The 57,671-nt window shown below is 48.2% G+C and carries 56 protein-coding genes and 1 tRNA gene (1 of these 57 only partly in view); 41 read left to right on the forward strand and 16 right to left on the reverse strand.

What is annotated here, in order from left to right; genetic code table 11:
- Positions 1–200: 200 nt before the first annotated feature.
- From PHH59_RS16915 to PHH59_RS06495, 5 genes are all read left to right on the forward strand, one after another.
- Positions 201–392, forward strand: a complete 192-nt coding sequence (locus tag PHH59_RS16915) for a type II toxin-antitoxin system RelE/ParE family toxin (RefSeq protein WP_366904697.1) — start codon at positions 201–203, stop codon at positions 390–392.
- 118 nt (positions 393–510) lie between these two features.
- The gene (locus tag PHH59_RS06485; RefSeq protein WP_300012998.1) at positions 511–735 is read left to right on the forward strand and encodes a hypothetical protein; all 225 of its coding nucleotides are present in this window, start codon (positions 511–513) and stop codon (positions 733–735) included.
- On the forward strand, positions 657–845 hold the full coding sequence (locus PHH59_RS16920; RefSeq protein ID WP_366145452.1) for a helix-turn-helix domain-containing protein: 189 nt from the start codon (positions 657–659) through the stop codon (positions 843–845). Before PHH59_RS06485 ends, PHH59_RS16920 begins: the two co-directional genes overlap by 79 nt.
- 178 nt (positions 846–1,023) lie before the next feature.
- On the forward strand, positions 1,024–1,194 hold the full coding sequence (locus PHH59_RS06490) for a rubredoxin (protein WP_300013001.1): 171 nt from the start codon (positions 1,024–1,026) through the stop codon (positions 1,192–1,194).
- Between the two features lie 349 nt (positions 1,195–1,543).
- The gene (locus PHH59_RS06495; RefSeq protein WP_300013004.1) at positions 1,544–3,238 is read left to right on the forward strand and encodes an ABC transporter ATP-binding protein/permease; all 1,695 of its coding nucleotides are present in this window, start codon (positions 1,544–1,546) and stop codon (positions 3,236–3,238) included.
- Positions 3,239–3,293: 55 nt separating this feature from the next.
- On the opposite strand, the gene PHH59_RS06500 is transcribed toward PHH59_RS06495, so the two are convergent.
- Together PHH59_RS06500 and PHH59_RS06505 are read right to left on the reverse strand one after the other, a co-directional pair.
- Positions 3,294–4,028 carry a SprT family zinc-dependent metalloprotease gene (locus PHH59_RS06500; RefSeq protein ID WP_300013006.1) on the reverse strand — a complete coding sequence of 245 codons (735 nt, stop codon included), beginning with the start codon at positions 4,026–4,028 and terminating at the stop codon, positions 3,294–3,296.
- Positions 4,029–4,124: 96 nt separating this feature from the next.
- Complete coding sequence (locus tag PHH59_RS06505; protein WP_300013008.1) at positions 4,125–8,240, reverse strand: hypothetical protein; 4,116 nt, start codon at positions 8,238–8,240, stop codon at positions 4,125–4,127.
- Positions 8,241–8,730: 490 nt separating this feature from the next.
- Between PHH59_RS06505 and PHH59_RS06510 the strand changes: the two genes are divergently transcribed.
- The 3 genes from PHH59_RS06510 to plsY all read left to right on the forward strand — a co-directional run bounded on the left by PHH59_RS06510 (position 8,731) and on the right by plsY (position 11,184).
- Positions 8,731–9,456 (forward strand): hypothetical protein, encoded by a 726-nt coding sequence (locus PHH59_RS06510; protein ID WP_300013011.1) that lies wholly within the window; start codon positions 8,731–8,733, stop codon positions 9,454–9,456.
- Between the two features lie 20 nt (positions 9,457–9,476).
- Positions 9,477–10,361 carry a glycosyltransferase gene (locus PHH59_RS06515; protein WP_300013014.1) on the forward strand — a complete coding sequence of 295 codons (885 nt, stop codon included), beginning with the start codon at positions 9,477–9,479 and terminating at the stop codon, positions 10,359–10,361.
- Positions 10,362–10,605: 244 nt separating this feature from the next.
- Entirely contained in the window at positions 10,606–11,184 is a 579-nt protein-coding gene (gene plsY / locus PHH59_RS06520) for a glycerol-3-phosphate 1-O-acyltransferase PlsY (protein WP_300013017.1), read from the forward strand.
- On the opposite strand, the gene tsaD is transcribed toward plsY, so the two are convergent.
- Positions 11,181–12,209, reverse strand: a complete 1,029-nt coding sequence (gene tsaD, locus PHH59_RS06525) for a tRNA (adenosine(37)-N6)-threonylcarbamoyltransferase complex transferase subunit TsaD (protein WP_300013020.1) — start codon at positions 12,207–12,209, stop codon at positions 11,181–11,183. The genes plsY and tsaD overlap by 4 nt on opposite strands.
- Before the next feature lie 102 nt (positions 12,210–12,311).
- Here tsaD and rpsU point away from each other — a divergent pair, with 102 nt between their 5' ends.
- The 8 genes from rpsU to metF all read left to right on the forward strand — a co-directional run bounded on the left by rpsU (position 12,312) and on the right by metF (position 20,253).
- On the forward strand, positions 12,312–12,545 hold the full coding sequence (gene rpsU, locus PHH59_RS06530; protein ID WP_006890759.1) for a 30S ribosomal protein S21: 234 nt from the start codon (positions 12,312–12,314) through the stop codon (positions 12,543–12,545).
- Between the two features lies 1 nt (position 12,546).
- Positions 12,547–12,999, forward strand: coding sequence for a GatB/YqeY domain-containing protein (locus PHH59_RS06535; RefSeq protein ID WP_300013029.1), 453 nt, complete (start codon positions 12,547–12,549; stop codon positions 12,997–12,999).
- A gap of 23 nt (positions 13,000–13,022) precedes the next feature.
- Positions 13,023–14,780 (forward strand): DNA primase, encoded by a 1,758-nt coding sequence (gene dnaG / locus PHH59_RS06540; protein ID WP_300013032.1) that lies wholly within the window; start codon positions 13,023–13,025, stop codon positions 14,778–14,780.
- A gap of 81 nt (positions 14,781–14,861) precedes the next feature.
- Positions 14,862–16,670, forward strand: coding sequence for an RNA polymerase sigma factor RpoD (gene rpoD / locus PHH59_RS06545; RefSeq protein WP_300013035.1), 1,809 nt, complete (start codon positions 14,862–14,864; stop codon positions 16,668–16,670).
- Between the two features lie 12 nt (positions 16,671–16,682).
- A tRNA-Ile gene (locus tag PHH59_RS06550) sits at positions 16,683–16,759 on the forward strand.
- A gap of 69 nt (positions 16,760–16,828) precedes the next feature.
- Positions 16,829–17,989, forward strand: a complete 1,161-nt coding sequence (metK, locus tag PHH59_RS06555; protein WP_300013038.1) for a methionine adenosyltransferase — start codon at positions 16,829–16,831, stop codon at positions 17,987–17,989.
- A gap of 24 nt (positions 17,990–18,013) precedes the next feature.
- Positions 18,014–19,306, forward strand: a complete 1,293-nt coding sequence (ahcY, locus tag PHH59_RS06560; RefSeq protein ID WP_300013041.1) for an adenosylhomocysteinase — start codon at positions 18,014–18,016, stop codon at positions 19,304–19,306.
- A gap of 86 nt (positions 19,307–19,392) precedes the next feature.
- Positions 19,393–20,253 (forward strand): methylenetetrahydrofolate reductase [NAD(P)H], encoded by an 861-nt coding sequence (metF, locus tag PHH59_RS06565; RefSeq protein WP_300013044.1) that lies wholly within the window; start codon positions 19,393–19,395, stop codon positions 20,251–20,253.
- A gap of 27 nt (positions 20,254–20,280) precedes the next feature.
- On the opposite strand, the gene PHH59_RS06570 is transcribed toward metF, so the two are convergent.
- Positions 20,281–20,541 (reverse strand): hypothetical protein, encoded by a 261-nt coding sequence (locus tag PHH59_RS06570; protein ID WP_300013047.1) that lies wholly within the window; start codon positions 20,539–20,541, stop codon positions 20,281–20,283.
- 313 nt (positions 20,542–20,854) lie between these two features.
- Here PHH59_RS06570 and PHH59_RS06575 point away from each other — a divergent pair, with 313 nt between their 5' ends.
- The gene (locus PHH59_RS06575; RefSeq protein ID WP_300013049.1) at positions 20,855–24,550 is read left to right on the forward strand and encodes a glycosyltransferase; all 3,696 of its coding nucleotides are present in this window, start codon (positions 20,855–20,857) and stop codon (positions 24,548–24,550) included.
- A 78-nt stretch (positions 24,551–24,628) separates the two neighbouring features.
- Here PHH59_RS06575 and PHH59_RS06580 read toward each other — a convergent pair whose 3' ends face one another.
- The 9 genes from PHH59_RS06580 to htpX form a co-directional block, all read right to left on the reverse strand.
- Entirely contained in the window at positions 24,629–25,942 is a 1,314-nt protein-coding gene (locus PHH59_RS06580; protein ID WP_300013052.1) for an FAD-dependent oxidoreductase, read from the reverse strand.
- Between the two features lie 221 nt (positions 25,943–26,163).
- Complete coding sequence (gene aroC, locus PHH59_RS06585; protein ID WP_300013055.1) at positions 26,164–27,252, reverse strand: chorismate synthase; 1,089 nt, start codon at positions 27,250–27,252, stop codon at positions 26,164–26,166.
- A 1-nt stretch (position 27,253) separates the two neighbouring features.
- On the reverse strand, positions 27,254–28,186 hold the full coding sequence (prmB, locus tag PHH59_RS06590) for a 50S ribosomal protein L3 N(5)-glutamine methyltransferase (protein WP_300013058.1): 933 nt from the start codon (positions 28,184–28,186) through the stop codon (positions 27,254–27,256).
- Positions 28,187–28,332: 146 nt separating this feature from the next.
- Positions 28,333–29,244 carry a hypothetical protein gene (locus tag PHH59_RS06595; RefSeq protein ID WP_300013061.1) on the reverse strand — a complete coding sequence of 304 codons (912 nt, stop codon included), beginning with the start codon at positions 29,242–29,244 and terminating at the stop codon, positions 28,333–28,335.
- Between the two features lie 141 nt (positions 29,245–29,385).
- Positions 29,386–29,880 (reverse strand): single-stranded DNA-binding protein, encoded by a 495-nt coding sequence (gene ssb / locus PHH59_RS06600; protein ID WP_300013064.1) that lies wholly within the window; start codon positions 29,878–29,880, stop codon positions 29,386–29,388.
- A gap of 225 nt (positions 29,881–30,105) precedes the next feature.
- A complete protein-coding gene (locus PHH59_RS06605; protein WP_300013067.1) occupies positions 30,106–32,163 on the reverse strand; it encodes an Hsp70 family protein in 2,058 nt (685 codons plus the stop codon).
- The gene (locus tag PHH59_RS06610) at positions 32,160–32,837 is read right to left on the reverse strand and encodes a DUF2760 domain-containing protein (protein ID WP_300013070.1); all 678 of its coding nucleotides are present in this window, start codon (positions 32,835–32,837) and stop codon (positions 32,160–32,162) included. Before PHH59_RS06610 ends, PHH59_RS06605 begins: the two co-directional genes overlap by 4 nt.
- Positions 32,838–32,851: 14 nt before the next feature.
- Entirely contained in the window at positions 32,852–33,244 is a 393-nt protein-coding gene (locus PHH59_RS06615; RefSeq protein ID WP_300013073.1) for a hypothetical protein, read from the reverse strand.
- A 130-nt stretch (positions 33,245–33,374) separates the two neighbouring features.
- Positions 33,375–34,250: a protease HtpX gene (gene htpX, locus PHH59_RS06620; RefSeq protein WP_300013076.1), complete on the reverse strand. Its 876-nt coding sequence runs from the start codon at positions 34,248–34,250 to the stop codon at positions 33,375–33,377.
- A gap of 345 nt (positions 34,251–34,595) precedes the next feature.
- On the opposite strand from htpX, the gene PHH59_RS06625 reads away from it, so the two are divergent.
- From PHH59_RS06625 to PHH59_RS06635, 3 genes are all read left to right on the forward strand, one after another.
- Positions 34,596–35,726, forward strand: coding sequence for a PQQ-dependent sugar dehydrogenase (locus PHH59_RS06625; RefSeq protein ID WP_300013079.1), 1,131 nt, complete (start codon positions 34,596–34,598; stop codon positions 35,724–35,726).
- A 316-nt stretch (positions 35,727–36,042) separates the two neighbouring features.
- The gene (locus PHH59_RS06630) at positions 36,043–37,029 is read left to right on the forward strand and encodes a MerR family transcriptional regulator (RefSeq protein ID WP_300013082.1); all 987 of its coding nucleotides are present in this window, start codon (positions 36,043–36,045) and stop codon (positions 37,027–37,029) included.
- Positions 37,030–37,067: 38 nt separating this feature from the next.
- A complete protein-coding gene (locus PHH59_RS06635) occupies positions 37,068–37,508 on the forward strand; it encodes a YcgN family cysteine cluster protein (RefSeq protein WP_300013251.1) in 441 nt (146 codons plus the stop codon).
- Here the strand turns inward: PHH59_RS06635 and PHH59_RS06640 are convergent.
- Positions 37,505–37,897: a hypothetical protein gene (locus tag PHH59_RS06640; RefSeq protein WP_300013085.1), complete on the reverse strand. Its 393-nt coding sequence runs from the start codon at positions 37,895–37,897 to the stop codon at positions 37,505–37,507. The genes PHH59_RS06635 and PHH59_RS06640 overlap by 4 nt on opposite strands.
- Positions 37,898–38,405: 508 nt before the next feature.
- Between PHH59_RS06640 and PHH59_RS06645 the strand changes: the two genes are divergently transcribed.
- The 4 genes from PHH59_RS06645 (at position 38,406) to PHH59_RS06660 (ending at position 42,687) form a co-directional block, all read left to right on the forward strand.
- On the forward strand, positions 38,406–40,289 hold the full coding sequence (locus PHH59_RS06645; protein WP_300013088.1) for a SpoIIE family protein phosphatase: 1,884 nt from the start codon (positions 38,406–38,408) through the stop codon (positions 40,287–40,289).
- A gap of 189 nt (positions 40,290–40,478) precedes the next feature.
- Entirely contained in the window at positions 40,479–42,143 is a 1,665-nt protein-coding gene (ettA, locus tag PHH59_RS06650) for an energy-dependent translational throttle protein EttA (RefSeq protein WP_300013091.1), read from the forward strand.
- A gap of 13 nt (positions 42,144–42,156) precedes the next feature.
- Positions 42,157–42,285, forward strand: coding sequence for a hypothetical protein (locus PHH59_RS06655; protein WP_300013094.1), 129 nt, complete (start codon positions 42,157–42,159; stop codon positions 42,283–42,285).
- 129 nt (positions 42,286–42,414) lie between these two features.
- Complete coding sequence (locus PHH59_RS06660; protein WP_300013097.1) at positions 42,415–42,687, forward strand: hypothetical protein; 273 nt, start codon at positions 42,415–42,417, stop codon at positions 42,685–42,687.
- Between the two features lie 4 nt (positions 42,688–42,691).
- Here the strand turns inward: PHH59_RS06660 and speD are convergent, their stop codons facing one another.
- Together speD and PHH59_RS06670 are read right to left on the reverse strand one after the other, a co-directional pair.
- Entirely contained in the window at positions 42,692–43,498 is an 807-nt protein-coding gene (gene speD, locus PHH59_RS06665; RefSeq protein WP_300013100.1) for an adenosylmethionine decarboxylase, read from the reverse strand.
- A 5-nt stretch (positions 43,499–43,503) separates the two neighbouring features.
- The gene (locus PHH59_RS06670; protein WP_300013103.1) at positions 43,504–43,920 is read right to left on the reverse strand and encodes an OsmC family protein; all 417 of its coding nucleotides are present in this window, start codon (positions 43,918–43,920) and stop codon (positions 43,504–43,506) included.
- A 138-nt stretch (positions 43,921–44,058) separates the two neighbouring features.
- Here PHH59_RS06670 and crp point away from each other — a divergent pair, with 138 nt between their 5' ends.
- From crp to sufD, 17 genes are all read left to right on the forward strand, one after another.
- Complete coding sequence (gene crp / locus PHH59_RS06675) at positions 44,059–44,718, forward strand: cAMP-activated global transcriptional regulator CRP (protein WP_300013106.1); 660 nt, start codon at positions 44,059–44,061, stop codon at positions 44,716–44,718.
- Between the two features lie 151 nt (positions 44,719–44,869).
- The gene (gene lepA / locus PHH59_RS06680) at positions 44,870–46,669 is read left to right on the forward strand and encodes a translation elongation factor 4 (RefSeq protein ID WP_300013109.1); all 1,800 of its coding nucleotides are present in this window, start codon (positions 44,870–44,872) and stop codon (positions 46,667–46,669) included.
- 40 nt (positions 46,670–46,709) lie between these two features.
- Entirely contained in the window at positions 46,710–47,489 is a 780-nt protein-coding gene (lepB, locus tag PHH59_RS06685) for a signal peptidase I (RefSeq protein WP_300013112.1), read from the forward strand.
- A gap of 45 nt (positions 47,490–47,534) precedes the next feature.
- Complete coding sequence (locus tag PHH59_RS06690; RefSeq protein WP_300013115.1) at positions 47,535–47,909, forward strand: DUF4845 domain-containing protein; 375 nt, start codon at positions 47,535–47,537, stop codon at positions 47,907–47,909.
- Entirely contained in the window at positions 47,909–48,592 is a 684-nt protein-coding gene (gene rnc / locus PHH59_RS06695) for a ribonuclease III (protein ID WP_300013118.1), read from the forward strand. The genes PHH59_RS06690 and rnc overlap by 1 nt, the downstream gene beginning before the upstream one ends.
- Complete coding sequence (era, locus tag PHH59_RS06700; RefSeq protein WP_300013121.1) at positions 48,589–49,473, forward strand: GTPase Era; 885 nt, start codon at positions 48,589–48,591, stop codon at positions 49,471–49,473. The genes rnc and era overlap by 4 nt, the downstream gene beginning before the upstream one ends.
- Positions 49,463–50,179 carry a DNA repair protein RecO gene (recO, locus tag PHH59_RS06705; protein ID WP_300013124.1) on the forward strand — a complete coding sequence of 239 codons (717 nt, stop codon included), beginning with the start codon at positions 49,463–49,465 and terminating at the stop codon, positions 50,177–50,179. The genes era and recO overlap by 11 nt, the downstream gene beginning before the upstream one ends.
- 77 nt (positions 50,180–50,256) lie before the next feature.
- Positions 50,257–50,706, forward strand: coding sequence for an SUF system Fe-S cluster assembly regulator (locus PHH59_RS06710; protein ID WP_300013127.1), 450 nt, complete (start codon positions 50,257–50,259; stop codon positions 50,704–50,706).
- 59 nt (positions 50,707–50,765) lie between these two features.
- Positions 50,766–52,214 (forward strand): Fe-S cluster assembly protein SufB, encoded by a 1,449-nt coding sequence (gene sufB / locus PHH59_RS06715; RefSeq protein ID WP_300013131.1) that lies wholly within the window; start codon positions 50,766–50,768, stop codon positions 52,212–52,214.
- Entirely contained in the window at positions 52,214–52,504 is a 291-nt protein-coding gene (locus tag PHH59_RS06720; protein WP_300013134.1) for a nucleotidyltransferase family protein, read from the forward strand. The genes sufB and PHH59_RS06720 overlap by 1 nt, the downstream gene beginning before the upstream one ends.
- A 75-nt stretch (positions 52,505–52,579) precedes the next feature.
- Complete coding sequence (locus PHH59_RS06725; RefSeq protein WP_300013137.1) at positions 52,580–53,917, forward strand: DNA methyltransferase; 1,338 nt, start codon at positions 52,580–52,582, stop codon at positions 53,915–53,917.
- A 2-nt stretch (positions 53,918–53,919) separates the two neighbouring features.
- Positions 53,920–54,792: a hypothetical protein gene (locus tag PHH59_RS06730; RefSeq protein ID WP_300013140.1), complete on the forward strand. Its 873-nt coding sequence runs from the start codon at positions 53,920–53,922 to the stop codon at positions 54,790–54,792.
- Positions 54,793–54,841: 49 nt separating this feature from the next.
- Positions 54,842–55,048: a DUF2281 domain-containing protein gene (locus tag PHH59_RS06735; RefSeq protein ID WP_300013143.1), complete on the forward strand. Its 207-nt coding sequence runs from the start codon at positions 54,842–54,844 to the stop codon at positions 55,046–55,048.
- Between the two features lie 48 nt (positions 55,049–55,096).
- Complete coding sequence (sufC, locus tag PHH59_RS06740) at positions 55,097–55,843, forward strand: Fe-S cluster assembly ATPase SufC (RefSeq protein ID WP_300013146.1); 747 nt, start codon at positions 55,097–55,099, stop codon at positions 55,841–55,843.
- A complete protein-coding gene (locus PHH59_RS06745; protein WP_300013149.1) occupies positions 55,844–56,896 on the forward strand; it encodes a DUF262 domain-containing protein in 1,053 nt (350 codons plus the stop codon).
- A complete protein-coding gene (locus tag PHH59_RS06750) occupies positions 56,889–57,395 on the forward strand; it encodes a HEPN domain-containing protein (protein WP_300013152.1) in 507 nt (168 codons plus the stop codon). The genes PHH59_RS06745 and PHH59_RS06750 overlap by 8 nt, the downstream gene beginning before the upstream one ends.
- A 25-nt stretch (positions 57,396–57,420) precedes the next feature.
- A protein-coding gene (gene sufD / locus PHH59_RS06755) for a Fe-S cluster assembly protein SufD (protein ID WP_300013155.1) crosses the window boundary here: on the forward strand, positions 57,421–57,671 show its start. 1,009 nt of this gene lie beyond the right edge of the window; the window shows 251 of its 1,260 coding nt (coding positions 1–251); the start codon lies at positions 57,421–57,423; its stop codon lies off the right edge, out of view.

Raw genomic sequence — 57,671 nt, forward strand, 5'->3', positions numbered from 1 at the left:
GCCCAAATATGGGAGTAAGAAGCCAGATAATCAAGAGATATAAACCACTATCAATATTGATATGATAATGGCAAATTAAAGGATTAATATGCCCGGCCCAAACTACAAAAAGCCTTTTGTACAATTTGTAAAAAAACAAACCAAACCTTTTCTAGCCATTATTGAAGATGAAGTGTTGTTGATATGTAATACCCCCTGATATTGGCGAACAGAAAAAAGGCGACTTGGGCAACATACGGGTACATAAATTCAAATATCAACGCCAAGAATACTTAGCCGCTTATCGTTATAGTCCTGAAAATAGTTTTGAACCCGTAGAAATCATGCTAAGGAATGTGCATGAAATAATTTCCGCACCGGCTCGTCAGACCTGTCAGGTTTTCAAAACCTGACAGGTCTTGATCCGCGAATTTATTCCATGCACATTCCTATCGACTTTTATAAAATCGGCACACATGAAAATTTTTATGGTGAGCTAAAAAAATACCTCGCCGCAGAAATGAAAGCCCAATGAACACGATGACCGCCGAACAACTGTACACAAATCTACAACAATTGCCCGCAACCGAAAGGCAACGATTTTTTGTCATGCTTTCAGATGCGTTTAATGACAAAGAAAACTTTAGCCATCAAGACGTGTTTGGACAATTGGACAATTGGACAAGGCCCAATTCACGGCAACAGAAGCGGCGGATTATCTTGAAATTTCCATTGCCACATTCAGACGGTATTTAAAAGCTCAAAAAATTACCGCAAGTACGGAAGTCGGGTCAACGCATTTGTATGCTTTGGATACTTTACGGGAATTTAAAAAAGCTTTGAAATTAACGAAAACGAACAATTGACTGTCGGCTGTTTATGGCTGGTTCCTTACGTCACCCCAAGCTTGTATTCAGAAGATGTGGATATTGCCGATCGTAGCATCTATAGATTAGCATTGAAAATTACGCAGGAAATGTTACATTCAAACAAGTTTGCCAGCTAATTACTGGGGGCTTTATCACTATAAAAATGGGGAAATACATGTCTGGCTATAAAAAATACCAATGCGGGGTCTGCGGTCATATTTATGATGAAGCGGAGGGCGACCCTGATTCTGATATTCCTCCAGGAACACGCTGGGAAGATGTCCCCGATGATTGGCGTTGCCCTGAATGCCGTGTTTCTAAAGAAGAATTTGTTTTGATGGCTTAAGATTGCCTGATAAGTTGCCTGATAGAAAATTTAGCGGGACGAGAGTGGCCTGATGAAACGTAAGCCGTTCGTGCTGAACCCTTAGATACTTCAGGAGAGCCTTGTCGAAGCATGAACGGCTTACGTCAACAGCATTGGAGGGCGGGCTGGTACAAACAAGAAAATAATAACTTATGGGATTGTAATATAGACCATAAAAATATCCAACGCAGTTTAAGCCCCGGCATTTAAAACAACAATAAACGCCGTCCAGTCCGAATTGCGTTTTTATAATAACCTGGCTTCCACAGTATAAATAACAACTTATAAACCCACTGTGCCGGAGCAATATCCCTAAGGAGCAAGATTTATGCGGTATGCAAACGGATTTTTCATGCGTTTTATACAATTGGTGGGGCCTTTTTGGAGTTCAGAAAACCAATCCCAAGCACGCTTGCAAACAGCCTTGCTCATTGTCTTGACTGTGATGCAGATGGTTCTTGCGGTGCTTATTACCGAATGGAGCGCGGCCTTGTTCAATGCGCTGGAACAACATTCCATGCCCGGCTTGTTGAAACAGATGGCTTTGCTGGTGCTGATTTTTGTCGCCAGCATGGCGGTGACGTTCAATCATTTAAAAATCAAGCGGCGTTTACAAATCGATTGGCGTGCTTGGCTGACTGAGCGGGTCACGGGTCAGTGGATGAAAGAGGGGCGGCATTATCAAGTCACCCACATCCAATCAGCAGAACACGACAATCCTGACGGGCGCATCGCCGAAGACATCCGTATCGCGACAGAAGAGGCGATTGCACTCTGCCACTCGTTGTTTTACAGCGTATTGTTGCTGGTCGGTTTTACCACGCTGCTTTGGAATCTTTCCGGCACGGTCACGCTTGATTTGGGTGCTTTCGAGATAACCGTGCAGGGTTATTTGGTTTGGCTGGCGTTTATCTACGCCGTGAGCGCGTCTTTTTTGGGTTGGCGGATTGGACGACCCTTAACAAGGGCGACCGATGCCCGGCAGACGGTAGAAGCCAATTTTCGCTTTGATCTGGTCACCGCCCGCGAAAACTCCCAGGCCATCGCCCTGATCCACGGCGAAAACAAGCAGCGCAAACATTTGGCTTGGTTGTTCGATGATGTTGTCGAAGCTTACCATCGGCAAACCCGCGCCATGTCGCATATCATGCTGTTCACTTCCGGGTATTCGGTGTTGTCGATGGCGTTTCCGGTGCTGGTTTCCGCACCACGCTATATCCTGGGAATGATTAGCCTAGGTAGCCTGATGCAATCAGTCCAGGCTTTCCAGCAGATGACTTCGGCCTTGTCCTGGCCGGTTGATAATATGTCGGGTGTTGCCCAATGGCGCGCCTCGGTGGAGCGGGTGCTCAACCTTGTGCAGGCGCTTGATGATTTGGAACAAGAACTGGTCCGCCAAGACCCCTACCGCATAATCGTGGAAAAATCCGAGCAACCCATCCTACGTTTTCATCAGCTCTGTATCGCCCAAATTGACCGTGTCGCCTGTATGTCGGCGTTTAATGAAGACATCCGCCCTGGCGAACATGTGTTGATAGACGGTAATACCGCTAGTGGAGCCAAGCTATTCAAGGCGGTCGCCGGATTATGGCCGTGGGGGGAAGGGCGTATCGAATTGCCCGATGATGAGCCGATGTTCTTCATGCCGCCACGCCCGTACCTACCGACGGGAGCGTTGCTCGATGCCATCTGCTATCCAGAAGACCGCGAAAACGTCGATCAGGCTGAATTGGAGCAGCTCATGACATGGGTGGGTCTCGGTGAACTCATTGGGCAACTCGAACGGGAAGATATTTGGTATACCTGGTTGCCGCGCGAACAACAGCAACGCTTAGGCGTGGTCCGGCTGTTGTTGAAAAAGCCCAAATGGATTCTGATCCAGGAATCGTTTGATTCGCTGCCGCCAGAGGGTGAAATTGAAATGTTCCGCCTGATTTGCCAACAATTGCCCGAAGCCACGTTGATCACCATCTCCCAACAACCCACGGCGGAAGCTTTCCACAAGCGGCGCATCACGTTGTGATTATTTAGAAGCTTGGGTAGGGCAGGGCAGGTGCAGCGTAGTGGGCACCTGTTGTTCACCCTGCAATACCCTGCCCATAGCGCATCAAATCCCCACCTTGCTGTTTCAGCCAATGCCGTTGTTGTTGATAATCCGGCAAATGTTCGGCAACCAAAGCCCAAAAACGCGCGGAATGGTTGCGTTCCTTAAGGTGGCAAAGTTCATGCACGACCACATATTCCAACACTTCAGGCGGTGCCATGATGAGCAGCCAGTTGATATTGATGTCGTTGTTTATGCCGCAACTGCCCCAGCGGCTTTTTTGGGTTTTGATGATGACCGAGCGGGGGATGAGCTGTTTTTTGGGCGCGTGCCGGTGGATAAGCTGTTCTACGCGCAACTGGGTTTGCTGTTTCATCCACTGGCTCAAGGCGGGTCTGATCGCCTCGCTGTGGGCATCATGCGCTAACGTTTCGGGGATGTGGGCGATAAGCGTTTCAGCGAAGCCAATTTTTACCCGTTTGAGTTTGCTGTTCACAACAACCAATGAGTAGTGCCGGCCTTGATACGGGATGCCGACACCTTCCCCATAAACTGCTGGAACCGGAAACGCCGCCTGTTGGTTTTTGCTGGCGACTTTCTCGATGGCCTGCATGATCCATTGCTGTTTTTCGCTGACGAATTGATGCAGCCGTTTTTCGGCGATGTTCGGCGGCGCGACCACCTCAATTTTGTCTTGGGTGACGACAATCCGCATCCGGCTGACCCGCGCACTGCGGCGGATGGTGTAGGAGAAAGGGAGATTTGCCATGCTATTTGAAGACATTGAAAATTGAACCCGGAGTTTATCAAATGGAACTGATGGGCTGATGATAGCAAGCCCATCAAAGCCAAAACTAATCACGTCCTACGTCTTGTTATTGGCTTCGTCTTGCTCAGCAACCACCTGTTCTGAAACTATCGGAGCAAGTACAACCTGCTTCCGCCACAAACCATTACTGGCAAAACAGCTCCAACCCCATTTCAGCCAGTTCAACAAAGACACCGCCAGCCACAACGACCAGGCCAACATCAACAGGCGATAGGCCAACACAGGTACGGAAATCACTGTGGCTATCGGCAAAGTCGATAAGCTGCGGTCTTCATACCAATTGAGGTTGAACGCGCTGGAGCCATTGCCGGTGATACGCATATCCGGTGTGCTTAACAAGCCTTGGGCGACAGCCGCAAACAATACGCCTAATGACAGCAAGGTCAAACACGCCAGCAGCACTTGCAAGCCATTGAAATGGCGATAACCGGCGGTTTGGTTTTGCCGCCAGCCTAGCAACATCAACCACAAGATGACAATGCCGGCAACGGTCATCGGCACCTGGCTGAGTCCGATCAGCAACAAAAACCATTGCCAGTGTTTCAACGGTGTCAGGCTGATTTTACCCAAACCCAGCGCAACGATAAGAATCACCACCAACACGCCCCAGAACAAAATCGCCGGTCCCAGAGTCGGCCCATGCACCCACAACACCCAACGGTCTTGGCCTAGACTGATGTTCAGGCGGCTGTTGACGCTGGGTAAACCCAAATCGACAGCGGATGTGCTGATGGCAGTGGCTATCGGCACGTCTTCCTGCCAGTTGATGGACACCGCTTGTTTGCCTGGGGTGACAGGCAGCGTGAGTTTGCGGTCTTGCAAACGTATCGGCAGTGTCTGTCCGTTAATCGCCACCGATTGCAGGATTGCGTTTTCCGGCAGGGTCAGCGTATGTTGGCTTCCTTGTGAACTTCTCAGGTTAAAGTTTAAAACCGTATCCCGCAAACGTTGCCCGGGTTTGAGGTTCAATTGGCTGTTATCAATTGTTAAAGTTTGTCCGTTGACTGCTTCTGGACGGGTGATTTGCAACGTGATTTTTTCGCCGGGCCACGGATGCCATTCCGGCAACCATTCGGCTTGGTTCAGGCTATGGATGGGCGCGATGCCTTGGGTTTCGACATGCCACACGGGGCTGACATTGGCTTTCCATACTTCCGTCCATTGTTCAGTCGTGGGTGCAAGCAATTCCAGGGAAGGGGCTTTTGCCAAGGTGGAAAACCACTCCATTTCACTGTCTTGCGCCGACATATTCACTTCAACCATGCCATCTTTGACATGGATGCCTTCGGTACTGACGGCTTCCCCAGGCAATAAACCGATTTTCAACACCACGGCGGAACCTAGGGGCGACAAGCGGCTGACGCGGGTGTAAACGCGCCAGTCCAAGCCAATAGACAAGGTGCGCTGGACGCTGATAAACGGAGGCAACGTGCCCGGTTCCAACACGGTTTTATTGTTCGCGTCTTTGGTTTGTCCGGTGCGGCTAAATTGCACAGACGTATCCGGCACGGCGTTTTCTTGGATACCGACCACTTCCCAGCCGGATTTGTCGAGCGTTAGCCGTTTGGGTTTGAGCGGCAGCGGCAAGGAGAATTGGCTTAACAGTGGGGGTGTGCCGCGCAGGGTGACGCGGTGTCCGCCTTGCTTGAGATGTATCCACAGGTTATTGCCATCGCGGTACAGCGCGGTCGCGGCTTCGCCATTGTCTAGGACTTGGTTCGGAAACCACTGCCCGTATTCGGCAGGTAACGGCAGCACCACCGCCGCGCTGGCGTGGATTTGCAAAACCAGTTCCACATGTTCTTGGCTAATACTCATCGCCATTTGCGGAATATCGGCACAAGCGGGCAAACAATCGGGCGTTTCGACTTTTTGCAAACGGGCTTTCAGCTCGTTCAACAAGGCTTCGCTAGGATAATCGGCGTAGGCTTTGGGCAACATCCCCATGAATACGGGCAATAACAACAGGGCCAGTAAGGCGGGCGGGGTTGCCCTGAATTTGGGGAAATGGGGGCGGAATTTGTCAGCGACTCCAAACATCAGCATCGCCAGCACCGTGATAGCCAGAACGCGGAGAAAATTCAACAACATGGTCACAGGCGGTGACAAATACCATAAACCCAATTGTTGTTGGCTGGACACCGAGCCATTCCAGGACAAATAAATTTTATGCCATTGCCATTCAGGAAGGCCAGGGCCGGTTTGGACTTTGGCGGTGGGGTCTATGCGGTCGCTTATGTCGCTTTTGTCTTGCAGATAAGCCTTGGCTTCTTCTTTGAGCAACTTTCTTTTTGCCGGATAACTGTCGGATTCAATCATGCCCATCATGGCTGGGGGGGCACTGGCCGGTAGCGGTGTTTGAAGCGCCCCATCATCCCATCGGTTTTGCCCAATGACTTGAACAGGTGCTTCCAATTGCGGATATAAACCGTTATGCACTTGATCGACCATAAACGGCAGCGAGATCAACACCAAACCTAGCCAACCCGCTAAACGGTAACTTTTCACCAATTTTGCAAAACCGAGGAATTTATCTTTAGGTAATTCGTTGAGCAAAGCAGTGGCGGCGATGATATTCAGCCAAACAAAATGGGGCGCGTCCGGTTCGTGCCAAATCAAAATCAATGTCAACAAAGCAAAAGCGCACCAGTAATAATTCCATATCATGCCAATGGCAATAGCCGAACACAAAACCATAAACAAATCCAGCAGCGTCCAGCGCGATAACCAACTGTCCGGCACATTATCCACGCCACTTGCCGCCAGCAACCGCCAGCCTGGCGGCAGGTTCAGTTCGGCAGTGACCTGATGGAAATCCTGCTCCCAACCTACCGCATTCAATGCGCCAATTTTGCCGACAATGCGGCTATCGGCTTGCAAATTAACCGAGCCTTGGCGTACTTCCACACCTTGTTTATCGCTGCCTTCAAGCCGGGTGATCAACAAATTGCCCTCATTGAGCGAGACCTTGCCGAGCTGGGTTTGCGGCAGGGCATTCAATCGCCAACCGCGCGAAATTTTGCCAGTGATAGTGTCATTGGCGGTATAACCTTGTCCGTCAAAATCCAGCCACAATTTACGGTTAATGGTCAATTGGTTGGCATCAGGCTCTGGATCACCACGGCGAATCACCTTAAAAGCCATCGCCTGTCCGGTTGTGATGCTATAGGCGGGAAGATTTTTCCATTCATCCGGCACATTGCTTTGGCTGGTGTCTATCGCGGATAGCTGTTCAATTTCCACCACGCGCACATCGGGGCTGGCTTGGAACAACCAAATTTCCGATTCCGGCCAGTCTTGGCTTCCGGTGGGGAACGGCACGGTGTTGGGTTCATTGACACTACGCGCGGTAATGTCGATTTGCCAATGGCCCGGGCGCACTTGTACCAATAATTGCCCGTCATTTTCCAGCCGCGCGGGCAGGGCAGATGCCAAATTGAAGGCAATAAAACTGTCCAAGACGGGTTTGGCAAGTTTGATTTCGCGCTGTTCGCCCGCCACATCCAGCACCAAACGGGTCACGACTTGCAAAGGCACATCGTCGGTAAAATGGCGGAACACCTGAATATCCAGGCTGTTTTGCACATTCTCCGGCTTATCTTGTCCGCTCTCGCTTTCTTTCAACCAAAGTTGTCCGTCATGGATCGTCGGCGCGGCAATGCTTTGGCCGTTGATGCTGAGATTGATGAGTCCAGTGTCCATTGGCACGGGCAGATTGTCAGGAATTTTTTCCCAGAGGAATTCTCCGTGGATTTGATAACTACTTGCCGTACCTTCAGCAGTAATTTTAACGGTGGGGATGCCTTCTCTTTCCATCACCAAAGCAGTCTGCTTGTTGACGGTAACGTTCTGAGGCCAATGCAAACTATCGCCCGGCAACTGCACCCAAGTATCTTTAAAAACCTGCCCTAGCGAGGTAAATACGCCTTTTTTCGCCGCCAAATCCAATTGTGTGGCAGTAGGCCAATAGCAGCGTTTTTGCGCGTCATCGGTATACAAAAACGGACAGCCGCGCTCAGGATTTTCCTGCGCCACCCAATCTATCCAAGGCTTGAGCGGTTCGGGGACTTGGTCTTTGGTGAAGGGTTTGGCGGCGGCAAGCGAGGAAAACAAGCAGAGGACGAGACAGATTGACCAGATTGGCTTTTGCATGGGCTTCTCCTGAGAGTAATGTTTTAACAATAGCACGAAGTTTCGCTTGTACAAAAGGCGGATGGACATGGTGGTTAAAATTACGTTGCTGTGGATAGGTTGTATTGCCATGTTGTTACAGCACTATATGAAGATTTGGCCTATCAGATAGCTTTCCATATTTCGGCTTATTTTGGGATATGGCGAAAAATCCTATAAGATGCTCCACCTGTTTTTTGAAAACTTATCGAAGGAATTAATGGTTTAGCTTCATGTTAATTGGTTGGATTACCAATAATTCTGTTGAGTCTAGGCTATTTTGAATGATGATTTTTGTTGTTGTAGATTTTTTGCATGCCATAAACAGTTAAACCGTTATGATTTGGATGGGCATTGCAAACAGCGTACAGATTATGCTGATCAAACAAGTTGTGAAATTCTGGGTGTCAAGGTCTTAAAAATCAATTTGGTTTGCAATTTTAGATTGAAGCAAGGTTTGTAGGGTTTAGTTATGGAATGTGTTTGCGTTGTCGGTATGCATAGAAGCGGGACGAGTTGCCTGACGGGGATTATGCAGCGGTTTGGTGTGGAGCTTGGGGCGGTATTCACCGAGAATCCGCATAATAAGCGTGGTAACCGGGAAAACGCCGAGGTTATGGAATTAAATGACGAGGTGTTGGCCTATAACGGTGGGGCTTGGAACCAACCTGTAGAAGTGAAACATTGGACCGAAGCACATAGACAACAGCGCCAGGCGGTTATTAATCGGATTAAATCGGAAGCCCAGGGATTTTGGGGATTTAAAGACCCCCGGACATTATTGACACTGCCTTTTTGGCTGGAACCAGGATTCACTCCACGTTATATAGGCACTTTTCGCCATCCCTTACGGGTGATGGCTTCATTAAATGCCCGGAATAGCATTCCTGTCGATGAAGGCATTCATCTTTGGTTTGAGTACAATGAACGTTTATTGGCTCTTTGGACGGCACAGCCTTTTCCACTGATTGACTTTGATTTGCCGGATGATCTATACATTTCAATGGTAACAAATGGCTTGATCCATGTATTAGGCCCGCAATATTCCCATCAAGCGGAATACGCCAAAGAATTTTTTTGTAAATCCTTGCGTTCACAACTAGGCGTTGATACTGATGGAACTGTTTTGCCATCGGAAGTGGCGCAATTGTATGGGCAAATTAAGGACTGTCAACGGAGCTTTACGTTTGAACTTTAACTTTTTCTAGCTTTTCAATTATGATCAAAAAGCCCAAATTATCTGTTGTCGTCGCATTTTTTAATATGCGCCGTGAGGCAAAAAGGACGCTTTATTCACTTTGTTGCAATTATCAACAAAACATTCATTTGGACGATTATGAAGTGTTGGTAATTGACAGTGGTTCGACTGAACCGCTGGATAGTGATTGGGTTGAATCGTTGCAAAGTAATTTTCGTTATTATTTTGTTAGTTGCGAACATCCGTCCCCGTGCAAGGCAATGAATTTTGGCATCTCGCAAAGCCAGGCGGAGCTTGTTGCTTGCGCGATTGATGGGGCGAGAATCTTATCTCCAAATATTCTGTCGCTGATGTTACGGGCACAACAACTGTTCCCCACCCCGCTTATTTATACGTTGGCGATGCACTTAGGTGAAAAATTGCAAAACCTTGCCGTGGAAGAAGGCTATGACCAGGATGTTGAAGATAATTTGTTAAACACCATAGATTGGCAACGGGACGGTTATCAGTTGTTCACTATTTCTGCTTTAGCCGGTTCGTCAGAGCGCGGTTATACGGGTTACTTAACGGAGAGCAATTTTTTTGCCGTAAATAACAAAATGTTGGCGGCGATAGGAGGGTTTGACGAACGCTTTATAAGCCCTGGAGGCGGTTTTGTAAACCTGGATGTGTTCGCGCAGTTATTAGGTGCTCCGGGTGTTGATCCTGTCTTGTTGCTAGGCGAAGCCACCTTTCACCAATTCCACGGTGGCGTGGCCACCAATGTCCCTATGGCCAGGCATCCCGGTGAATTGTTTCTGGATGAATATGCCTCGATTCGCGGTAAGCAATTTGCCTATGTTGAAAGAGAGCCTTATGTCTTTGGTAAGTTTTCTGAAGTTACCCGAAGATTGTTATGGGTGTAAACCTTTATTATATGAATTCAAGCCTGATAAAAGCTTCCCTATTGGGTTTTCCCCAGCTTTTCAGCATCAATGCATCTTATTCCAAGCGTTCGTACCTATTAAGCCGCTACCAAGCATGTCATTATTGATAACGCACAAGCGGCTTAATAATAAATTTTACAATCGGTTTCCGGTTATGATTGAACGTTAATCAAGTGACCGCCGGAAATATTTTCGGCTATTTAAGTTCTGAGAGGTGAAGTGAATGCCAATGATGGAATGGTTGGTTGTGCCGCTGGCATATTTGATAGGTTCTGTTTGTAGCGCGATTGTTGTTTGCAAATTAATGGGCCTACCTGATCCACGCGAGCAGGGTTCGGGAAATCCTGGGGCGACCAATGTCATGCGTTTTGGTGGCAAGAAAGCGGCGGGGATTACGTTGCTGGGGGATCTGCTGAAAGGCTTGCTGCCAGTTTATGCGGCAAAATTATGGGGTGTGCCTTTGGAGTTGCTGGCGGCCATTGGTTTGGCGGCGTTTATTGGGCATTTATTTCCGGTTTTTTTTGGCTTCAAAGGGGGTAAAGGCGTTGCCACTTCGGTGGGGGTGTTGCTGGGTTTTTCTTGGGGCTTGGGCTTTTCTACCGTAGCGACGTGGACGTTGGTCTATAAAATTGGCAACATCTCTTCGCTTTCAGCTTTGATCGCATCGATTTTATCGCCTATTTATGCTTGGTTTATTGTTGGCGATGCCTATATCGTAGCCGCCTCGTCGGTGATGGCGGTATTTTTGTTGTGGCGGCACAAATCCAATATCCAGCGTTTGTTGGCCGGCGAAGAAAGTTAGCCGCCACCCACTTCGCGGCAAGCTGCTATTTCGTCCATAGGCCAACGCGGCCTGGCAAAAATGCGCAAATCTTGCTGTTGTCCTGCCAATAAGCGTTGGCAGCCAGCATAGGCGATCATCGCGCCGTTATCGGTGCAAAATTGTAGCCTCGGAAAATAGATTTCGGCTTGTTCCTTTGCCGCCATATCAGTAAGTTTGGCGTGGATTTGCCGGTTGGCACTAACACCGCCCGCGACCACCAAGCATTTTAGGCCGGTTTGCTGCAAGGCGCGGCGGCATTTGATGACCAGGGTTTCGGATACGGCGGCTTGAAAAGCGGCGGCAATGTCGGCTTTGTCTTGTCCAGTTTTTGCAGAGGCGTTGAAAGTGTTTAGCGTGTAGGTTTTTAAGCCGCTAAAACTAAAATCCAAACCAGGGCGGTCGGTCATCGGGCGGGGGAAAGTAAATGTTGGTTTGCCGTGCTCGGCGAGTTCCGAAAGCCTGGGGCCGCCTGGATAGCCTAGCCCCAGCAATTTGGCGGTCTTGTCGAAGGCTTCGCCGGCGGCATCGTCCAGCGATTCGCCCAGCAATTGGTAATTGCCTATGCCCGCAACATGCACCAGCAAGGTATGTCCGCCGGAAATCAGCAAGGCGACAAACGGGAATTCGGGCGGATTTGCTTCCAACATCGGTGCGAGCAAGTGGCCTTCCATGTGATGCACCGCTACTGCCGGGATTTGCCAAGCCCACGCCAAGCTGCGGGCGGTCGCCGCGCCCACCAGCAAGGCCCCCATCAGCCCCGGCCCCGCCGTGTAGGCAATGCCGCCGATCATGTGGCTGGGTAGTTGGCCGGCTTGCAGGGTTTGCTTGATTAACGGCGCCAATTTGCGGATATGGTCGCGCGAGGCTAGCTCAGGAACGACGCCGCCATATTCGCTGTGCATGTCAGTTTGGCTGTACAAACAGTGTGCGACCAGTCCTTGTTGGGCGTGGTAAATAGCGACACCCGTCTCGTCGCAGGAAGTTTCTATGCCTAAAACGTACATTGAGTTTTTGAAAATGATTAAAAAAAGGTATAATCGAAGGCTTTTTAAGATCGGCCCATCATAGGGCTGGTAAATTAATATTAACACACTTGGGACAACATAATGCCGTCAGTAAAAATTAAAGAAAACGAACCTTTTGACATTGCTATTCGCCGTTTTAAACGCGCTTGTGAAAAAGCAGGTGTTTTAGCCGAAGTCCGTCGTCGTGAATTTTATGAAAAACCTACTGCGGAACGTAAGCGTAAAGGTGCTGCGGCGGTTAAACGACATTTGAAAAAATTGGCGCGTGAGCGTTACGCACTGAAAAATTTGCGTCGTGGCCGTCCCGCGCTCTGATATGAGTGGCTTATTGACAGACCGTATCAAGGACGAAATGAAAGCCGCAATGAAAAGCGGCGATAAGGCCCGGTTGGGTGTGGTACGGCTAATTTTATCGGCCATCAAGCAAGTTGAGGTCGATGAACGTATTGTTTTGGATGACCAGCGTACTCTCGCTGTGTTGGACAAAATGGTCAAACAACGCCGCGAATCGATCAGGCAGTATGGCGATGCAGGCCGTGGCGATTTAGTCGCCGTCGAAGAAGCCGAAATTTTGGTCATCCAGGATTTTTTGCCACAAGCCTTGTCTGATGCTGAAATTGACCAAATGATTGGTGCGGCAATTGCACAATCGGGCGCGGTTTCCGTCAAAGACATGGGCAAGGTCATGGGTTTGCTGAAAACAGACATGCAAGGCCGTGCCGACATGTCTGTAGTAGGTGCCAAAATCAAGGCGGCACTGGCTGAATAAAATTTTCTTGTCCTGGTAGAGCTATGTCCGGCGGCAGAATCCCCCGTGCTTTTATTGATGACCTGTTGGCGCGGGTTGATATTGTTGGCTTGATTGATTCGCAAGTCCCGCTAAAAAAGATGGGTGCCAATTATGTCGCCCGCTGTCCTTTTCACACCGAGAAAACCCCCAGTTTTTCTGTCAACGGCAACAAGCAGTTTTTCCATTGTTTTGGTTGTGGAGCTAGCGGTAACGCCATTACTTTTTTGATGAATTTCAATAATTTGGATTTTGTTGAAGCGGTTGGGGATTTGGCGGCTTTTGTCGGGGTGGATGTGCCAAGAGAGCCTTCAACGACAGGCGAGCCGGTTGCTGGCAAGATTGATCTGCAAAAGCTCTATGACCTGATGGTGCAAGCCAGCGGTTTTTATGTCCAACAATTACGCAGTGGCGAAGCAGGGAAACAGGCGGTTGCCTATTTAAAAAAGCGTGACATCAACAATGATGCCGCCAAGACTTTTCTGCTGGGTTACGCGCCGCAAGATTGCCAAGCGTTGCTTGGATGTTTCAACCAGCAAGATTTGCTTGATGTCGGCTTGCTGGGGATTAATGATAATGGCAGCGTTTATGCCCGTTTCCGGAATCGGGTCATGTTTCCGATTCGTGATAAACGGGGTCGGGTAATTGGTTTTGGCGGACGGGTTTTGGATGATTCTTTGCCAAAATACTTGAATTCGCCAGAAACGCCCTTATTTCATAAAGGCCGTGAAGTCTATGGCTTGTATGAATTACTCAAAAAAAATGCCAAGCCCCAGCGTATTTTGCTGGTTGAAGGCTATATGGACGTTATCGCGCTGGCGCAATTGGGTGTCGATTATGCGGTGGCGGCATTAGGTACGGCGACATCGCAAGCGCACCTGGAACTGTTGTTCCGTTACACTTCGGAATTGGTGTTTTGTTTTGATGGCGACAATGCAGGTAGGGCGGCGATATGGAAAGCAATGGACGCGGCTTTCCCTGTTTTAAAAGTTGGTCGGCAAATTCGGATTATGTTATTGCCAGAAGGGCATGATCCTGACTCATCAGTTCGCGAGCAAGGCCTCGATAAGTTTATCGACTGTATTGATACCTCGCAAGTCTTGTCGGATTATTTTTTTAGCTCCTTGACCCAAGAGTTTAATCTTAAGGAAATGGAAGGGATGGCGCTATTTGCCAACAAAGCAAACGCATATTTGGAGAAGTTGCCGGATGGTTTATTTCGAGAAATGATGTTTTCGCGACTAAAAGGCTTGTCTGGAATATCAAAATTAAATGTTTCGCAGAATGCAGTCACTTCCGTTCTTAAAACAAAAAATCGTCGGGCTATACCAAATGAGCATTTGTCTCTGGCAAGGCGGGTGCTTGCTTTGTTGGTTCAAAATCCACAGATGATCAATTTAGTTGAGCAAGAAAACATCAATTGGCAGAATTTGAGATTTGATGGTGCTGAAAAGTTTAGGGATATTTTTCAATTCATAACACGGGAAACGCCTATTAGCACTGCTCAATTACTAGAGTATTATCGCGGGAATGCTGATGAGCCTATTATTAAGCAATTGGCGGCTTTAAATATTTCAGAAACACCCGTTGGTTCAGATGTTTTAGATGAAAAAGTAGAATTTCGTTATGCTTTGAAGCAGTTGCTGGGGCTTTCCGAAGCCCGCATTAATAATTTGGTTGAAAAATTAGCCGCGACGGGGGATTTAACCCAAGAGGAACGCGATGAGCTGAAAAAGCTCTCCAATACAAGGATAAAGAAATAGTTTTTCGAAATTTTGAAAATTCTGTAGTATAATTTTCGGTTCAGCAAAATAGTGCTGGATAGGGTATTCAGTGAGAAGACAATGAATCAAGAACAACAGCAGTCCCAGCTTAAACAATTGATAGCTAAAGGCAAAATTCAGGGCTACCTGACTTATGCCGAAGTTAATGATCACTTGCCCAGTGATATTGCTGATCCTGATCAAATTGAAGACATTATTGCCATGATCAATGACATGGGCATCCAGGTCTATGAAGTTGCTCCCGATGAAGATTCATTGATTACTGATTCAGCGACCGTCACCACCGATGATGAAGATGCCGAAGAAGTTGCGGCCCTGGCTTCTGTGGATAGCGAATTTGGCAGGACTACCGACCCGGTGCGTATGTATATGCGTGAAATGGGTTCGGTCGAGTTGTTGACCCGTGCAGATGAGTTGAAAATCGCCAAGCGCATTGAAGAGGGGCAGCATCAGCTTGTAAAAGCCATATCGCGTTCTTGCGTCGTAGTGGAAGATTTTTTGCGGTCTTTTGACAATATTTCCGGTGAAGAAGGTGGGGTGCGTTTGACCGACCTGATTTCCGGTTTTATCGATTTGAGCGAACCCGAAGATTTGATTTCCGCCCAGCCAGCCAGTGATGTGGTTGTCGATGCGTCCTCTGAAGACGAACTGAAAGGCCTGTCTTACGAAGATGTCCAGGAAAAGGTTGATATTTTAAGGAAACAGCTAAAAATCGCCTCCGATGCCGTAAAACAATACGGATACGTTAGCGGGCAAACGGAAACGGCTTTTGAAGTATTGGCTGACTTGTTTATGGAGTTTAAATGGACCCCGCAATATTTGAAGAAGCTGACCGGCATTATCCCTAACGGGGTTGCAACAGTGCGGGAACAGGAAAAGCTCATTCTGGATATTTTCACTAAATATGCCAAAATGCCGCGTAAGAATTTTATTGTCTCATTTACTGACCATGAATCTGATCCGGCGTGGTTAGAGCAGTACTTGCAAGCCGGACATGAATATGCTGAAAGTCTGAAGCCATACGAAAAAGACCTAAGAAAAGCGCAAAAGACGCTGGTCGATATTGAAGCGCAATACGGTTTGACTATCAATGGCTTAAAAGACATTAACCGGCGTATGTCCATTGGCGAGGCGAAGGCAAGGCGTGCAAAAAAAGAAATGATCGAAGCCAATTTGCGCCTGGTCATTTCCATCGCCAAAAAATACACTAACCGTGGCCTGCAATTTTTGGATTTGATTCAAGAAGGCAATATCGGCTTGATGAAGGCGGTGGATAAATTTGAATACCGTCGCGGCTATAAATTTTCAACTTATGCCACCTGGTGGATTCGGCAGGCGATCACCCGCTCAATTGCCGATCAAGCCAGGACTATCCGTATACCGGTGCATATGATTGAGACGATCAATAAATTGAACCGCATATCAAGACAAATTCTGCAGGAATTGGGGCGGGAAGCAACGCCTGAAGAATTGGCCGAACGTATGGAAATGCCCGAAGACAAAGTGCGTAAGGTATTGAAAATAGCTAAAGAGCCGATTTCGATGGAAACGCCGATAGGTGACGATGAAGATTCACATTTGGGGGATTTTATCGAAGATGGTAAAGTATTGTCACCTGTAGAGGCGGCGACCATAGCTGGTTTGCGTGAATCGACACAGAATGTGCTGGCGGGATTGACGGCACGGGAAGCAAAAGTGTTGCGGATGCGGTTTGGTATCAATATGAATACTGACCATACCTTGGAAGAAGTCGGTAAACAGTTTGACGTAACACGCGAACGGATTCGCCAGATTGAAGCTAAGGCTTTAAGAAAACTAAGGCATCCATCAAGGTCAGAACAATTAAGATGTTTTCTGGATGGTGAGTAGGTAATCAAAAAAGGGCCATTAGCTCAGTTGGTTAGAGCGTCCGACTCATAATCGGCAGGTCGTAGGTTCAAGTCCTACATGGCCCACCATATTAAATTTTAAGGCTGCTGATGCAGCCTTTTGTCTATCTGGATTTTATATTTTAACGAGGCGGTAGCATGAGCAATAACTTCATTTTTACTTCAGAATCGGTTTCCGAAGGTCATCCTGACAAAGTAGCCGATCAAATTTCCGATGCGGTATTAGATGCGTTATTGGCGCAAGACCCAAAATCACGGGTTGCTTGCGAAACGCTGGTCAAGACCGGTATGGTGGTTTTAGCAGGTGAAATCACTACCAATGCCTGGGTGGATATGGAAGCTTTGGTACGCAAAGTGGTTTGTGATATTGGCTATGATAACGGCGACATTGGTTTCGATGGTCAAAGCTGTGCGGTATTGAACGCCATTGGTAAACAATCTGCCGATATTGCAATGGGGGTCGATGAAGCGGAAGATCATGAACAGGGTGCTGGCGACCAAGGTTTGATGTTTGGTTATGCCAGCAATGAAACTGATGTGTTGATGCCCGCCCCTATTACTTATTCGCATTTGCTGGTTAAACGCCAAGCCGAAGTACGCAAAAATAAAACTTTGCCGTGGTTACGCCCTGATGCGAAAAGCCAAATTACTTTCCGTTATGAAAACAACAAACCGGTTGCCATTGATGCGGTCGTGTTATCAACCCAGCATTCTCCAGAAATTAGTGCCAAGGCATTGCATGAAGCCGTAATGGACGACATCATTTTGCATGTTCTGCCCAAAGAATGGCTGCACAAAGACACTAAATATTTTATTAATCCTACCGGCCAATTCATCATCGGCGGTCCAGTCGGCGATTGTGGTTTGACAGGCCGCAAAATTATCGTAGATAGCTACGGTGGCATGGCGCGGCATGGCGGTGGGGCGTTTTCAGGTAAAGATCCATCTAAAGTGGATCGTTCCGCCGCCTATATGGCGCGTTATGTCGCAAAAAATATTGTCGCCGCTGGTTTGGCAGAACGTTGCGAAATCCAAGTTTCTTATGCGATTGGCGTTGCTGAACCGACTTCCATTAGTGTGGAAACTTTTGGCACCAGCAAACTTAGCGAAGACCGTTTGGTGCAAATCGTCCGTGACACCTTTGATCTGCGTCCTAAAGGCCTGATCGCCATGCTCGACTTATTAAAACCCATTTACCAACCCACCGCTTCTTACGGGCATTTTGGCCGTACTGAAGACAGCTTTAGCTGGGAAAAAACCGATAAAGTTGACGCATTAAAAGCGGCGGCTGGCATCTAAACCATCAATCTGGAAACGATAAAAATGAGCGAACACGATTACAAAGTAGCGGATATGGCCCTGGCAGACTGGGGTCGGAAAGAAATTAACATCGCCGAAACTGAAATGCCGGGCTTGATGGCCTTGCGTACAGAATTTGGCGCGGCGCAACCATTAAAAGGTGCACGCATCGCGGGCTGTTTGCATATGACCATCCAAACAGCCGTGTTGATGGAAACGTTGACCACTTTGGGTGCAGAAGTGCGCTGGTCATCGTGCAATATTTTCTCTACCCAAGACCACGCTGCGGCGGCAATGGCTGCGGCTGGCATCCCTGTATTCGCGTGGAAAGGCGAGACTGAAGCCGAAGCTGATTGGTGTATCGAACAAACCATCGTTGGCCCGAACGGCTGGCGTCCCAACATGATTTTGGATGACGGCGGCGACCTCACCAACATGATGCACGATCATTTCCCTGAACTGATGGCGGATGTCAAAGGTTTGTCGGAAGAAACCACCACTGGTGTATTGCGCTTGTACGAACGCGTCACCAAAGGCACGTTAAAAGTCCCCGCGTTCAACGTCAATGACTCGGTTACCAAATCCAAATTTGACAATTTGTACGGTTGCCGCGAATCTTTGGTGGACGGTATCAAACGTGCCACTGACGTGATGATCGCAGGCAAAATTGCTGTGGTTTGCGGTTATGGCGATGTCGGCAAAGGTTGCGCCCAATCCTTGCGCGGCTTAGGTGCAACGGTCTGGATCACTGAAATTGACCCGATTTGTGCATTACAAGCAGCAATGGAAGGCTACCGTGTGGTAACGATGGAAGATGCGGCACCGATTGCCAATATCTTTGTCACCGCTACCGGCAACTACCACATCATCCGTCATGAACACATGATAGCGATGCGTGACCAAGCCATCGTTTGCAACATCGGTCATTTTGATTCCGAAATCGAAATTTCCGCCTTGCGTCAATACACTTGGGAAAACATCAAGCCACAAGTTGACCATGTCATTTTCCCTGATGGCAAACGTTTGATCATTCTTGCTGAAGGCCGTTTGGTCAACTTAGGTTGTGCGACCGGACATCCCAGTTTTGTCATGTCCAACTCATTCTGCAACCAAGTCTTGGCGCAAATTGAACTTTGGCAACATGCCGAGCAATATGAAAATCAAGTCTACATCTTGCCTAAAAAACTCGATGAAAAAGTCGCCAGATCACATCTGCAACAACTGGGCGTGAATTTGACGGTATTGACCGAAGCACAAGCCAAGTACATCAATGTTCCGGTTGAAGGGCCTTATAAAGCCGATCATTACCGCTATTAGAATGTGGGTCGGGTTACCTAAGTGGCCCGACATATTGGACGATAACTATTGGGTTAGGCTTGCCTAACCCAATAGAGGCATAGCAAATGCAAACACAAAAAACCCATACACAAAAAAACCATACACAAATGTTCAGTTTTGAATTTTATCCGCCCAAGACCGAAGAGGGTGTGGTGGGTTTGCAAACTGTCCATAGCCAACTGGCTAAACTCAAGCCCGATTTTTTCTCTGTGACCTTTGGTGCGGGTGGTTCTACACGGGACAAGACCTTCGACACCGTCGTTGATATTCAGTCCAAAGGTATAGCCGCCGCGCCACATTTATCTTGTGTGGCATCAACCAAAGCCAATATCCGGGCGATTCTTAACGACTATCGGGACAATGGCATTAGTAAAATCGTGGCGTTGAGGGGCGATATACCCTCCGGCATGATGTCCGCAGGTGAATTCCGCTACGCTAATGAATTGGTGGCGTTTATCCGTCAAGAAACGGGCGGTCATTTTGATATTCACGTCGCAGCTTATCCTGAAGTCCATCCCCAGGCAGCCAATGCCAACGACGATTTTAAAAACTTCAAACGTAAAGTTGATGCCGGTGCCAACGCTGCGATCACTCAGTATTTTTACAATGCCGAAGCGTATTTTTATTTTGTCGATAAATGCGAAAAAAATGGCGTCGATATTCCGGTAGTCCCAGGCATCATGCCAATCACCCAATACGCGCAATTATTCCGCTTCTCGGAAATGTGCGGGGCCGATATTCCGCGCTGGATGAGAAAACGTCTGGAAGGTTACGGTGATGACCGTGAAGCGGTACAAGCTTTTGGTTTGGAGCTGGTGACCAGCCTTTGCCAAAGATTGCTGGATCATGGTGCGCCTGGATTACATTTTTACACAATGAACCAAGCCACACCTACATTGGCAATTTTGGATAATCTTACGCTTTGATTGCGCCATCCTGTGACTTCGGGCCGCTTATTTTCCCAGCGGGTTTTCTTTTTGGGAAGCTGCTTTGGTTGGTTTTTGCGGGGCATCGATTGAGCCTTCAAGATTGAAAAGATCAGCATCGATAGATCTTAGCGTACCGTTATCCTTAAGGGCCTGTTTAGGTGGGAAGAGATTGACTGCTTGCTTGTTTTGATCGACTTTTATTTCCGGAGTTTTTGGGACTTTAAGCGTATTTGTCATGGTGGCTGGCGTATAAGGCAGATATTCACGGGCTATCAATTTCGACAAGGCGTCATAAAACTCCAAATAGAATTTTGGCGTGACTATCCCGCTATCGACCCATTCCTCTGTCCTTTGGAAAGGCAAGGGCACGGGTGGTGTAACCCCGCCTGCACCTAGGTTGATTGTTTTTCAGACATACTGAATGTCGCCAACATCATCAGTTTAGTCCATCCCGCAAAACAACTGCAAAAACGATTATTCAGAGTATCTCCAAACGCTAACACCTTTTTCTGTAGGGGCGAGAGCGTGTATAAAGGTAAAAAAAACTAAGCGACAGCGTTTGTCGCCGTTCTGCAATCGATAATTATAAAGGTAGGTTATGGTAATTCCTGGTCATTCTGATAAACGCACACTGCAAGAGACTACAGCATCCCATGATTTGGAAGGTTGTTTGGATGGTGTATTAGCGACCGGAGAGTTGTACGGTTGGGCGTATTCTTTATCTGATTCGCTACGGCGAATAGACGTGTATTTGACAGTGGATGATATTGCGATTGGCAAGACCATAGCGGGCTTGATGCGGGATGACCTTTATGCTGCCGGAAAAACTGACGGTACCTGTGCTTTTGAGTTTAAACAAATTCCTATGCCCGTTCTTAAACAGCTAAAGCCGGGCAGTAAGGTACAGGCTTTTTTTGATGCGGAACAACGGCATGAACTCACTAATAGCCCACTGCCATTAACGGAAACCTTGGCCCGGCAGTTGTACTGGTTTGCGCTTGACCCTGGACGTGAGGATTTGACGCTCGATGAACAAAAATTCGCCTTGCTGGAATTGCTCAATCCCTTGTCAAATTGTGATGCCGTGCTCGGGGAGGAACGGGTTTATATTTGCTTACTGGGATTTTGCCGAAATCTTTTGCGGCTTGGGCATTACCAATGGTTACAAGCGCATCTGGCCTTGGATTTGATCCAGGCGCGTTGTTGCTTGGGACATCCTGCGTTTGAGCTAATTTTAATACGCGCCATTTCAAGCCAGGCAACTGCTTCCTTGGCTTCGGATGAACTGCAATTACTGGAAACCGCACTGTTTAGCGAATTGCACAGTCAGCGCAAACTATCGCTGTCTGTTTATAGCGGGACTATGTGTGATGCCATTGTTTGGGGCTACCGCGATTGCCATTTAATGTTGTTAAATGACACGATTTTGCTCAGCCAATTATCTTTTCGTTTTTTATATTTGCTGGGGATCGCCCTTGCCAGCCTTTACCAAGATTTTCCATTCGCTGCGAATGTATTAGATTTCATACGCCGTAATAACGCGTATTCCAATGACCTTGCGCTGCTGGAACAGTGTGGCAAAATCAACCGCTTCTTAGGTAGGAATTATGAGGCCATGCAGGATTTTGCAGCGGCTATCAAAAACCATTCAGAATCTGCTTTTGTTTATCAAGAAACGGCGGCATTGCAAACCATACTGTGTGAAGGTCGCGTCAACTTAATCCGCCAATCAATGCCGCGTATTTTGGCGATGATTTTTAGAAGCTTCCAGCTTGATCCACATCGTGGTGGCAAACTTCAATATCTTGCCGATAATTTTTTACGGCAATTTTTCCAAAGCAGTGTGGGGCACACGGAGGCGATGGCAAAGGCTGGCGATATTGCTACGGCTTTGCAGGAAAGACGGGAAGATTTAGCGGCCTTGCTTGCCGCGATAGATGCCGTCCAAACCTTGGCGGGACAAGGCTGTTATCAAGGGTCGGCGGCTAGTAAACCTGCAAAGCGCCGCTTCGGACATGTCCTGTTTATTGGCTCGAAAGACTTGTGGCAATGTTATCAATATCGGGTGCAACAAAAAATGGACCAGGCCCATACCTTGGGCTACCAAACAGCATACAGGGACATTAATACCCTGGACGATGAAGCGTGGAAACGCGATATGGCTTTTACCGATGCCCTTTATATTTGCCGTGTACCCGCTGTGTACACCATTTTCAAGCTGGTGGCTTATGCCCATCAACTGCAACTCCCGGTCATTTATGATATTGACGATTATTTGTTTGACGAGCGGTATTTCCCCGCCCCGCTAGAATCCTATGCGGGTACGATTGATGAGGAATTCCATACCCATTTGGTCATGGACAATCCGTTTTTTGAATCTGCCCTGCATCTCGCCGACGCTATCACTTGTTCGACACAACCTTTGGCAGAACGTATCACTGATGTTGTCGGGCCGGATAAAGCGGTGGCGGTGCATCCCAATTTGCTGACTCCCAGCCTGCATTTGGTGGCAAGGCAATGGTATAAAGCCGAAAAGGAAACGAAAACCATCGAGCTTTTTTACGGCAGTGCGACCAAAGCGCATAAACAGGTCATTTATGAAGTGTTTGGGCCGGCTTTAGTGCTTATCTTGGAGCGTTTTCCGGCGGTTAAATTTACAGCCTTTGGCTATTTCCAACTGCCCGCCGAATTGGAGTCTTATGCCGATAGGATTGAATTTCGCGAACCGACCTCAAACCGTGATTACTATTTAAAACAACTCAGCCATGCTGACATTAACATTGCCGTATTGGAACAAGACCCGTTCACCGATTGCAAAAGTGAGATCAAATGGCTGGAAGCGGCGGTTTTTGGTATTCCCAGCATTGTCACCCCTACCGGAACCTATCGGAAAGTCGTGCAAGCCGAAAGGGAGGTGTTGTTCGCCGCCACTACCGAAGAATGGGTGCAACAACTGACAAGGCTGGTTGAATCGGTCGAATTGCGCCAGCGCATTGGCGAAAACGCCCGGCAATATGCCCAGGAACACTATAATCCTGGTGTGGGGGCCAACATTCTCCAGCGCACTTTGTCGGCTTATTCCGAGCCAACACCACCAACTCGGTCAAAGCGTCAAAAATCCCGCTTGTTGTATGTCAATGTGTGGTTCACGCCGCAAGCGGTGGGCGGGGCAACACGGGTGTTTGAATCCCATGTGCGGATGTTGGTGGAAGCGTATGGCGACGATTACGATGTGTATGTGCTGACCAGCCAGCTCGACTCCGAACACTTCGAGCCTTATTCAATTGAGCAGTTTTTGTATGGCCCGGCTTTGGTGACGCGCCTGAATGTCCCCTTGCGCGATTGGTCGGATATTCACGATGAAGCTGTTTATGCCTTTTGTGTGGAGTTCTATGGCAAATATGGCTTTGACCTCATCCATTTCCATGCCCTGCCCATCTTGACCGGATCGGTGGTCGATGCCGCGCTGGCACTGAAAATCCCTTATCTTATTACCTTGCATGATGGTTGGTGGTTATCAAAATACCTGTTTCTGATTACCGAGGAGAACGAATTAATTAACACCCGTCAGGCGTTTTCAGAGATAGACACGTTTGCCAGGCAACAACCTTTATATGCCCTTTTAAATAGTGCCAGGGCGGTGTTGGCGGTATCCGACAAGTTCCGCGATATTTATGTCGATGCCGGCATCACCCAAACCCAGACCAATGAAAACGGTTTGGCCTTATTTCCGGTGTTGCCGCGCATTCCATCGACACCCCCAACAGCACCGAAAGTGCGCGTGGCCCACATTGGCGGGGCCAGTTATCACAAGGGTTTCGATTTGTTTCGGGAAGCCGTGGTGCAAACCGACCTCAAGCATATTGAAGTCCATATCATTGACCACAGCCTTGAATCAGGCCAGGTCTATCACAGACAGTGGGGAAGCACGCCGGTCATTTTTCGCGCGAAGTATAAACAGTCCGGGATCAATGCCATGTATGCGGCAATGGATGTGCTGGTCGCCCCTTCGATATGGCCTGAATCCTATGGTCTGGTCACCCGCGAAGCGGCTTATGCGGGAGTGTGGGTCATCGCTTCCGATAGGGGGGCGGTTGGCGATTGTGTCGAAGACGGTGTTAATGGCCGGGTGGTTCCGGTGGATGACGCTTCGGCCTTACAAGCGGCATTGCTGGAAATAGACGCCGATCCTGAGCGGTTTCTGGTGCAATGCCCGCAAAAATCCGTGCGGACAGTTGCCGAACAGGTTGCAGAATGTGTGGCCTTGTATAAGGAGATTTTGGCGGGGGCTTAGGAACGCGAAAACGGGGGGCACATTTGGAAATGGGTCAGAACCCGATTTTTGGCGTACCAACTTGGGTTTTTACACCGTTTATTGTTCAGCGGCTGTTGCTGAAATAACCCGCTGGGCGGTATCAATGCCACTTTGCATGGAATGGCTCATTAACATATCCCGCCATTCCCCGTATTTGCCACAACCGTACACGCCATTTTTATTCAGGTAAGCAAAAATCAGCTCAAGGGCCGCGCGTGTTTTATGGTTATAAATGATATGCCCGTAACGGACATTGTGCAGCCATTCAACCGCGACAGGATCTTGGCTGCCCAGAATACCCAGTCGTTTCAGGCCGGCATAAATCCGCTGGCGGACTTCTTGCCCTGAAAGCGGGTAGCGTTGTTCATGATGGGCGACTTCCACCGTCAAACTGTCCGAACCACACGGTGCACAAGCTTTTGAGTAATGCGTCGGGATGGAGACACGGTAAAAGTCCGTGTCTTGCCTGGGAATGCGCCCAATAGCCCAGGCCGGTGATAAGGGCTGGTCTATCCCTAAATTTAAAATATACAGCGAGCTATAAACCAATTGTTCCGCAGCCTCAGTGATTGCTGTAGGGACATTTTTTATCAACAAAATGATTTCCGGCAACGGCAAGGAGAGCACCAGATGCTCAAAAAACGCCTGGTGATGGTTGGCAAACGTCACCTGTTTTTTCTCCAGATCAATTGCTGATAAAACCTGTCCGAAGTGAAGCTGGTCATTGGGTAAAGTGGCCATCATGGCTTTAGGCAGGTTGTCGATGCCACCTGCATGTGGATACTTGAAACGGGCATCATGACCGCCACACGCTGATTGTGTGGTCACTTTACTAACGCCAAACAACTGGGCCAAGGCGGGCGGCTGGATACGGTTAGGCATACTGCCATCAATACCGGTCAACGGGAAACGCATGCGTTTGGTTTCATAACCTTGGAAAAACAATTCAAACAGTGTTTTCCCTGATTGGGACAGGATATGCTCCTGAAAATTGTTGGGTTTGGGCGGAGACCGCGTGGCATTGCGGTGCAGAATATCTGAAAAAATCTGTATCTTCTGTTTTAAGGTTAGGTGATGCAGATGATGCTGAATCGGTGCGGGAATGTTCAATACTTTAGATGTTTCAAGAAAAATGGTCGATTGGCAAGCACAGCCTTCAAGATCAAGGCTAAGCCGGTCAAACAGTTTTGGCGTGTCTAAAATGACATGTGGCCCATAATCAAAAGTAAAGCCATCCATACGCTCACTTCGGGTAAGCCCACCGGGTACAAGCTCTTTTTCAAATGCCGTGAAAACAATGCCCTGTTGCTGCAATTCCATTGCACAAGCCAAACCGCTGACACCTAAACCGACTAAAATAACTTTTGACATTATGGGTTACCAGAAAATGCAAGGGAGTATGAATTATGGCCTATAACCCCTTGTTTTGAAAGCGGAGATGCTTCCCTGCATTTCCGATGATTGAATTAGGAAGATTTCTATCGGAATGGCAGGGGTTTAAATGTACGGTAGTTTTGCAAGGGTTTGCGAATGCGTATTCAGTGTTGTTTGCAGGTTTTTACGTTATTAGCTAAGTCACCGCATTAGCTAAGTCACCGCAAAATGCCTAATCCTGAATCCACCCCCAAATTCTGCGCCCGATGGCGTAAATAATGATCCATCAACACTATCGCCACCATCGCTTCGGCTATTGGCGTGGCGCGGATGCCGACGCAGGGGTCGTGGCGGCCTTCGGTGATGACTTCGGTGGCCTCGCCGTGGGTGTTGATGGTGCGGCCTGGCAAGCGTAGGCTGGACGTGGGTTTTAGGGCGATACTGGCGCGGATGTCCTGACCGCTGGAAATACCGCCTAAAATGCCGCCTGCGTGGTTGCTTAAAAATCCTTCCGGTGTGATTTCGTCGCGGAATTGGGTGCCTTTCGCTTCGATGCAGCCAAAGCCGTCGCCGATTTCCACGCCTTTAACGGCGTTGACGCCCATCAAGGCATAGGCCAATTCTGCATCCAAGCGGTCAAAAATCGGCTCGCCCAAGCCTGGCGGTACGTTGCTGGCGATAACTTCAATCCTCGCGCCTATGGATTCGCCTTCTTTGCGCAGGGCATCCATGTAGTTTTCCATTTCCGCAACTTTATCACTATCTGGGCAGAAAAACGGGTTGCTGTCGATGACGGCCCAATCCAGTTTGTCGATTTTGATCGGTCCCAGTTGCGACAAATAGCCCCGGATCAACATCCCTTCCTGTTCAAACAAATATTTTTTGGCAATCGCTCCCGCCGCTACGCGCATCGCGGTTTCCCTCGCCGATGACCTGCCGCCGCCGCGATAATCACGGAAGCCATATTTTTGCTGGTAAGTGTAATCGGCGTGGCCTGGGCGGAAGGTTTCGGCGATTTTGCCGTAATCTTTTGAACGTTGGTCGGTGTTTTCGATTAACAAGCCAATCGGGGTGCCGGTGGTTTTGCCTTCAAACACGCCGGACAATATTTTTACTTCGTCGGCTTCGCGGCGTTGTGTGGTGTGGCGGGATGTGCCGGGTTTGCGTCTATCCAAGTCGAATTGTAAATCCGCCTCGCACAAGGCCATGCCCGGAGGGCAACCATCAACGATGCAACCGATGGCTGGGCCGTGGCTTTCGCCAAAGCTCGTGACAGTAAATAATTTTCCTATGGTATTTCCAGACATGTTATGGCAACGCTTTTAAGAATTGTTGGTGATAAAAGTTGACTTGCTCGGCGGTGAGCAAAAATACGCCGTCGCCGCCACGTTCAAAATCCAGCCAGTAGAATGGCACTTCGGGGAATCTGTCTTGCAAGGTTGTGGCGCTGCTACCGACTTCGACGACTAAAATTCCGGTGTCAGTCAGGTAGTTGTCGGCATCGGCGAGGATGCGGATAACGATGTCCAAGCCTGTTTCGCCTGCTTTCAGGCCCAGTTCCGGTTCGGCATGGAATTCAGCGGGCAGCTCTTGCCATTCGTCCAAGCTCACATACGGCGGGTTGCTGACGATGATGTCGTAGCGGGTTTCGGGCAGTTCTTCAAATAAATCGGACTCGTACAAGCTTACCGCTTCAGTCAGCTTATGTTGCTTGACGTTTTTGTCTGCAACGGCGAGCGCGTCTGAGGATAAATCCACGGCATCGACATAGGCTTCCGGGAAGGCATAAGCACAGGCAATGGCGATACAGCCGCTGCCGGTGCATAAATCCAAAATGTTCATGACTTGATTTTCATCCACCCAGGGCGAAAAACGTTGTTCGATCAGTTCGGCGATAGGTGATCTGGGAACAAGGACGCGCTCATCGACATAAAAAGACAAACCGGCAAAAATGGCTTCGTGCGTCAGATAAGCGGCCGGGAGGCGCTCGTTAATGCGGCGGCTAACAATTTCAATGATTTTTTGGCGTTCGTCCAAAGTCAAGACGGTGTCCAGATAAGCATCGGCGAGGTTGTATGGCTGATAAACGGTGTGCAAGACCAACGCGGCGGCTTCGTCAAGGGCGGCGACAGTGCCGTGTCCAAAACTGATTTGGTTTTCAGTAAAGCGGCTGGCTGCCCAGCGGATATAGTCACGTAGGGTGGCCAGGGTGGTCAAGACTTCTGAAGGGGGTGTTTGCATAATGTCAGGTGTTGGGTGGGTAAGTTATTGGTATAAATAAAGAAAATGCCGGAATGGGTTTTATTGAATTTCAGGGCGGCGTAAAGTTTACAAAATCCCAAGGATGCTTCCATAGTCCCTCGTTCTGTCCAATTACCAGGAATGGATCAAAACTTTTCCGCTTTTTTCCGTGCTTCTTTAGCCCCTTCAGGATCGTTCTGCATATCCCTTGCGCGGGCAATGAGCAACCAGCTATGTTTTTTGAGTTGCTTGTCGTTAGCCGCCAATTGGAGTGATTTTTTAGCCATTTCTTCTGCCAACTTAGGCTTGGATTGCTTCAAACGCAAGAGCGCCAGCTTATAGAATAATGTCGGATTTTTGGGTTCAATCCTGAGCGCCCGCTCGATAGTCATCGACGCTGATTCAACATTGCCCTTGTCGGTGCTTTTATTGGCGGCTAACACCAAGGTGTCGACCACGGGCGATAAGGGCGCGAAAGTCTGTAAAGGCTCAAATGGAGGTGGCGGCGGCGGTGGAGGGGGCGGTGGCGGAGTTTCAACCACTGGCGACGGAATAGAGGGTGTCAGTGTGGTGGTGGTGTTTTGTCCCGACGTGGAAGAGGGCTGTGTTGGTGGTGTTCCTTGTCCGTCAGGTGCTAAGGCTGTTGCCGAGGGTTCCGGGGGGGCGGTTGTTGCAGGTGTTGTTTTTCCAGGTTCTTCTGGTTGAGTAGGTGTGGAGGTGTTGCTCAAATCAGTCGTCGCAGTATTTTCTAAATCCGCCAGTTCCTTTTCCTGTTCAGGGGTTAGTAGATCCCGTGCCGGTTCATCAGGTAATGGCTCAGGTTTTAATTCTATCGGCGCAGAGATGGCTCCGGTTTCTTCAATCGGCTTGGTTTCGACGTTGGTGTCGGGATTTTCGGCAACCGGTTCCGGGTTAGGCTCGGCTGCTGGAATATCCTGATAAACAACGGGAGGGTTTTCATAAACAGGCGCGGGTTCCCGGAGATGGAGCAAATCTTGGGTACAAGCCGAGACGAAAACTGACAGTGAACAAATGAAAAAAAGTCGTTGAGTTAGCATGTAGTGGCTGCATCCAGACGATCTGACCCCCGTAACAACGTTAGGCGAAAGCGGGTGTTTGATACGGTGAATAAAAGTATCCCGATTATAAAGAGCTTATTGCTTTTCTACCAGCTTGGTAAAACAATCTTTGATTGCGGATCAAAAAGGGATGTCATCATCAAAGTCATCATAAGTCGGTGGTGCAGGCGGCATGGCTGCGCTGCCAGGTTGCGGGGCAGGCCGTGGTGCGGACGGGTTGGCTTGGTAAGCGGGCCTTGTACTTGGTGCTGTTTGAGGATCGGCGCCAAAATCGCCCGTGCCGCCGCTACGGCTGCCCAGCATGTGCATCTCTTCGGCGACAATTTCGGTGGTGTAACGGTCTTGCCCATCCTGGCCCTGCCATTTTTGGGTGCGGATGCGTCCTTCAACGTAAAGCTGGCTGCCTTTTTTTAGATATTCACCGGCAATTTCCGCCAAACGCGCAAAAAACACCACCCGATGCCATTCGGTTTCTTCGCGGTTATCGCCTGTTTGTTTGTCTTTCCAGCGGCGGCTAGTTGCCAGCCGGATCGTGGTCACCGCCCCGCCCGATGGCATATAGCGGATTTCAGGGTCAGCACCCAAGCGTCCGATTAACATGACTTTATTTAGCATGATTACTCCAATCTGTCTGCCATTTCAAAATACTATGTGTGGCATTGGGATTTATAGGAAAATTTAACACCACAAAGGACACGAAGATAGAAGAAGGTTATTGATAAACCAGGTCTTCCCAGCTTTAGGTTTTGATAAGCTCGCCGTAATTTATTTCGCCCATCTATTTTTCGTGCCTTTCGTGGATGGTATCTGATGTCTAAGCTCAAGATTCCAACCGAAAGCCTAATTTTCTCCGGCGCGGACATCAAACTCAATTTTCCAGCGACCATCATCTTTTTGCGATACCGCGTGCAGTTCCAGCGTACCGACTTCGGTGACGGCGGCGCATAAATGCACGGGGATGACTTCGCCGGGCCGTCGGCCCGCTTCTGGCAAGGTGATTTCGATTTCCGCCAATTCTGATAGCTCATCATCGCTCCAGTAATCCAAACGGGTTCCGACCGGATCTTCACGGCGGCTATTTGAAGCGAAAAAGCGGAAGCGTACGGGTTCGCCGATAACCAGGCCGAATTCATCGTCGGGCAATTCTGCTTGGGTGCCTTCTTCCATGCCGAACGGCGCGATGCACAAGGCTTCCAGTTCGGGTGGCAAACCGGGTACGGCAGGCATTGCGCTTTCTATGCCGACATAATAAGACGCCGCCGTGCCGCCTTTAATACGCACACCGCGCCCTTTGCGGACAAAGCCATAATAGGCCGCGCCTCGGGCGACGGCGAGGTCGAGATCCGCACCCGCGAGCAAACGGGCTTCGGGGGCTTGTTCGGCGATGAGCCAGGAATTGAGTATCTGCATCAAACGTTCGGCGAGGGCGTTGGCTTTCAACACGCCGCCGTTGAACAGCACGGCGGAAGGATGCAGGAAAGTCGCGTGTTCCGGTAGATTGACATCGGGCAAGTCGCTAGTGGCATATTGCTGTTTGGACAAGAATGCCGCCAGATGGCGGGTGATGCCCGCATCTTGCGCATAGGGCAGGCCGGCAGTCCTTAAACCCGCGCGGGTGCGGCTGACCGGACGGTCGCTGATGGCGACGGTGGGCAAAAAGCCTTCGACCAGCACACGGTTGACTTCTTCACGGGTGAGTTCGGTGCGTAAGGTGCCGCCGATGAGTGAGGAGCCACGGTTGGCGACGACCAAGGGGATGGTGTCGGTGCTGTTGTCGGTGAACAATTTTTCTTTGGCATCGCGGCAACCGTGCGTCAAGGCTTGGATTTGCCAGGGTTGTAGGCGTTGCCCGTCTTTTTCCAATTTGGCTTTGACGGTGTACGCCAAGGCCAAGTCCATATTGTCACCGCCGAGCAGGATATGGTCGCCGACGGCGACGCGGGTCAATTCCAAATTACCGTCTTGCTGGGTAACGGCGATGAGCGACAAGTCAGTCGTGCCGCCGCCAATATCGACGATCAGGATAATGTCGCCGCAGTTGACTTGTTTACGCCAGTCGCCCTGGCTTTTTTCTATCCAGCTATAGACCGCCGCTTGCGGTTCTTCCAGCAGGATGGCTTGGTGTAAACCCACGGTGCGGGCGGCTTCGACGGTCAACTCACGCGCCGCCGGATCAAATGACGCGGGTACGGTGATGACCAAATCCTGCTCCGATAACGGTGCATTGGGATGCAGGTGTTGCCAAGCGTCACGCAGATGCTGCAAATAAGCGACGCTGGCTTGGAAAGGCGAAACGCGGGTGACTTCCTCAGGAGAGTCGGCAGGTAAGATGGGGGCTTTGCAATCGACTCCGGCATGGCAGAGCCAGCTTTTGGCGCTGGCGACCAGACGGATCGGGGTTTTGCTGCCCAGATTGCGGGCGATTTCCCCGACCAAAAAATCCGGTTTGGCTGTCCAAGGCAACGCGGTGGAACCTTCCGCCAATTCGGCTTCATGGGCCTGGTACAAAAAAGATGGCAGTTGATAGTTGTCTTCGACCATGCCTGGCGCAGTCAATTGCGGGATTGCCATGACTTGCTGGGAGAACTCGTCATCGGCAAGACCAATAGCAGAATATGACAATACGCAGTGTGTCGTGCCCAAGTCGATGCCGACGGCAAAGTGTTGTCCATCTGAATTTGCTTGGGTTTGCACTGGCTCAATAATAGGGTCGGCAAATGCGGGCGCAGATTCGGTGGGCTGGACAGAAGTTTGTGGCGTTTCCGGCTGGCTGTTTTCAGATTGGCTGGGGGCGGGTGTTTCCGGTTCAGCGGCAGGTGCGGTGATAACAGGCGTTGCTTCCGGCTTGGTTTCCTGAAGGTTTTCCTGAATTTTTTTAATATGGTCAAACAAACTCATAGTTCCACCTCGGCGGCAGCGACGATGGCTGCATTGTAGCCTTGCGTCAATTTGGGCAAACGGATGTTGGTGACTTGCCAGCCTTTATGGATCAGCGTACCCGTGAACGGTGCTTTGCCGACAATATTGCCGGTCAAGCGCACAGAACCGGCGTCAAATCCTGGCTGTATCGTGATTTTGCCGCCTTCTTGTTCCTGGCGTACTGGAGCCAGCGTGAAGTGTTCATTAATGGCTTTATTGCAGCCTTCATGGACCACGCGTGCGGCAATGCCAATATCGGCATCGCTGTAGGTGGTGATGTTTTCTTTGATAAAGTCGAGGAAACGCGCTTCTTTTTGCAATAACCCCAGCAATTGCAGGGCGGCATCGGGCGTTGCTTCTTTTAAAATCACGGGTTCCGGTGCGGGGGCGTGGACGATTTTTTCAACCTCCACTATTTTTTCAACTTCTACTAATTTTTCCACCTCGACAACTTTAACAATCGGTTCAGCCGCTTGCTGGATGATCGTGGGTTCTGCTGTTGGTTTCCGGCGGCGTGAGAGGCTAATGACCATAACCAGAAGAATGATGACGAGCATGAGCGATAACAGCACAACCGCACCGGCGAGACCCACATGCCAGATGTCGAAAGTTGTCGGTTGCAGGGTCAAATCTATGGTGTATTGTGTATTCATGGCTAATTGGGGTGTTATTGTTGTTGCGGTTGGCCCGATTTACGTGCCGCTTCGGCAAACATCAGGTTTTGCAAGACATTGCGGGTAATTTGCATACGCATTTGTTTGAGGTGGCGGTCGGCAATAATGGCAGGGACTTTTTGCGCCAGATAAACTTCCCGCATTTTCGCCAGCACAGGTTCGCACATTTTGGTGATGGTGTCGGTCGCCAAGCGGGTGTCCATCAATTTATAAGCCGGTTTTTGCATTTCATCGGAAACACATTTTTTATATTGGAATTTTGCTTTTTGGATTTCGGCGATGGTGGTGTCTGATAAGTCTGTGTTGTGCCATTCGTTTTTGGCATCTGTAGCGTAGCCATTCATGCTGACGAGCATGACGGCCAACAATAAAAGTATTTTGCTCATGATATTCCCTAACTAAAGGATAAATGGAATCTAAGAACTTTCGATTTTACGCTATTGGTTTAAAAATGAATAACCGATTAATAAGACCTTTCAGGTTTTTTAAACCTGAAAGGTCTAGCTTCTTGCTGGATTATTGACTGTTGCGCAACGCCGCAATCCGTTCTTCCAGCGGCGGGTGGGTCATGAACAAACGGCTCATGCCGCCGCCGTTAATGCCAAACGCCGCCAATTGTGCCGGCATGTCAGGGGTTTCGTGGGCGCGTTGCAGGGCTTGCAGGGCGGCGATCATTTTTTCCGTGCTCGCGAGTTTGGCACCGCCCGCATCGGCGCGGAATTCACGGCGGCGTGAGAACCACATCACCAATATGCTCGCCAAAATGCCCAGTACAATCTGCGCGGCTATTTGCGTGATGTAGTAAGCAGGGCCATTGCCACGTTCGGTTTTAAAGACGGTGCGGTCAACGACATACCCGATAATGCTGGCGAAGAAGAACACAAAGGTATTGACCACACCTTGCATCAAGGCCATTGTCACCATATCGCCATTGGCGACGTGGGTGAGTTCATGCCCGATAACGGCTTCCACTTCGGCTTCGTTCATATTGTGCAGCAGGCCGGTGCTGACCGCCACCAGCGCACTGTCGCGGCTCATACCCGTGGCGAAGGCATTGGGCGCGGAAGTGTCAAAAATGCCGACTTCGGGCATCCCGATACCCGCTTGTTGTGCCTGGCGGCGGACGGTATCAAGCAGCCATCGCTCTGTTTCGTTACTGGGATTTTCGATGACAGAAACGCCCATCGCTTGCTTGGCTGACCATTTTGACATGACCAAAGAAATGACCGAACCGCTCATGCCGATGATGGCGGACATCATCAGCAACGCTTTTAAATTGAGGTTTACGCCTTGGGCATCGAGTGTGCTTTGGAGTCCAAACAGATTAAAAATCAGGGTCACGACAATCATGATTGCCGCATTGGTTGCTAAAAACAGAAAAAGTCGCATCATAGTGGGAACCTTCTTAAGGTGTTGTAGAAACGGTTACTCAGATATAGGGATGGAAACGGGTGAATTCAATCATCCTTCAAGGTCACTTCATTCAGAACGTGTTTTAAAAGCGTCGCGAGCGGCTCGAGTGCAACGACTGCAGGGATGCAGGAGGTAGAGCAACGCAGGAGCAGTTGCCGAGGCGCACGGAACGGAGAAACCGGAGTGTACTGGACGTACATGAGGATTTCGAGTACCGCGCAACGCAGCAATCGAGCCGCGTAGCAGCTTTTAAAACACGTTCTCAGGGTCATGCCAATCAGAGTCATTATATAGTGTTAAAGTTAATTAACGGAGATCATTGATATGCGATTAAGTTTTCTGAAAATTTTGGTGGCGGGTGTGTTGTCAGCAACGGTTGGTGCGGGTTGGGCGATGGAAAATCATCAGGAGCTGTTAAAAAACCTGCATTTGCCTGAAGGTTTTAGCATTTCGGTCTACGCCGATAATTTGCCGAATGCGCGAAGCCTGGCCTTGGGCGATAAAGGCGTGGTGTTTGTCGGCACCGGCAAGGAAGGTAAGGTCTATGCGGTTGCCGATAGCAATGGCGACGGTGTTGCCGAACCGCACCAGTTGGTCGCCAGCGGTTTGACTATGCCCAACGGCGTGGCTTACAAGGACGGTGCGCTGTATGTCGCCGCCATTAACCGCATCCTGCGCTACGATGCGATAGGCCAGCATCTGGATCATCCGCCCGCGCCTGTGGTCGTGTACGATAAATTTCCTGAAGACAAACATCATGGCTGGAAATACCTGCGCTTCGGGCCGGATGGCAAGCTCTATACCGCTGTCGGTGCGCCGTGCAATATTTGCAATCCTGAAAAAGACATTTACACCGCGCTGGTCAGGCTCAATCCCGATGGCAGCGATTTGGAAATCCTGGCGCGGGGCATACGCAACACGGTCGGTTTTGATTGGCAACCGCAAACTAACGAATTGTTTTTCAATGACAACGGACGCGATTATTTAGGTGAAGACGCACCGCCCGATGAATTGAACCGTTGGGCTGGTAAAGGCGGACATTTTGGTTATCCGTATTGCCACGGCGGCGATATTCCTGATCCTGAATTTGCCGCCGGCAAAAAATGCGCGGATTTTACCGCTCCCGTCTGGAAATATCCCGCGCATGTCGCCCCCTTGGGAATGCGTTTTTATCAAGGTGGCCTGTTTCCAGCCGAGTATAAAAATCAATTGTTCGTCGCCCAGCACGGTTCATGGAACCGTAGCGAACCGCAAGGCTACAAGGTGGTGTTGGTCAAGTTTGACAAGCAGGGCGAAGTGGTTGCCGAAGAAGATTTTATCAGCGGTTGGCTGGATAAAGACGGTGCAGTGTCAGGACGCCCGGTGGATATTTTGGCGTTGCCGGATGGTGGGCTGTTGGTCAGTGATGATAAGAATGGCCTGGTTTATAAGGTTTCTTATCATTCCAAGCACTGAAGGATGTGTTGAAGTTTATGTAATGAAGCCATTCAGGGTTTATGTCCATCAGGGTGCAAAAAGACTGGAAGCTCTAAGGATTTGGCTAAAAATAACTTCCCGAACTGTCATTGCCGAAATCGTAGAGACCTGGCAGGTTTTTGAAACCTGCCAGGTCTTAAATCAGGAAGTTAATATTGGCCGAATCCTAAATCCCATACAGTTTATGTCGAACAATCGCTAGGGAAAACGCATGAATTGGTGTTCAAATTCTGTCTAGGTTTTGTTAAGCTTGTGTTAGTATTGCCATTTCAGTAATTGATGCAAAGAAGCAACCATGATCAACCCTAATGACGACTCGGCACAATATTTAATCAGCACGGTTTCTAAAAGATCGGGTGTTAAATCTGATCTGGTCAGGGCTTGGGAGCGTCGCTATCAAGCTGTGACACCAACCCGTACTTCTGGCGGGCATCGCGTTTATACGGCCCAGGACATTGCCCGTCTAAAACTACTCAATCAGGCAACCAATATCGGGCATAGCATTAGCCAAATTGCCCGATTGCCAATTGAGGATTTGAAACAATTGGTCAAAGATGAAACGGGGCTAAGTGTCCAGTCGTTAGCCCCGGCACCTGCTGGCGATAGGCTGTATCTTGCCGAAGAGTACATTGATAAATGTTATTTGGCGGTGTTGGCGTTTGATGCCAATGTGCTGGAAGCGCATTTTGAACATGCCATAGTCGAGCTGGGTTCAGAAGCATTCATTGAACACTTGTTGACGCCATTGCTGACCAAAATTGGCGAACGTTGGCGTAGTGGTGAACTCAGGCCGGTGCATGAACACATGGCTTCATCGATTATCCGCTCATTGACGTATATTTTACGCAATAACAATCCTATTTCCGCCCATGCCCCCAGAATGATTGTGTCCACACCTATCGGACAGTTGCACGAGTTGGGCGCATTGCTTGCGGCGATTATTGCCGAGCTGAAAGCTTGGAAAGTGACCTATCTTGGGGCTAATTTGCCTGCGGAAGAAATTGCCGCCGCTGTTAAGTTCACCAATGCGCGGGCGGTGACTTTGAGCATCAGTTTTAATGCCGATGATTTGACTATACCCAAAGAAATCAGACGCTTGAAAAAACTGCTGGGGCAAAATGTTGCGTTGATTGTCGGTGGTCGGGCGGCGGCGCATTACAAAGCTGTCCTTGACGAGGTTGGGGTGTTAAATATCCAAAGTTATGATCATTTTCGGACGGTTCTTGATGAATTGGCGGTTGATGCCTACAGTGGGCGGGAAACGGCAGGGGAAACGGTTTGAAAAATCTTGGGACAGTCAATTGGGGCAGTCAAGTGGCGATGAATTTTTGGCAAAGCAAAAAATTGCCTGAAATGACCGCCGAAGAGTGGGAGGCTTTATGCGATGGTTGCGGGCAATGTTGTTTGCACAAATTGGAAGACGAAGATACTGGGCAAGTGGCCTTGACAAGCATCGCTTGCGATTTGTTGAATATCAAAACCTGCCGTTGTCGGCGATATGGCGAACGCAGCCAGTTAGTCCCTGAATGTCTTGTTTTGCAGCAACATGATTTTGCCGAATATGGTCGTTGGTTGCCCAAAACCTGTGCTTATCGCTTGCTGGGTGAGGGCAAAGATTTGCCAGAATGGCATCCATTGGTGTCGGGTACGACGGAAAGCGTTAAAGCGGCGGGTATGAGAGTCAGCGGATATGCCTTGAAAGCCTCAAGGATCAAACGTTCTGAAGATTATGAAGACTATATTATTGAATGGCTGGATTAGTCTTTGATGTTGATCACAATGCCGGCGCCATCAACCGATTTTTGCTTTTCAATTTCCGGTTCCGGTGAAATAATCCAGCCGCCCTTAAGTTGAAATGGCGGTGCGGTTTTTTGGGGTTTAGCCGTGAATAATCCGTCAAACTCGTCCTGTGGGCTATGTTTGGTTCCAACCAATGCCGGTTTGCCAAAGTCTGGATTTTTAAAGGGGATGCTTAGGTCTAGTGGTGGTGCCGCTGTTTGTGTCCCCGCCATTTTGTTATTATCACCAACATCAGCCTCCGTTTTTGCCATTGTTACGGGTAGCTTTTGTTGGGATGAGGGTTTAAAGCCGGTTAGCAACACCGATGAAGCAGCCAGCAATACCAGGATAAACAAGCGATGAGTTTTCATATTGATTTCCCCACTTCAGTTATAAAGTTGCTTGGTCTTATTCATTGTTTCATAAACGCTTGTTGGGCAGAGAATTTCCTGTCCAAACTTTTAGAACGTGTTTTAAAAGCTGCTACGCGGTTCGATTGCGGCGTTGCGCGGTGCTCAAAATCCTCATGTACTCCAGTACACTCCGGTTTTTCCGCTCCGTGCGCCTCGGCAACTGCTCCTGCGTTGCTCTACCTCCTGCATCCCTGCAGTCGTTGCACTCGAACCGCTCGCGACGCTTTTAAAACACGTTCTTAGGCAAGCACTTATGAAACAATGAATAACTTATTGAAATTAATAACTTATTGAATGGATATTACAATCCCATAAGTTCTTGTACGGTATCCTAAATAATACTAAAGCCAGAACTTACGGGATTGTAATAATTGTATAGAAACAAAGCATAAATCAACTATCTTAAAGTAATATTATTTTGTCAATAAAACAGTGTTTAACTTGAGTGGCAGGAGCGGCCAATAAGGTGGTATGCCTAATCATTATCGAACAAGCGATAGGGCTTGACCCGCGCATTAAGCGGCTTAGCCCCGCTGCGGCTTATTTGCTGGGTTACCAGATTGCCGAATTGGTGGATAGACCCCTGGCAACAATTTGTGCCAATACGGATTGTGCCTACTTGCGGCGTTTGCTGCAAGACACCATCGCCGATAAAGCGGTCGAATGTGAGTTGCTCACGCAAGCACATAAACGGCTGCCGGTGCGGATAACGGCATCAGAATTATCCGCTCCAGATACCAACAAACGCGAAATTGCCCTGCTCATAGATTTCATAACCGCGGGCCAGCCAACCGCCGTAACCGGTTCCAATAAATGTCAAGAAATAGCCTCGGCATTAACAGAGAGCGAAGAGCGTTTCCGGCAAATGGCGGATATGACAGGGGAGTGGTTATGGGAGCAAGACCCGCAAGGCTATTATATTTACAGTAGTTCGGCAGTGCAGCAGATTTTGGGTTACACGCAGAATGAAGTGATCGGCAAACACTATACCCGGTTTTTGACCAAGCAAAATGTCGCCGATTTGAAAAATAATGCCGATAGCCAACATGCGTTTTACGATTTGATCAATTATCACCGCCATAAAGACGGGCATCTGGTTTTTACCGAATCGACGGGTATGCCGATAGTCGATGCGAATGGCAAGCTTTTCAAATGGCGTGGAGTTGACCGCGACATCACCGCCAAAAAATATTTCCAGGATGCGCTGATAGAAAGTGAAAGACGCACCCGCTTGATTATCGAAAGCTCCACCAACGCCATCGTCATTATGGATAGTTATGGCATCATCACCGACTGGAACCGGCAATCGGAAAAAATTTTTGGTTGGTCTGCCGAAGAAGCCATCGGTCAAAATTTGGATGAATTGATCGTGCCGCCCCGATTACGCCAAACGTTTCGGCAGTGGCTGAAATTGTTTTTGCACACGGGCAGGTGTCCTTGGCTAAATACCTTGCTTGAACAAGCCGCGATCCGTCGAAATGGTTCAGAATTTCCTATCGAACTGAGCGTGTCGCCGTTAAAAATCGGCAATAGTTATATTTTTAGCGGTTTTATCCACGACATCACTACGCGTAAAGCGGCTGAACAGCAAATCCGCGATGGGCAAATCACCTTGGCGATTGCCCAGAGTGAAATCAAAATAGCCCAGCAGATTCAAACTTCATTATTACCGTCTACACCGATACAATCGGCACATTTTGAAGTGACCGGCTTTTGTATGCCGGCGGATAAGATCGGCGGCGATTATTTCGATTATTTTTATCACAACGATAACTGCCTGGACATGGTGATCGCCGATGTGTCAGGGCATTCCATAGGCCCCGCGTTATTTATGGTCGAAACACGTAGTGTGATCCGCACCCAGGCCAGCCATTCGGGAGAGCCAGCGGCTATTTTGGGGTTGCTCAACCACTTTCTGTTTGAGGATTTAAATAAGGCCGACTTCTTCATCACGGCATTTTATTTACAATACGATATCGCCAGACAACAGCTCAGTTACGCCAATGCCGGACATTCACCGCCGTTATTGCTTCGCGCCCAAGCGGGTGTTTGCGAATTATTGGATGCGGACGGCATGATTTTGGGTGTGCGCAAGGCGATTGTCTTCGAAGAAAAAAACTTGCTGTTAGGTGAAGGTGATGTGGTGTTGTTGTACACCGATGGGCTTACCGAAGCCGATAATGCCCAAGGTGAATTTTTTGGCCTGCAACGGGTTGGTGATGTGTTGGTGCAGCAAGCCGGCCAAAGCCCGCAAACGGTTATCGCCGCACTATTCAAGGCATTAAAAGATTTTTGCCAAAAAGATTCGTTTAATGATGATATTACCTTGTTGCTTTTTAAACGGCGTTAATGCCGGGTACATGGAATACGGTTTCGGTAGTTTTTATTCCAAATCTCTCTTGAAAATTCCTCGGTAACGTCACAAGATGCTGGTTAATAACCTGTTTTAATGCCCTTTAACTTAGCCGTGCGCGAGTTCTGGTAACTGTGAAATAATAGCCTTTACGCACAATATTTTTAACGACGATATAACAACATTATGGCGCAATATATCTATTCCATGAACCGGGTCGGCAAAATCGTCCCGCCGAAAAAATACATCCTGAAAGACATTTCCTTATCGTTTTTCCCTGGCGCGAAAATTGGTGTGTTGGGTTTGAACGGCTCCGGTAAATCCACTTTGCTGAAAATTATGGCAGGCATCGACAAGGAAATCGAAGGCGAGGCGATACCGCTGAAAGGCATACACATAGGTTATTTGGCGCAAGAGCCACAACTCGACCCCAATAAGACCGTGCGCGGCAATGTCGAAGAGTCCGTCGCCCATGTCAAAACCGCCTTGGGTGAATTGGATGCTGTTTATGCGGCCTATGCCGAGCCGGATGCCGATTTTGACAAATTGGCGGCGGATCAGGCGCGTCTGGAAGACATTATCAACGCGATGGACGGGCATAATATTGACCGCAAGTTGGAAGTCGCCGCCGATGCGTTGCGCTTGCCGGATTGGGACGCCGAAGTCAGCAAATTATCGGGCGGGGAAAAACGTCGGGTCGCGCTGTGCCGTTTGCTGTTGTCCAACCCCGATATGCTGTTGCTCGACGAGCCGACCAACCATTTGGATGCCGAATCAGTTGCTTGGCTGGAGCGGTTCCTGCACGATTACACAGGTACAGTCGTCGCCGTGACCCATGACCGTTACTTTTTGGACAATGTCGCGGGCTGGATTTTGGAGTTGGACAGAGGCGCCGGTATTCCGTGGGAAGGCAATTATTCCAGTTGGTTAGAACAAAAAAGTGCCCGTTTGCTGCTGGAAGAGCGTCAGGAGTCTTCACGCCAAAAAGCCATGAAGCAAGAATTGGAATGGGTGCGCACCAATCCGAAAGGCCGTCATACCAAGAGCAAGGCGCGTCTGGTGCGGTTTGATGAATTATCATCGGTGGAAGTGCAAAAACGCAACGAAACCCAAGAGATTTACATCCCACCCGGGCCGCGTTTGGGTGATGTCGTGATCGAGGCCAATAATATCAGCAAGGGCTTTGGTGATCGTTTGTTAATCAATGAGTTGAGCTTTAAATTGCCACCCGGCGGCATAGTCGGCATTATCGGTCCGAACGGCGCGGGTAAATCGACCTTGTTTAGAATGATGGCGGGCTTTGAACAACCGGATTCCGGCACCTTGACAATGGGGCAAACCGTGCAATTGGCCTATGTTGACCAGTTGCGCGATGATTTGGATGCCAATAAAACCGTTTGGGAAGAAGTTTCCGATGGTTTGGATGTGATCACCGTCGGCAAATACGAAACGCCATCACGCGCATATCTGGGGCGATTTAACTTCAAAGGCGGCGACCAACAAAAGCGTATAGGCGATTTGTCCGGCGGCGAGCGTAACCGTGTGCATTTGGCGAAATTGCTGAAAACCGGCGGCAATGTCTTGCTCCTTGACGAGCCGACCAACGATTTGGACGTAGAAACCTTGCGGGCATTGGAAGAGGCCTTATTGTCTTTCCCTGGCTGTGCCGTGGTCATTTCGCATGACCGATGGTTTTTGGACCGCATCGCCACGCATATTTTGGCGTTTGAAGGTGATAGCCAAGTGGTGTGGTTTGAAGGTAACTACGAAGATTACGAAGCGGACCGCCACCGCCGTTTAGGTAGCGATGCCGATAATCCAAAGCGGTTGAAGTATAAGAAGCTTGCTTAAGGAATGGTGTTCTATGTTGGAAAATATGCAGGACGGTATCGAATATATTTATTTACGCGGGAATCATGAGCAAACCTTGCTGGATTTTTTGCAGGAAGTTTCGGTCGGTCTTGGCTTGCTTATGGCGGACAGGCAACTTTAGCGAGCTATGGTGTCAATGTCGCAAAAATACCTAGCAAACGCGAAGAATTTATTGATATTCAAAGCCAGTTGAGAAACCACTTACCCGAAACCCATTATCGTTTTTTTACTCTGAACCCACAGTTCCTACATGTTGGGGAGGTATTTTTTTGTCCATGCCGAGATTAATCCGCGCTATTCCCTAGCAAGGCAAAGTCCCGAAGATTTGCTATGGATCCGCGATGAATTCACGAGCATTAAAAAGCCATTTGAAAAAATTATTGTCCACGGCCATTCGGTGACGGACGAGCCGGAAGTGTTCCCCAACCGTATTGGCATTGACACCGGAGCCTATGCCTTCGGTGTGTTGACCTGCCTCATTTTAGAATCAGATCAACAAAGGCTGATCCAGGCCCATTGTTGATCTTTTAGTCCGCAACCTTAATTTTCTTTTTACGGTAATTGTGTCCATAGAAAATTTCGGTCACTTCTTTTTGCAGTTTCTTTTGAATTTCCGCTTTTTCAGCCGCACTTAGATTACTTTCTTTTTCAAACAAATAATTCTCTAGTTCGGTTTCCTTGAGCATCATCTTCGTGTGGAAAATATTTTCTTGATAGACGTTTACGTCAATCATCTGGTAGCTTTCTTGCGTATCCCTGGCGATATAATTCTGGATTGACGTGATATTGTGGTCGATGTAGTGTTTTTTGCCGGAAATGTCGCGGGTGAAGCCACGCACACGGTAATCCATGGTCACCACATCGGATTCAAAGCTGTGGATCAGGTAATTCAACGCCTTCAGTGGTGAGATGCGCCCGCAAGTCGAAACGTCAATATCCGCGCGGAACGTGCTGATACCATTGTCGGGATGGCTTTCTGGGTAGGTGTGGACGGTGATATGGCTTTTGTCCAAATGCGCCAGCACGGTTTCCGGCAACGGGCCGGGTGACTGGCTGTTCATGCTCAACGGCGGCGTCACATCGCCTTCGGAAATCAGCATGGTGACGCTGGCGCCTTGTGGGTCGTAGTCCTGATGGGCGATATTGAGGATTTGTGCGCCAATAATCTCCGCGACATCTTTCAGGATTTGCGTCAGGCGGGTGGCGTTGTACGCTTCATCAATGTATTCGATATACGCCTGTTGTTGTTCGGCAGGGGCGTAGCAAATATCGTAGATGTTGAAACTGAGCGACTTGGTCAGATTGTTAAAGCCGTGTAATTGCAATTTGTTCAAAATAATTAAACCTCGATAATCTCAAAATCATGGGTGATTTCAACTGCTTTGCTTAGCATAATGGATGCAGAACAGTATTTCTCTGCGGACAGCTTGACTGCCCGATCCACCGCTGACGCTTTCAAGTCATGTCCGGTGACAATAAAATGCAAATGTATTTTGCTGAACACGCTGGGCACGGCATCAACGCGCTCCGCCGTGACTTCGGTGGTGCAGTGGGTGATGTTGTTCCTGCCTTTTTGTAAAATCTGCACCACATCAAATGATGAGCAGCCACCTACGCCCAATAATAGCAGTTCCATCGGGCGCGCACCCATATTGCGTCCGCCGTGGTCGGGTGGGCCGTCCATGACCACTGCATGGCCGCTACCCGATTCGCCGACAAACATGACTCCGTCTATCCATTTGATTGTAGCTTGCATGATTATTTTTCCCTCTAGCGAAAAAAGACACATAGGTTAGCATATAAATTTACATTGATAACGTTCCGATGTTGATTTTTTGTTAAAATCCTACGCTGAAAATTTGCTCCACCACAAAACACAGGATTCACGATTCGTATGACATTGGACACCACACAAAAAGCCTACAGAAAGGAAGCGTTAGAAGAATTTCTAAAGCTCTGCCATAAAAAGCACCATCCTGCCAAAACTATTATCATGAAACCTGGGGACAAAGGCGACCAACTCTATTTCATCATCGAAGGTTCGGTCAGCGTTTGCGCCGAGGATGTTGATGGCAAGCAGGAATTGATACTGGCTTATGTCAATAAAAATGAGTTTCTCGGCGAAGTCGGCGTTTTTAAAAAACCGGAAATACGCAAAGTCACGGTCAAAACCCGTTGTGCGAGCTATCTTGCCGAAGTCGGTTATGACCGTTTTCGGGAAATGCTGAAAAATGAACTCCTGCAATACGCGCCGGATTTGCTGTACATGATCGGCGAGCAATTATCAGAGCGTTTGTTGACCACCAGCCGCAAATTTACTGATTTGGCGTTTATGGATGTCGAAGGCCGGATTGCGCGTACTTTGCTGGATTTGTGCAAAGAACCAGATGCAATCACCCATCCCGATGGTATGCAGTTGCATATTTCCCGCCAAGAAATTGGCCGTTTGGTAGGCTGTTCTAGGGAAATGGCGGGGCGCATTTTAAAAGAACTGGAAAATAAAAAATTGCTGACGGCACACGGCAAGACAATAGTCGTATTTGGCACACGTTAGTTTGGTGATTTTCAAGAAAACGGAAAGTGCGGTACCGGCAGGCTTAATCGCGCCTGAATCTGTTACAATGACCGGCATATTAAACAATACAGATACTTGCCGCGATCACGCGCCCTAAACGTTTTCATAACTTCAAACCCAGTAGAACTCAGTGGATTTAAAACACATCAGAAATTTCTCCATTATTGCGCATATCGATCATGGCAAATCGACGCTGGCAGACCGCTTTATACAAATTTGCGGCGGTTTGACCGACCGCGAAATGTCCGCCCAAGTGCTGGATTCGATGGATATTGAGCGCGAACGTGGCATCACCATCAAAGCCCAAAGCGTCACCCTGGATTTCAAAGCCAAAGATGGCGAAACCTACCAATTGAATTTTATCGACACACCTGGGCATGTCGATTTTTCTTATGAAGTCTCCAGATCCTTAGCCGCTTGTGAAGGCGCGTTGCTGGTGGTTGATGCGGCGCAAGGTGTGGAGGCGCAAAGCGTAGCCAACTGTTACACGGCGATAGAACAGGGTTTGGAAGTCGTGCCCGTTCTGAACAAAATCGATTTGCCGTCCGCCGAACCTGAACGGGTACAGACCGAAATTGAGGAAGTGATCGGCATCCCGGCTGATGAAGCGTTGATGATCAGCGCGAAAACTGGTTTCGGCGTTTATGATGTGTTGGAGCAATTGGTGCTGAAAGTGCCGCCGCCGCAAGGAAATCCTGAAGGCCCCTTGCAAGCTTTGATCATTGATTCTTGGTTTGATAGCTATCTGGGCGTAGTTTCCTTAATCCGCATCATGCACGGTAGCATCCGCCGCAAGCAAAAAATCACCATCATGTCCACGGGTAAGTCGTTTTTGGCGGAGAAAGTTGGTGTGTTTACGCCTAAACGTTTGGAAAAAGACCTGTTAAATACCGGCGAAGTAGGTTTTTTGGTTGCGGGTATTAAAGATATTTTTGGTGCGCCGGTGGGTGATACCATCACGTGGACGGACAAGCCAGCGGCGGAGCAACTGACTGGATTCCAGCGGGTGCAACCACGGGTTTTCGCCGGGCTTTATCCGGTCAGTTCCGACAATTACGAAGACTTGCGCGAAGCCTTGAACAAGCTCAACCTCAACGATGCCGCCTTGCAATTCGAACCGGAAACGTCGCAGGCCTTGGGCTTTGGTTTCCGTTGCGGTTTCTTGGGCATGTTGCACATGGAAATTGTCCAGGAACGCTTGGAACGTGAGTACGATGTCGATTTGATCACCACCGCGCCGACGGTAATTTACGAAGTCATCACGCAAACTGGCGACATCCTGATGGTGGATAATCCGGCAAAATTGCCCGACGGCGGCATGGTCAAAGAAATCCGTGAGCCGATCATCCGCGCTAATATTTTAGTGCCGGAAACGTATCTGGGGGCGGTAATCACGCTGTGTATTGAAAAACGTGGCATACAAAAAGACATGCAGTTTGCCGGACGGCAAGTCTCCTTGCATTATGAAATGCCGCTCAGCGAAGTTGTGCTGGATTTTTTCGACCGCCTGAAATCGGTTAGCCGTGGCTTTGCATCGTTCGATTATGAATTTTTACGTTTTCAAGAAGCCGATTTGATCAAGCTGGATGTCTTGATTAATAACGAAAAAGTCGATGCCTTGTCAATTATTGTCCATCGGGATCTAAGTAATAACCGGGGGCGTGATCTGGTCGAGAAAATGAAAGAGTTGATTCCACGACAAATGTACGAAGTGGCTATCCAGGCGGCGATAGGATCGAAAGTCATCGCCCGCTCCACGGTCAAAGCCATGCGTAAAAATGTCACCGCGAAATGTTATGGCGGTGATATTAGCCGTAAGAAAAAGCTGCTGGAAAAACAAAAGGCAGGTAAAAAGCGCATGAAACAGGTGGGCAGCATCGAAATTCCCCAGGAAGCCTTTTTGGCTGTTTTGCAACTAAACAAGGAATAATCGCTCCTTTATTCTTTCTTAACTACACACAAACATTATTATGGATTTTGATTTTTCCTTTTTTTTGTTAATCGGCACGGTTGTTACCGGCATAATCTGGGGCGGTTATCTGTTGTTGCTCAAATCGAAAGGTGACGTGTTCGATGAATCCAATGAGCCGTTAATCGCCGAATATGCCCGTTCCTTTTTTCCGATTCTGCTGATTGTCTTGTTGTTGCGCTCGTTTTTGGCAGAACCTTTCCGCATCCCTTCAGGTTCCATGATGCCAACGCTGCTGGTTGGTGATTTTATTTTGGTCAATAAATTCACTTACGGCATACGTTTGCCTGTTATCAACAAAAAAATAATATCGGTCAATGAGCCTCAACGTGGTGACATTGTGGTGTTCCGCTTTCCAAAAGATCCTAGCGTTGATTACATCAAGCGTATCATTGGTGTCCCTGGTGATAAAATTGTTTATGAAAACAAACGCTTGACAATCAATGGACAGCCTGTGACGGAGGTTTCCTTAGGCCGTTACGAAGGCGTAGGCCAAGGCCAGGATATGACGGGTGCGGAACATTTGCTGGAAAATTTGACGGGTGTCGAGCATAGCATTCTAGTACGCCAAGGCGTGACGTCCGCCGAAGGCGTTTATGTTGTGCCGGACGGCCAGTATTTTGTGATGGGCGATAACCGCGACAATAGCAACGATGGGCGCTATTGGGGATTTGTGCCGGAAGAAAATCTGGTCGGCAAAGCTTTTTTTATCTGGATGAGTTGGGATTTGGAGCGCAAGGGCATCATCGGTCTTGACCGGATTGGCACCGCGCTGAAATAATCAGGATTGAATGTTCAATAATTATAAATCGACTGGAGAATGGCTATGAAAACTTCACGCAAACACCAGCAGGGTCTAACGTTAATATCATTGATCATGTTATTAGTGTCCATTGGATCTATTGCATTGCTAGTCCTTAAAATTCTACCCATTTATTTAGACCATAATAAAGTGGTCAACGCCATGGATCAGGTTAAAAAAATGGAAGGTGTCGTCAACCTAAGCGAGTATGAACTTAAAAACGCCTTTGCTAAAAAATTTAGCGTGAATTATGTTTACGATATTAAGCCTGCAGACATCCGCATCACCAAAAGTGGCGGTTATCTTAAAGTCTCCATTGAATATGAAAAGGTGGAGCCGATTATTGGTAACTTAAGTGTGCTGGTCGAATTTGATGATTCTTTCGAGGTCGGCGGTTAGTGGTAAAAAAACCGGAGCAGTTGAGCAAAAAACTGGGGTTGACGTTTGCTGATCCCCAGTTATTTGCGATGGCGTTGACACACCGCAGTTTTAGTTCTAAAAACAATGAGCGCCTGGAGTTTTTGGGGGATTCCATTTTAGGTTTTGTCATTGCCCAAAAACTTTATGACCGTTTCCCCGAAGCTAGCGAAGGTACTTTAAGCCGTTTACGGGCTAGTTTGGTCAATGAATCCTCGCTGGCTGAATTAGCGAGGAAACATCATTTGGGTGACTATTTATTCCTCGGTTCCGGCGAATTGAAAAGCGGCGGGTTCCGGCGTGATTCCATTTTGTCCGACGCATTGGAAGCGATTATGGGGGCGTTGTTCAAAGACCAGGGAATTGTCGCTTCCCAACAATGGATAGAAATCCTGTTCGCCGATAAATTGGAAAGTTTATCGGCGAACAGTGGCAAAAAAGACCCCAAAACCCAATTGCAAGAACTGATGCAGGCAAAAAAGCTCGATTTGCCGGAATATAACCTCATCAGTATGTCTGGTTTGTCACATGAACAAACTTTTACCGTCAAATGCACCATCCCCATATTTGAAGAGGCAACTGTCGGTGCCGGCATCACCCGCAAAAAAGCCGAACAAGCCGCCGCTGGACAAATGCTCCTCTTACTCAATAAGGTTAATCCATGAAGTGTGGTTACGTTGCCCTGATCGGGCGGCCCAATGTCGGCAAATCAACGCTGATGAATCATCTGCTGAAACAAAAAATCAGCATCACCTCGCGCAAGCCGCAGACCACGCGGCATAGCATCATCGGCATCAACACCACCGAAGCGGGGCAGGCGATTTATGTCGATACACCCGGGATGCACGACAACCAAAAACGCGCCCTGAACCGGCATTTGAACCGTACCGCTGAAACGACCTTATTAGGCGTGGACGTGATTGTCTGGTTGCTGGACGGATTATTCTGGCATGAATACGATGACGTGATTTTCAAAAAGCTGGAGCAGGCAGGTTTGCCGGTCATTCTTGCCGTCAACAAAGTCGATAAACTGGTCGAAAAGGATGCGGTGCTGACGTTTTTCAATGAAGCTCAACAACGTTATCCGTTTGAGCATCTGGTGCCCATTTCGGCATTGAAACGCATTAATCTGGATTTGCTGGATGGCCTGATCATGGGCTTGCTGCCGGAGCGGGACATGATTTATCCCGAAGACCAGGTTACCGACCGCCCCGAGCGTTTTTTGGTCTCAGAAATCATCCGCGAAAAATTGACCCGCCGATTGGGTGCCGAATTGCCCTATGTGATGACCGTGGAAATCGAGCGTTATGAAGAAAACCCTGAAATCACCAAAATCTACGCCATCATCTGGGTGGAAAAAGCCTCGCAAAAAAATATCGTCATCGGCAAGGACGGCGAAATGCTCAAGAATGTCGGCACCGACGCCAGGCATGATATCGAAAGGCTGATCGGCCAAAAAGTGTATCTCCAGCTCTGGGTGAAAGTGAAATCTGGTTGGTCGGACAGCGAACGGGCTTTGCAAAGCCTGGGCTTTCATGACGCATAATGCCGTTAATTTACAACCTGCGTTTATCCTGCAACATCAACATTACCGCGAAACCAGCCTGCTCCTTGATGTCCTGACCCGCGACGGGGGGCGGTTGCCGCTAATTGCGAAAGGGGTCAGAAAATCCCAATCCCAAACGGCGGCTTTGCTCCAACCTTTTGTGCCATTGAACATCAGCATGGTCGGCAAGGCCGAGCTAAAAACCCTCAACCATGTCGAAGCAATCCTGCCAGCGTTGCCATTACAAGGATTGGCCCTTTACTGCGGCTTTTATGTCAACGAGCTGATTGAACGGTTCCTGCATCCGCACGACCCGCACCCCGATGTTTTTCTGGCTTATCAACAGTGCTTGGCGCAGCTCGCCGAAAACACCGACATCCAAACCTCCCTGCGTCTGTTTGAACTGGAACTGCTGGAACATACGGGTTATGGCTTGGATTTTGGACACGATGCGGACACCCGGCTAGCGATTGACCCGCAGCAAACGTATCGGTTTAAAATAGGCGTAGGGCTGGTTGCCGATAAAAAGGGGCAAATTTCCGGCGCGACCCTACAAGCCTTGGCTATGCGTGATTTTGAAAATCCGAAAGTCCAGCTTGAAGCCAAGTTGCTGATGCGTAGCGTAATTGACAGCCATTTACAGAGCAAGCCTTTGAAAATCCGTGCAGTTATCCAGCAAATCATTAACAGCAATGTGTATGGCTAGCAAAATCATTAATAACCCACTGCTTTACTATGAATTTAAATAGGACTAAAATAGTCCTTAATTGAAAGAGGTCGATTATGATACGGGTAGGAAGGCTGACTGATTATGCAACGGTGATCTTAAGCGTGATGGCGAAAGATAAAAACCGGGTGTTTGCCGCGATGGAATTGGCGGCAGTGACTGGCATCGCCTTGCCGACCGTCAGCAAGATATTGAAAATGTTGGTTAATGCCAAAATTTTAATATCCACACGCGGGTCAAAAGGTGGTTACATGTTAGCCAACGAACCAGAACACATCACCGTGGCGGCGGTCATCAGTGCTTTGGAAGGCCCTATCGCCTTGACCGAATGCAGCATTTCCAAGCAAGCCTGTGAGCAGGCATCGGGCTGCGGCATACGAGCCAATTGGCATCTGATCAACCAAACAATACACAATGCCTTGGAATCCGTGACCTTAGCCGATTTAGTCAGGCCGCTGGCCGTACCTGAAGAAAGCTATATCCCGGTCGCCAGTTTATACCAATAGCCTAGGGTGGGCGGCGATACCGTTGCCTGTGTTCCACATTCAAATACCTTAAAAATTTTATGTCAGCCACCAGCGAAGAAATCAGCAATCTCATCAACCAGGATTACAAACAAGGTTTTGTCACGGTGTTGGAAACAGACACCTTCCCGCCTGGCCTGACCGAGGACGTGATCCATAAATTGTCTAAAGTCAAAAATGAGCCGGACTTCATGCTCGAATACCGTTTGCAAGCCTTCCGGCATTGGCAAACGATGAAATCGCCCGATTGGGCGCAAGTCAAAATCGAGCCGATAGACTACCAAGCCATCAGCTACTATTCCGCGCCGAAACGCAAAGAAGACGGCCCGAAGAGTTTGGATGAAATCGATCCAGAAGTGTTGGCGGCTTACAAAAAACTAGGCATTCCGCTGGATGAACAAGAAAAATTGGCTGGCATAGCGGTTGATGCTGTGTTCGATAGCGTGTCCGTCGCCACCACCTTTAAAGGCAAACTCAAAGAAGCGGGCGTGATTTTCTGCCCGATTTCCGAAGCGATCCGCGAACACCCAGAATTGATTAAGCAATACTTGGGTTCGGTGGTGCCACCGGGTGATAATTTCTTCGCGGCGTTGAACTCCGCTGTATTCACCGACGGCTCGTTTGTGTACATCCCCAAAGGCGTGCGCTGCCCGATGGAATTGTCCACCTATTTCCGCATCAACGCCGCCAACACCGGGCAGTTCGAGCGCACGCTGATTATCGCCGACGAAGGCAGCCATGTGTCGTACTTGGAAGGCTGCACCGCGCCGATGCGTGATGAAAACCAACTCCACGCCGCCGTCGTTGAATTGATCGCGCTGAAAGACGCCACCATTAAATACTCCACCGTGCAAAACTGGTATCCCGGCGACAAAGACGGCAAAGGCGGTATTTACAACTTCGTCACCAAACGCGCCGATTGCCGTGGCGACAACGCCAAAGTGTCGTGGACGCAAGTCGAGACGGGTTCGGCAATCACTTGGAAATACCCCAGTTGCATCTTGACAGGCGACAACGCCATCGGCGAATTCTATTCCGTCGCCGTCACCAACAACTGGCAACAAGCCGACACCGGCACCAAAATGATCCATATCGGCAAAAATACCCGCAGCACGATTGTATCGAAAGGCATCTCCGCAGGCCGCGCCCAAAACACTTATCGCGGTTTGGTGAAAGTGCTTAAAAGTGCCGAAAACGCCCGCAATTACACACAATGTGATTCTTTGCTGGTCGGCGACCGTTGCGGCGCACATACTTTCCCATACCTCGAAGTCAAACAACCGTCCGCACAAATCGAACACGAAGCCACGACTTCAAAAATCAGCGAAGACCAATTGTTCTTCTGCCAACAACGCGGGCTGTCGGCGGAAGATGCCGTGTCGATGATTGTCAATGGTTTTTGCAAGGAGGTGTTTAGGGAATTGCCGATGGAATTTGCCGTGGAAGCGCAGGCTTTGTTGGGCTTGAGTTTGGAAGGGTCGGTGGGTTAATGCGTAAAGCCGCCGCTCTGGAAGTGCTGACCCGCATTAAGCCGATTTTGTCACAGCAATTCGGCGTGGTGCGCTTGGCGTTGTTTGGCTCAACCGTCCGCGACGAAGCCAGCGACCAAAGCGACGTGGATATATTGGTTACTTTCGATGGCTTGGCGACTTCCGAACGCTATTTTGGCGTGTTGTTTTTACTGGAAGATTACCTAGGTTGCGTCGTCGATTTAGTCACCGACAAAGCCCTGCGCCCACAATTGCGCCCGTATATCGAACAGGAAGCCATAGATGTTTAATATGATTTGGATAAGACATTTTTACAGTTAAGATTTATAGCCTATCCTCCATAAATTATTAAGGAATAAATTCTAGTGACAGCAATATCAGCCCCGTTGACCGACATGGTGCAGTTAGAATTGTTTGATTTGCCTGTGATTACGCAATCAAGCAAGCAAATAGCCGTTAAATCTGCACGGTCAGGAACATTTACCGATAACATGAAATTGCCCGTGCATAGATGGTTTCGTTATTCGGCTGGATTTTCTGCTGAGTGGGCCGAGCAGCTTATTCGGGAATACTCGCCATCGGTAGTTCTTGATCCTTTCGCTGGGTCAGGAACTACCTTGCTTGCTGCGCAAGCGGCAGGGGCTATGGCTTATGGTTATGAAAGCCATCCATTTGTTGCCCGTATAGCCATAGCGAAAACCCATTGGAATCAGCCCGTAAGAAAATTATTGGAGGCAAAAAATGAGTTGCTACAGGTAGCTAGGCAAGCAACCTTCCCTGAAATGGGAGTTATGCCTGATTTATTAGCAAAATGCTACACGCCAGAAGTATTGCTACAACTTTATGCGTTGCGAAATGCGTATTTAGCCTGTGCCGCACATTTTGAGCCGGAAGTTGCCCAACTGCTTTGGTTGGCATTAACCGCAATTCTCCGATCATGTAGTTTTGTCGGTACGGCGCAATGGCAATACATTCTTCCCAATAAGCGTAAATCTAAATCGTTAGACCCTTTTATGGCCTTCGAGCAAAAGATTACTGAAATGATGGCAGATATGGATGTTTTGAGAAATTCAATCCATTGCTCAGAAGCCGTTTTGCTTGTGCACGATGCCCGTGCTGTTCCGGATGAAGTGGCAATTGATAGTGTAGACCTTGTTGTTACGTCGCCACCTTATCCTAATAATTACGACTATGCTGACGCTACACGGCTAGAAATGTCATTTTGGGGGGAAATAACAGGCTGGTGCGACCTGCAAGAAATAGTACGTCAATACATCATTCGGTCTTGCTCCCAACACGCCACAGCGGAAAAACTTAAAATGGAAACCTTGCTTGCCGACCCTGCTATTGAGGCAATTCGTGATGAGTTATCAGCAGTATGTTATGAGTTATCGGAAATTAGGTTGACGAAAGGCGGCAGGAAAGCCTACCACACGATGATAGCGGCCTATTTTTGTGATTTGTCAAAAGTATTCCAAGCCTTAAGACCAGTGTGTAAGCTAGGTTCTACGCTGTGTTTTGTGATTGGTGATTCAGCACCTTATGGCATTTATGTGCCAGTTGAGGATTGGCTAGGCAGGCTTGCCGTTGACGCTGGCTTTAAGTCTTTTTCATTTGAAAAATTAAGAGATAGAAATATCAAATGGAAGAACCGTAAACACCGAGTTCCGCTCCATGAAGGCCGTCTTTGGATAAAAGGCTAAACATGGCAAATTCACCCTCACATCGTTTCGGGCAAATAATTGGTGATTTGCTTGAAGAAATCATGGCTCCTCAACTTGAGGATTTTTGTCAAGGTCGGGGTCTTTATCTCGATAAAAAAGGTGTTCGTGGTAAGGCGCGTGATGGTAAAAAAGTTGCTTGGCTAGATAAATACGGCAACAGCCATGATCTTGATTTTGTCATTGAAAAAGGTGGAACTCAATCAGTTAGGGGGCGACCTCTTGCGTTTATTGAGGCTGCGTGGCGACGTTATACCAAGCATTCGCGTAATAAAGCCCAAGAAATTCAAGGAGCTTTATTGCCTATTGCAGAAAAATATCATTGGGATAAACCATTTTTGGGCGTTATTCTCGCGGGTGTGTTTACAGAAGGTTCTTTAACCCAAATGAAAACATCGGGGTTTGAGGTGGCTTTATTCCCTTATGAAAGCATTGTCTTGGCATTTAGTTCTGTTGGCGTTGATGTGCGGTTTGATGAAAAAACGCCAGACACAACATTTCAGCACACCATTGAAAAGATAGAACAATTAAATATTTCAAAACGAAATAGCCTAAAGCAGCATCTTATTGATGCCAATCAAAAACTCTTGAATCAATTCTTTGCTGAGTTACAGGCCACGCTTGATCGGCAAATTGAACAGATTATCCTTATTCCTTTGCATGGGCAGCAAAATCACTTTGACACAATCAGTGATGCCATAAGCTTTGTCTCAAACTATCAAGAAGATGCTTTTCGTGACGGAAGCTTCAGAAAATACGAAATTATCGTTCGTTACAGCAATGGCGACAAAATAGAGGCATTTTTCCAGAATAAGAAGAAAGTAATTGATTTTATTAATTACATTGCAGAGCCTTAGATTGGCCTAGCTAAGCAATGGGCAGAAATATTGATTTAGAGGATAAATGATGAACCTTACCCAATTGTTGCACGATATTGAACAACTGCCGCCAGAGGCGCAACGACAAATCGAGAATTTTATTGAATTCCTCATAGCGCGCCATCAAGCGAAAATAAAAACTAAATTATCAGATGAAGGGTTTGTTGGCATGTGGCGTGATCGCCAAGACTTGCAAGACAATTCAAAAAATAGACAATCAGAGTGGTCAAGATAAAACCCAACAACGACCAAAAACTATCAAACCAGCAAAAACGGAAACCCCATGCTCAGTATTAAAGACCTAACCGTCAACGTAAACGATAAAAAAATCCTCAAAGGCATCAATCTTGAGGTCAAGGCGGGCGAAATCCATGCCATTATGGGGCCGAACGGTTCCGGCAAAAGCACTTTGGCGCACTTGTTGTCCGGCAAATCCGGTTACGAAGTCACGGGCGGTTCGGTGATGTATCAAGGCAAGGATTTGCTAGAGATGCCGCCGGAAATCCGTGCCCGTGAAGGAGTGTTTTTAGCGTTCCAATATCCGGTGGAAATCCCTGGCGTGAGCAATGTGTATTTGTTAAAAGCTGCGCTTAATGCGGTACGCAAGCATAATGGCTTGGATGAAGTCGATGCGATGGATTTTTTGACTTTGGTTAAAGCTAAAGTGAAAGCCTTGGAAATGGACGAAAAATTCTTGTACCGCGCCGTCAACGAAGGTTTTTCCGGCGGCGAGAAAAAACGTAATGAAATCCTGCAAATGGCGATGCTGGAGCCTAAATTGTGCATCCTTGATGAAACCGATTCCGGTCTCGACATCGATGCGCTGAAAATCGTCGCTGATGGCGTGAATTCGTTGCGTTCGCCAGACCGTTCGTTCATCATGGTCACGCATTACCAACGCTTGCTGGATTACATCAAGCCCGATTTTGTCCATGTCTTGGCGCACGGGCAAATCATCAAATCCGGCGGCCCCGAATTAGCGTTGGAGTTGGAAGAAAAGGGTTACGGCTGGTTGGAAGAGGTGGCATAAATGATCGAACAAATAATAGATGAAGATTTAGCCATTGAAGAGACCGAAGAGCCTGAGGAAAATGAAGCCGATGTGGTTGCCTATGAAATCACATCGTATCCGGCTGACATAACTTTACAGGGCTATGTTGATAAATGGGAAAAGGAGCAATTGATTATCCCTGAGTTTCAGCGTGAATACGTCTGGGATCAGGTTAAAGCCAGTAAATTGATCGAATCATTTTTGTTGGGTTTGCCTGTTCCAAATGTGTTTTTGTATCAAGATAGAAAAACTAAAAAGCAATCTATCATCGACGGTCAACAACGTATCCGTTCCGTTATTATGTTTTTTACAGGTGACGCTAAGTTTAAAAAATTAAAAAATGTCTTGCCCAAATGGCAAGGTAAAACTTATAAAACACTAGAAGAGGCCGACAAAAATCAGCTAGATGATGCCGTTTTGAGAGCCACTGTAATACAGCAGCTTGACCCTGATGACAACACCAGCATTTATAAGATTTTTGAGCGATTAAATACAAGTTCTATGGCATTAAATCCAATGGAAATAAGAAAATGTGTTTATTCGGGCGATTTTTTTACGTTATTGGAGGAGTTAAACAAGCTAGATGCTTGGCGGTCTTTGCTCGGACAAAGTAAGCCAGATAAGCGTTTAAAGGATGTTGAGTTGTTATTGCGTTGTTTGGCATTAAAAGAAAATTGGCGCTCATATAAAAAACCGATGAAAGCTTTTCTGAATGACTATATGGCGAGTACAAAAAAATTCGATGCTGAAAAATTATTAAAAATAAAGAATCAATTTACCGAAACATGTAGCAAACTTCAAAATGAACTAATACCAAAGCCATTTCACTTACCAACAAAATTGAATTATGCCGCATTAGATTCTATTTTTTATGCGGCGAGTGAAAATCTGCATCTACCTGTTATTCAAGCAAATTACGATGCTCTAATCCACAATAGTGAATATTTAGGCTGTGTCAGACAAAACACGAGTGATGTGGAAGAGCTGAAGAAACGTTTTGAATTAGCATTGAATGCTTTTATCAATGGATAATTTTTTACTTAAAACCGAATTGGCTGTTGAAAACTGTAAAAATCACTTAAGGGATACCAACAGCTTAGAATCCCCAATTGAACATTATCTTACTCAGTATTTATCGATTATTTTTTGTGCTGAAATGGAGGAAACGGTTAAACGATTGTTTGATGAGTCCGTCAGGCAAAAAATGGTTAATCTAAATGATGAGGAGTTAAAAGGCTTTATAAATAATCAGTTAGAAAGATTGAAGGCAAGTAGTCTTAAAAAGGCTGATTTAGCCGATTATGTCAAGCATTTTAGCGATCAGGCAAAGCAGCGATTTAATAGCCATTTACAAGAAAAAGACAGGGAAATTACCATTTATTCTAACGTTATTACTAGTCGACATAGGGTTGCACATACTTCTAGGCCTAATAACCCAAACCAACTTACTCTTCCTGAGCTAGAACAAGCTGTCGAAGCGGCTAGAGAAATATTAAAAGCGGTTCAAATTGCTTTGCAATCAAATCAATGAACGCGCTAATTTATAAAGGAACATCATGACTAATTCAGAACCCTGCATATCTTGGCTAGAAACGTTGCGCCAAACTGCGTTGGCAAGTTTTCAGCAAACGGGTTTCCCGTCGCCGCGTGAAGAAGAATGGCGTTACACCAACGTGTCCGCGCTGGAGAAAAAAGCCTTTTCGCCGTTGTTGGAAGCGGCGCAAACCGTCGATACCGAATGGCTTAATAGCTATCAATTGGCGGATGCTTATTCGCTAGTCTTGGTCGATGGACATTTTTCTGCTGA

It is taken from the genome of Methylovulum sp. (genome assembly GCF_028687615.1).
Classification (GTDB): domain Bacteria; phylum Pseudomonadota; class Gammaproteobacteria; order Methylococcales; family Methylomonadaceae; genus Methylovulum.

What these genes read in the sequence shown, in the direction of transcription:
- PHH59_RS06485 (WP_300012998.1), top strand. Translation starts at nt 511, where the DNA reads ATGAACACGATGACCGCCGAACAACTGTACACAAATCTACAACAATTG.
- PHH59_RS06490 (WP_300013001.1), top strand. Translation starts at nt 1,024, where the DNA reads ATGTCTGGCTATAAAAAATACCAATGCGGGGTCTGCGGTCATATTTAT.
- PHH59_RS06495 (WP_300013004.1), top strand. Translation starts at nt 1,544, where the DNA reads ATGCGGTATGCAAACGGATTTTTCATGCGTTTTATACAATTGGTGGGG.
- PHH59_RS06500 (WP_300013006.1), bottom strand. Translation starts at nt 4,028, where the DNA reads ATGGCAAATCTCCCTTTCTCCTACACCATCCGCCGCAGTGCGCGGGTC.
- PHH59_RS06505 (WP_300013008.1), bottom strand. Translation starts at nt 8,240, where the DNA reads ATGCAAAAGCCAATCTGGTCAATCTGTCTCGTCCTCTGCTTGTTTTCC.
- PHH59_RS06510 (WP_300013011.1), top strand. Translation starts at nt 8,731, where the DNA reads ATGGAATGTGTTTGCGTTGTCGGTATGCATAGAAGCGGGACGAGTTGC.
- PHH59_RS06515 (WP_300013014.1), top strand. Translation starts at nt 9,477, where the DNA reads ATGATCAAAAAGCCCAAATTATCTGTTGTCGTCGCATTTTTTAATATG.
- plsY (WP_300013017.1), top strand. Translation starts at nt 10,606, where the DNA reads ATGCCAATGATGGAATGGTTGGTTGTGCCGCTGGCATATTTGATAGGT.
- tsaD (WP_300013020.1), bottom strand. Translation starts at nt 12,209, where the DNA reads ATGTACGTTTTAGGCATAGAAACTTCCTGCGACGAGACGGGTGTCGCT.
- rpsU (WP_006890759.1), top strand. Translation starts at nt 12,312, where the DNA reads ATGCCGTCAGTAAAAATTAAAGAAAACGAACCTTTTGACATTGCTATT.
- PHH59_RS06535 (WP_300013029.1), top strand. Translation starts at nt 12,547, where the DNA reads ATGAGTGGCTTATTGACAGACCGTATCAAGGACGAAATGAAAGCCGCA.
- dnaG (WP_300013032.1), top strand. Translation starts at nt 13,023, where the DNA reads ATGTCCGGCGGCAGAATCCCCCGTGCTTTTATTGATGACCTGTTGGCG.
- rpoD (WP_300013035.1), top strand. Translation starts at nt 14,862, where the DNA reads ATGAATCAAGAACAACAGCAGTCCCAGCTTAAACAATTGATAGCTAAA.
- metK (WP_300013038.1), top strand. Translation starts at nt 16,829, where the DNA reads ATGAGCAATAACTTCATTTTTACTTCAGAATCGGTTTCCGAAGGTCAT.
- ahcY (WP_300013041.1), top strand. Translation starts at nt 18,014, where the DNA reads ATGAGCGAACACGATTACAAAGTAGCGGATATGGCCCTGGCAGACTGG.
- metF (WP_300013044.1), top strand. Translation starts at nt 19,393, where the DNA reads ATGCAAACACAAAAAACCCATACACAAAAAAACCATACACAAATGTTC.
- PHH59_RS06575 (WP_300013049.1), top strand. Translation starts at nt 20,855, where the DNA reads ATGGTAATTCCTGGTCATTCTGATAAACGCACACTGCAAGAGACTACA.
- PHH59_RS06580 (WP_300013052.1), bottom strand. Translation starts at nt 25,942, where the DNA reads ATGTCAAAAGTTATTTTAGTCGGTTTAGGTGTCAGCGGTTTGGCTTGT.
- aroC (WP_300013055.1), bottom strand. Translation starts at nt 27,252, where the DNA reads ATGTCTGGAAATACCATAGGAAAATTATTTACTGTCACGAGCTTTGGC.
- prmB (WP_300013058.1), bottom strand. Translation starts at nt 28,186, where the DNA reads ATGCAAACACCCCCTTCAGAAGTCTTGACCACCCTGGCCACCCTACGT.
- PHH59_RS06595 (WP_300013061.1), bottom strand. Translation starts at nt 29,244, where the DNA reads ATGCTAACTCAACGACTTTTTTTCATTTGTTCACTGTCAGTTTTCGTC.
- ssb (WP_300013064.1), bottom strand. Translation starts at nt 29,880, where the DNA reads ATGCTAAATAAAGTCATGTTAATCGGACGCTTGGGTGCTGACCCTGAA.
- PHH59_RS06605 (WP_300013067.1), bottom strand. Translation starts at nt 32,163, where the DNA reads ATGAGTTTGTTTGACCATATTAAAAAAATTCAGGAAAACCTTCAGGAA.
- PHH59_RS06610 (WP_300013070.1), bottom strand. Translation starts at nt 32,837, where the DNA reads ATGAATACACAATACACCATAGATTTGACCCTGCAACCGACAACTTTC.
- PHH59_RS06615 (WP_300013073.1), bottom strand. Translation starts at nt 33,244, where the DNA reads ATGAGCAAAATACTTTTATTGTTGGCCGTCATGCTCGTCAGCATGAAT.
- htpX (WP_300013076.1), bottom strand. Translation starts at nt 34,250, where the DNA reads ATGATGCGACTTTTTCTGTTTTTAGCAACCAATGCGGCAATCATGATT.
- PHH59_RS06625 (WP_300013079.1), top strand. Translation starts at nt 34,596, where the DNA reads ATGCGATTAAGTTTTCTGAAAATTTTGGTGGCGGGTGTGTTGTCAGCA.
- PHH59_RS06630 (WP_300013082.1), top strand. Translation starts at nt 36,043, where the DNA reads ATGATCAACCCTAATGACGACTCGGCACAATATTTAATCAGCACGGTT.
- PHH59_RS06635 (WP_300013251.1), top strand. Translation starts at nt 37,068, where the DNA reads ATGAATTTTTGGCAAAGCAAAAAATTGCCTGAAATGACCGCCGAAGAG.
- PHH59_RS06640 (WP_300013085.1), bottom strand. Translation starts at nt 37,897, where the DNA reads ATGAAAACTCATCGCTTGTTTATCCTGGTATTGCTGGCTGCTTCATCG.
- ettA (WP_300013091.1), top strand. Translation starts at nt 40,479, where the DNA reads ATGGCGCAATATATCTATTCCATGAACCGGGTCGGCAAAATCGTCCCG.
- PHH59_RS06655 (WP_300013094.1), top strand. Translation starts at nt 42,157, where the DNA reads ATGTTGGAAAATATGCAGGACGGTATCGAATATATTTATTTACGCGGG.
- PHH59_RS06660 (WP_300013097.1), top strand. Translation starts at nt 42,415, where the DNA reads ATGTTGGGGAGGTATTTTTTTGTCCATGCCGAGATTAATCCGCGCTAT.
- PHH59_RS06670 (WP_300013103.1), bottom strand. Translation starts at nt 43,920, where the DNA reads ATGCAAGCTACAATCAAATGGATAGACGGAGTCATGTTTGTCGGCGAA.
- crp (WP_300013106.1), top strand. Translation starts at nt 44,059, where the DNA reads ATGACATTGGACACCACACAAAAAGCCTACAGAAAGGAAGCGTTAGAA.
- lepB (WP_300013112.1), top strand. Translation starts at nt 46,710, where the DNA reads ATGGATTTTGATTTTTCCTTTTTTTTGTTAATCGGCACGGTTGTTACC.
- PHH59_RS06690 (WP_300013115.1), top strand. Translation starts at nt 47,535, where the DNA reads ATGAAAACTTCACGCAAACACCAGCAGGGTCTAACGTTAATATCATTG.
- era (WP_300013121.1), top strand. Translation starts at nt 48,589, where the DNA reads ATGAAGTGTGGTTACGTTGCCCTGATCGGGCGGCCCAATGTCGGCAAA.
- recO (WP_300013124.1), top strand. Translation starts at nt 49,463, where the DNA reads ATGACGCATAATGCCGTTAATTTACAACCTGCGTTTATCCTGCAACAT.
- PHH59_RS06710 (WP_300013127.1), top strand. Translation starts at nt 50,257, where the DNA reads ATGATACGGGTAGGAAGGCTGACTGATTATGCAACGGTGATCTTAAGC.
- sufB (WP_300013131.1), top strand. Translation starts at nt 50,766, where the DNA reads ATGTCAGCCACCAGCGAAGAAATCAGCAATCTCATCAACCAGGATTAC.
- PHH59_RS06720 (WP_300013134.1), top strand. Translation starts at nt 52,214, where the DNA reads ATGCGTAAAGCCGCCGCTCTGGAAGTGCTGACCCGCATTAAGCCGATT.
- PHH59_RS06730 (WP_300013140.1), top strand. Translation starts at nt 53,920, where the DNA reads ATGGCAAATTCACCCTCACATCGTTTCGGGCAAATAATTGGTGATTTG.
- PHH59_RS06735 (WP_300013143.1), top strand. Translation starts at nt 54,842, where the DNA reads ATGAACCTTACCCAATTGTTGCACGATATTGAACAACTGCCGCCAGAG.
- sufC (WP_300013146.1), top strand. Translation starts at nt 55,097, where the DNA reads ATGCTCAGTATTAAAGACCTAACCGTCAACGTAAACGATAAAAAAATC.
- PHH59_RS06745 (WP_300013149.1), top strand. Translation starts at nt 55,844, where the DNA reads ATGATCGAACAAATAATAGATGAAGATTTAGCCATTGAAGAGACCGAA.
- PHH59_RS06750 (WP_300013152.1), top strand. Translation starts at nt 56,889, where the DNA reads ATGGATAATTTTTTACTTAAAACCGAATTGGCTGTTGAAAACTGTAAA.